A 57,671-nucleotide genomic window follows, 5' to 3' on the forward strand; every position below is an offset into this window, starting at 1 on the left:
ATATCTCCGAGCAACCCATACCCTTGCGATCGCAGCCCGGTTGCGAACAACTACCAGTGCAACTGGAAGCCGCCGTCATGCGCTGCTTGCAAAAATCTCCCCGCGATCGCTTTGCCTCCGTCAAAGAATTGGATAAGGCCGTCCAAGATGCCATAGGCTTGCACTTAGATCCCGGTAGTATAGCTGTGGGTATTTCGCCTATCTCACATCTGCCTCAAAGTTTTACGCATGAAGAAAAAGCCCCGAGCGACCCGACGGTCTTGTCGCATTTGCAAGGAGAAACTATTGCCGAGCACCACGGCCATGCCGAAACGCGGCCAGAGCAAACTCTAACAGAAATCTCGCTGAAGAGATTAGAGACGCTGCTAGCTAAGTTTATTGGTCCGATTGCTCCTGTATTGCTCAAACAAGAACTTGCAGCTAGCCATCATTTCACCGAATTGGTGGAGCGCCTGCGCGATCGCGTACCCGCAAAGTCCCAAAAGGAATTTCAATCTTTAAGTATGGATATATTAGGCATGGGAGCTTACCCGCCCACTGTGATCCAGAACCAAAAAACTCGACCATCAGAATCGGAAATTACACCTGCCTTCACGCCGGCCTTAAGAGATCGTCCTGTTGACGAGCACTTCATCCACCGCTGCGAGCAAGAACTAGCCGATCTGATTGGCCCAATGGCACGCTTGATCGTGCAGCGATCTCTAAAACAAAAGAACTCGGTACCGGATTTGATTGAAGAGATCGTCCAACAAATTCCCAGTACGCAAGCCGCGAATGAGTTTCGCAGACGGGTGGCGAGTTAAATCGTAAATTCTGACTCCTGACCAAGGGCAGCCTGCCAACTGCGGGCATCATAGTACAAGTCCTCCAGGGAAATGCCGTATAGAGCATCTTTGAGTTTTTGGTGCAGTCGCTGCCACAGGGCATATGTGACCCAATCGTCGGCTTTGGCAGCATCCGGCTCTACTCTGGGTAGGGGGTTCGTATCCTCGCCCACGGCAGTAAGAATGTCGCCGAGGGAAATTAGCTTAGCCGATCGCCCTAGCACGTAACCACCATGCATTCCCCTAACCGACTGCACGAGACCTGCCTGCCTCAGCTCGATCAATAGTTTTTCCAGATACGGAGCGGGAATGGACTGACGATTTGCGATCGCTTTGACCGTTACTGGTTGTTTTTTGGCCCAGACAACCAAATCCAACATTGCTTTAACACTGTAATGCCCTCTTCGCGTTAACTTCATCGGTCAATTAAAAGACTTGTTATAGCTATAGCCAACAGGCTTAGGACGGGGTGCAGGGGTAGAACCCCTGCGTGGTGGCTGCGCCCCACTCCCCCTGCCCTAACAGATCCGCATACAGCTATAACTTTCAATTTGCTCGACATATCAAACCTGTTAGATTAGAACACGTACGCTACGAGGTTTTGCACTGTGAAAAGTCTCAACAGATTGTTAGTTGTTTCCTCGCTTCTCTGGCTGACAACTAGTGCAGGCACTATGCCAAAAGCTAATGCCCAGGAAGTTCGTTCCCAAGCAGCTACGACAACTATTACGCCGCAGAAACGTCTACTCATTAAGGAACTTTTAACAATAACTGGAGCCAATAAAAATGCCGATCGAATTTTTGATTTAATGCTGGCTCAAACAGAATCGGATTTTCCCAAAATCATAACTGGTATCCTGGACAAGAACCCAGCCTTAAGCAAACTCAGACCATCAGAGCGAGCGGAACTCCAGCAGAAGATCGGCACTGACGCTCTACGCATTAGTAAAAGATATCGAGAATTGCTACGCAAGCGCGTTAACTTTGCTGAGATCGTAGAGAATATCTCCTATCCTTTATACGATAAATACTTCACTGAAAACGAACTGAAAGATCTAATTTCCTTTTATCAGTCCCCCACTGGCAAAAAATCGATTAGCGTTATGCCTCAACTCCTGACAGACTCAATGCAGCGATCTAACCAACTGCTAATCCCAAAACTACTAGATGTGATTAACGAGGTTCTGGTAGAGGAATTCCCTAACCTCAAACCTATAAATTAAATCATTAGACACAAACTTAATGTAATATTATGGTTTGTAACAACGGGATGTAGCGCAGCTTGGTAGCGCGCCTGCTTTGGGAGCAGGATGTCGTAGGTTCAAATCCTATCATCCCGATTTTTTTACGATCGCTTAGAACTATGCTCCTTCCTACTACCGCCCCCGATTTTAAGTCTGGGTTCGTGGCTTTAATCGGGCGACCAAATGTAGGCAAGTCCACGTTGCTGAATGCTCTGGTAGGTCAAAAAATTGCGATTACATCCCCCGTCGCGCAAACCACACGCCATCGCTTACAGGGTATTCTGACGATGCCCCACGCCCAAATCGTCCTGGTCGATACACCTGGAATTCATAAGCCCCATCACCTCTTGGGCGAGACCTTAGTTAAAAACGCTGTCAGCGCGATCGCCGCCGTAGATCTAGTTATCTGGGTTGTCGATAGCACGGTACCGGCGGGGAAAGGCGATCGCTTTGTTGCTGATGCTATCCACAAAGCTGGTACGCCCGCGCTCGTAGGCTTAAATAAAATCGACATCCTTTCGCCAGACCCACAGGGATCGCACCTCAACCTGGAGAGCTATAGCTCGATTGCTAGCCCCTACGGCTGGGATTTATGTCAATTTTCGGCTTTGACTGCAGATGGCTTAGATAATTTGAAGCAAATGTGTTGCGATCGCCTCCCAGCAGGCCCTTACTACTACCCACCCGAACTGGTAACCGACCAACCAGAGCGGTTTATCATGGGCGAGCTAATTCGAGAGCAAATTTTACTATTGACCCGCGAAGAAGTGCCGCATTCCGTTGCCGTGAGTATAGATCGCGTTGACGAGCAACCCAAACTCACTGCCGTTTTAGCCACTATTTATGTAGAGCGGGATTCTCAGAAAGGCATTTTAATTGGCAAAAAGGGTAAGATGCTTAAGGAAATAGGCACAAAAGCACGCGAGCAAATGCAAAAGCTAATTTTGGGTCAGGTACATTTGGAACTTTTTGTTAAAGTACAACCCAAATGGCGTTCCTCCAGAAGCCAAATTGTAGATCTAGGGTACTCTATGGAATATTGACATTGAGGAACTATATCTACTGTTTCATGGCCTAAATCTAAGCTAGAGATCGCGGTAATTAATACCCAAGTCTACCAAGGCAATTATCAAGGTAGCTTGACATAGGATCTAATCCACCCGGGCGATACCCAAAGAATGGGTATATTCTGTATCATACACAACAGAATGAACTCGGCATTACTGCCACGATTAATAAATGTATTTACTAAGTAAAGTTAAGCAAACCCCTGTTTTGCGAACAAATATAAAGGAGTTGCAATTACTGAACCTTAGTATTAGGTTTTACGTTATGTAATGTTTCTAGAAGTGCTTATGACATTATTTACCCTCTATGTTTTTATGTTTATTGGTATCCCCTATCTTTTCTGGAAAGTAATTTCGCCTTTTACCTAGACCCCACTTTAGAGATTGGAAATGTTTGAAATTTAGGGGATAGTCTAACCCGCATTTCCTATTTAGTAGGTCTTATACACAGCTAACCATCTATATCCTCCATACTTAGAACTACCTAAACCAGTGGTATGCTATTGATTTGGTTTCGGTAGGCTAGTAGCAGCCCAGGATGCGCCCTACATCTACACCCTGTGGCAAGTTGGTATATAAAGCTATTCCTCATTTTTGTCGGATATTCAGGTTATTCCTATTGAGCTTGTGGGGTTTCTTTTTGAGAAGCTAAACCCCGATCGCGAGCGGCAAATCTTAACACTACAAATCAACTGTGAACTTTTCTGAAGTTATCTGCTGATTCTGCTCTTAAGAAGGCGCTTATTCTCTAGAATGTGAGTTTAAACCGTTCTTTTAAATTTTTAAAGAATTAAGTATGAGCTTTGTTAACCCTTATCATGGCGATCCGCAAGACGGTCACTTATCAACACCCATAAGTGATTCTGGTTTTACGAAGGCTTTTATTGGCAATCTGCCTGCTTACCGCAAAGGGCTGTCTCCCAGCCGTCGTGGTTTAGAGATCGGCATGGCACACGGCTATTTCTTGTTTGGCCCAGAGGCACTCTGCGGTCCAGCCAGAGGCACAGATGCAGCCAGCATTGCTGCCTTACTAACTGTTGCCGGAATAATTACGGTTTTGACGATCGCTTTGTCCTTGCATGGCGAAGTAAAAACCGGAAAAGCTTTTGCAACCTATGCTCCTGAAGAGTTCAGAACGTCTTCAGGCTGGGGTGATTTTGCCAGCAGCTTCTTTATCGGAGCAGCCGGTGGCGCTTTTGTAGCTTATCTGCTATTTGCCAATCTTCCTGGTGTAGATGCCATCTTTAGAGGACTGGTTAACTATTAGTCTTGAACTATTAATCTTGTCTTAAGAAGCCCTATCCTTCAGGGTAGGGAGGATGTCAAATCTATTATTCAACTTAAATTATAGGGAATTTATACATGTTAGGTTCATACGCAGCATCATATTTGCCCTGGATTTTTATTCCTGTAACCTGCTGGGTGTTCCCAATGGCAGCTATGGCTCTTTTGTTCCTCTATGTCGAGCGTGAAGCATAGATTCACTCTTCAACTTTAGGAATTTATACTCAAAAAGGCGACTAGTTTGATTCTATTAGGCTGGTCGTCTTTTTGCATGGCTTGGGTTTGTTGATGGGCGGTGGGGGTATTTAAAATTAGGCCTTTGCAAAGCTATCTCGGCTACCCTATAAATATCAATTTGCAAATGGTTGGATATGTTTATGCAAAGGTTGGCACGGTTGTTTATTTACCCATTGATCCTGGCGATCGCGATCGCGGTGCTCAGACCTACCTTAGCTAGGGCTGAACCCCTATCATTTAATTTTGGTGACTTAAAAGGACGCGACTTTTCAGGCCAAGAGCTACGCGGTGCGGGCTTCGCTAAAGCCAATATGGAAGGTGCAAATTTTGCGAATGCCGATCTCAGAGGTGCGATTTTTAGTGCTTCAGTTCTGCGCCATGCCGATCTGCACGGGGCAGATTTTACCTCTGGTATGCTCGATCAGACAGACTTTGCCAATGCCAACCTTAGTAATGCCATTCTGGTAGATACTATCTTGCTGCGAAGTACCTTTGATTTTGCCAATATTACAGGAGCCGATTTTACCGATGCGATCCTCGATGGCGCTCAGGTTAAATGGTTATGTCAAAAGGCTCAAGGTACCAACTCTAAAACAGGCGTGAGTACTAAGGAATCTCTGGGTTGCGACCCAAGTTAATCAGATTGCCAAGCATAATGGGACTCAACCGGCTAAATAAACCTTGAAAAATTTGTTGCTGTAAAAAATACATTGGCGTAGGGGCAGGGACAGGGGCAGGTTTTGTACGAGCGTTATCGGTAACAAGCAAAAACTTTTAGCTAAACCTGCCCGTACTTAGAGCATATCAATGAAAAATTTACAGGTTGAAAAATTTCCATGAACCCCAACCAGATCCTGCTCTGGACAGTTTGTCTGTCTTGTATCTCCCTGCTAGTACAAATGGTGCGACTGGGTCGTCAAAGTGGTTGGGGGTGGATTGCAGGTACGATCCTGGTCGTCACGCTTGCCTTAGCTTATTTTGCGCCTACTTGGTCGAGCCTGGTTGGAGGCAGTCTCTGGGCGATCTTGCTTGTCATCCCACTTTGCGGCTTGAATAGGCTTAATACTCTAGTCTCGCAGCAACGCTACAGGCATGCGCGCGAGCTAGCTCAGTGGTTGCAATTATTGCATCCTATGGACGGACTGCCGGAATATCCTAAATTGCTCGAAGCTCTGGAGATGGGCCAGAACGGCGACTTTGAGCGGGCAACTAAAATTTTGAGCCGCTATCACAATTCTCCAACCCCCTTAGGTAGAACTGCTGTAGTGTTGCTCTATCGCATGGCAGGTCGTTGGCAAGATCTATTGCTCTGGATCGAAGAGAACTGCCCGCCTGAGATCTTGCAAACAGATGTAGAGTTAATGTTCTTTTACCTCAGAGCTTTAGGTGAAACTGGCGATCTAAATGGACTATTGCAAGGTTTAACGAGTTTTGAGCAGCTTGTTGGCAGAACTGGCGATCGCCAAAGTCTAGCTCTCGCAAGAATGATGGTGTTTGCCTTTTGCGGCGATCCTGCCCAGGTAAAACTCATGTTCGAGCATCAATTGGCCAACTATTCAGCTAGTTTTCAAAGTTTCTGGCTGGCAACTGCTGAAAGTGCCTGTGGCGATCTTTTAAGGGCACGAGAAACTTTTGCAGATCTTTGCAATTCTGGCGATGCTTCGCTATGTAATGCTGCCAAGTGGCGACTATCTAGATCTCAAGTCGAGCCGCACGCGATCTTAACGGCATCGTCAATGCAAATTCTGGAGCGCCTCGGTCGCGAGGTACACCAAGAAAATATGTATGGCAAACCATCCCGTCGAGTGAGCCAGAAAGCCTACGGTACATTTTTGCTCATTGGGATAAATCTGGTGGTCTTTGCGATCGAGCTCTTTGCTGGTGGTAGTGAAGATATTGAGGTACTTTACCGCCTGGGTGCTTTGGTACCAACCGTGATTTTGCAAGGTGAATGGTGGCGTTTGCTGAGTGCCACTTTTTTGCACTTTGGCTATTTGCACCTAGCACTTAATATGCTGGGGCTTTATTATCTGGGCATCTTTGTGGAACTGAAACTGGGAATCTGGCGCTACCTCGCAACCTACCTCTTTTGCGGGGTGGGGTCGATGTTAGTCGTGACAATTCTCGCGATCGCGCAAAACGTCACAGGTCAAATTACGGTAGGAGCCTCCGGCGCAATTATGGGCATGGTGGGGGTAACGGGCGCTATTTTGTTTCAAGCTTGGCGGAGAGAGAAGTCGCGCTTTGCTGCCCAAAGATTGCGAACGATTATCGCGATCGTGTGCTTGCAGATGTTTTTCGATCTGACCACACCCAATGTCAGCGCGATCGGGCACACTTCTGGTTTGACTCTGGGATTTTTAATAGGTATGTTCCTCGCATAGGTATGTTCTTCGCTTAAAGCTGGACTTTGTTAATTTTTTTTAAGGAAAATATTAAAAATCATCAACGTGAATTGACTGCGAATACTTGCTAATGCCTATCGGCTCTTACTTGAGCGCTATCTAAATAATTGTTAAGCAGTATCAAGATGGTTCCAGGTCTAAACCTATAATTACCCTTTAAGTCCTTAGCTTTCTATAACCGCAGTCCTTATTTTATTCATAGATTTAGCTTTATAGATGGCGAAGGGACAAGCAAACACATAAACCTTGTCTTAATAAATTGAGAGAGGAAACCTCAATGACAATGACTCCTCAAAAGCCAGAGGCAAAGGTAAAAGTGAGTGTCGATCGCGATGTCGTGCCTACCTCGTTTGATACGTGGGGACAGCCAGGACATTTCGATCGCGCTCTAAAGAAGGGACCAAAAACCACTACCTGGATTTGGAACCTTCATGCCGATGTCCATGACTTTGATAGTTTTACAAACGAAGAAGACACTGCTCGCAAGATTTTTTCCGTCCACTTTGGACACTTGGGAGTTGTCTTTATATGGCTCAGTGGTATGTACTACCACGGCGCTAAATTCTCTAATTACGTTGCCTGGTTGAGCGATCCCGTAAAGATCAAACCCAGCGCGCAGGTTGTCTGGCCGATTGTCGGTCAAGAAATTTTAAATGGAGACGTCGGTGGCGGCTTCCAGGGTATTCAAATTACCTCCGGGCTGTTCCACATGTGGCGTGCTGCTGGTATTACAACGGAATATCAGTTGCTCTGCACGGCGATCGGCGGTCTGGTAATGGCTGGTCTGATGTTCCATGCCGGTTGGTTCCACTATCACAAGGCCGCTCCTAAGCTGGAATGGTTCCAAAATGTGGAATCAGCGATGAACCACCACCTCGCTGGTCTTTTCGGGCTAGGTTCTCTAGCTTGGGCAGGGCACCAGGTGCATGTATCGCTCCCAATCAACACCTTGTTAGATTTGGGTGTAGCACCTAAGGACATTCCAGCGCCACACGAGTTCATCCTGAACTCCAGCTTGATGGCAGAACTGTTCCCCAGCTTTGCTAAGGGTCTGACTCCTTTCTTTACGTTAAATTGGGGCGTTTACTCTGATTTCATCACGTTTAGAGGTGGTTTGAACCCTCAAACTGGCTCTTTGTGGATGACAGATCAGATCCACCATCACCTGGCGCTAGCGGTAATGTTCATTGTTGCCGGCCACATGTACCGCACTAACTGGGGTATCGGTCACAGCATGAAGGAAATGCTAGAAGCTCATAAAGATCCCGTAATGATTACCGGTAACGGTCACAAGGGTCTGTATGAAGTATTCAACACTTCTTGGCACGCTCAGCTAGCAGTTAACCTGGCGATCGGCGGTTCAGTAACGATTATTGCCGCTCAGCACATGTATGCTATGCCTGCATACCCATACATTGCTACCGACTACGCCACTCAGATCTCGCTATTCACCCACCACATGTGGATTGGCGGCTTTATGATCTGCGGTGCTGCTGCTCATGCTGGCATTTTCATGGTGCGCGACTACGATCCAGCCGTAAATAATCACAACGTGCTGGACAACATTCTGCGTCATAGAGATGCAGTTATTTCTCACCTCAACTGGGTATGTATTTTCCTTGGCTTCCACAGCTTCGGTCTGTACATCCACAATGACACCATGCGTGCATGGGGTCGTCCGCAGGATATGTTCTCTGATTCAGCGATCTCGCTCAAGCCCATTTTTGCTAATTGGCTGCAAAGCCTTCATGCTGGTGCGGCTGGTGTCACTGCCCCCTATGCTGGTGCTTCTGTAAGCCCCATCTTTGGCGGTGATGTCGTTGCAGTTGGCGGCAAAGTCGCAATGGCTCACATGAATCTCGGTACGGCTGACTTTTTGGTGCATCACATTCATGCGTTCACCATTCACGTTACCGTCCTGATTCTGCTGAAAGGCGTGCTGTTTGCTCGCAACTCTCGTCTGATTCCAGACAAGTCGGAGTTGGGCTTCCGCTTCCCTTGCGATGGTCCTGGTCGTGGCGGTACTTGCCAAGTTTCAGCATGGGATCACGTGTTCCTTGGTCTCTTCTGGATGTATAACTGCATTTCCGTAGTGATCTTCCACTTTAGCTGGAAGATGCAGTCTGATATCTTTGGTACTGTAGCCTCCAACGGCACTGTCACTAATATGACTGGTGGCAACTTTGCAGAAAGCGCATTAACCATTAATGGCTGGTTGCGTGACTTCCTCTGGGCACAGGCTACGCAGGTATTGACATCCTATGGATCTAGTCTATCTGCTTACAGTCTGATGTTCTTGGCTGCTCACTTTGTCTGGGCATTTAGCTTGATGTTCTTGTTCAGCGGTCGCGGCTACTGGCAAGAGCTAATTGAGTCTATTCTTTGGGCGCACAACAAGCTTAATTTTGCTCCAGCGATTCAACCCCGTGCTTTGAGCATTACTCAAGGCCGTGCAGTGGGCTTAGCTCACTACCTCTTGGGTGGAATTACGACAACATGGGCTTTCTTCTTAGCACGCTATGGAGCACTTGGATAATAGCGAGGAGAAATAACTAAAACTATGGCAACTAAATTCCCTAAATTTAGCCAGGACCTCGCTAACGATCCGACTACTCGTCGGATATGGTACGCGATCGCCACAGCTAACGATTTTGAAAGCCATGACGGCATGACTGAAGAAAATCTTTACCAAAAGATTTTTGCTTCTCACTTCGGCCATCTGGCAATCATCTTCCTGTGGGTTTCTGGCAATCTGTTCCATGTCGCCTGGCAAGGTAACTTCGAACAATGGATCAAAGATCCAGTCAATACCAAGCCAATTGCACACGCAATTTGGGATCCTCAATTTGGCAAAGCAGCAGTTGAAGCTTACAGCCAAGCTGGTGCTACCAGTCCCGTTGATATTTGCTATTCAGGCGTTTATCACTGGTGGTATACCCAAGGGATGCGCTCCAATCAAGAGCTGTTTGGTGGCGCAATCTGGCTGCTGATATTGGCCGCCGTTCTGCTATTCGCGGGTTGGCTGCACCTGCAACCCAGTTTCCGCCCCAGCCTGGCCTGGTTCAAGAATGCTGAATCTCGCATGAACCACCATTTGGCAGGTCTGTTTGGCGTTAGCTCTTTAGCATGGGCCGGTCACATCATCCACGTGGCAATTCCCGAATCTCGCGGACAGCACGTCGGTTGGGACAACTTCTTGAGCGTTTCCCCTCACCCGGCTGGACTTGCTCCTTTCTTTACGGGCAACTGGGGCGTATATGCCCAAAATCCTGACACTGCCGGTCATATCTTTGGCACGTCTCAGGGCGCGGGTACTGCAATCCTGACCTTCTTAGGTGGGTTCCATCCTCAAACCGAATCGCTGTGGTTGACTGATATCGCTCATCACCATCTGGCGATCGCCGTGCTATTCATCGTGGCTGGTCACATGTACCGTACCAACTTCGGTATCGGTCACAGCATGAAGACCATCATGGAAGCACACAACCCACCGGCTGGCACTCCTTTAGGTGGCATCTTAGGTGATGGTCACAAGGGCATGTACGACACTTATAACGAGTCGCTCCACTTCCAACTCGGATGGCACCTGGCTTGTTTGGGCGTGCTAACTTCTTGGGTAGCGCAAAACTTCTACTCAATGCCTCCCTATGCCTTTATTGCCAAGGATTACACCACTCAAGCTGCTTTGTTTACTCACCACGAGTACATCGCTGGGTTCCTGATGCTGGGTGCGTTTGCCCACGGCGCGATCTTCTTGATCCGCGACTACGATCCCGAAGCTAACAAAAACAACGTTTTGGGTCGCATTCTCGATCACAAAGAAGCGATTATCTCGCACCTGAGCTGGGTATCTCTATTCTTGGGCTTCCACACCCTAGGTGTATACGTCCACAATGACGTTGTAGTAGCCTTTGGTACGCCTGAGAAGCAGATCCTGGTGGAGCCAGTGTTTGCTCAGTGGATTCAAGCAGCCCACGGTAAAGCTCTATATGGCTTTAACGTTCTGCTATCTAATCCTGATAGCGTTGCCACAACCGCATGGCCCAATCATGGTGATGTCTGGTTGCCAGGCTGGCTAGCTGCAATTAACAGCGAAACCATGTCTCCATTCTTGACCATTGGCCCTGGCGACTTCATGGTGCACCATGCGATTGCGCTCGGCCTGCACACCACAACCTTAATTCTGGTTAAGGGTGCGCTAGATGCCCGTGGCTCTAAGCTAATGCCAGATAAGAAAGACTTTGGCTACAGCTTCCCTTGCGACGGCCCTGGTCGTGGCGGTACTTGCGACATCTCTGCTTGGGATGCCTTCTACTTAGCTGCTTTCTGGATGCTGAATACTATTGCCTGGTTGACCTTCTACTGGCACTGGAAGCACTTGGGTATTTGGCAAGGCAACGTTGCACAGTTCAACGAGAACTCAACCTACCTGATGGGATGGTTCCGCGATTATCTCTGGGCAAACTCCGCTCAGCTAATCAACGGCTACAACCCCTTCGGCATGAACAACATCTCCATCTGGTCCTGGATCTTCCTGGGCGCTCACCTCTGTTGGGCTGTTGGTTTCATGTTCTTGATCTCGTGGCGTGGCTATTGGCAAGAACTGATCGAGACTTTGGTTTGGGCGCATCAACGCACGCCACTCGCTCAGCTTGTTTCCTGGAAGGATAAGCCCGTCGCTCTGTCAATCGTACAGGCTCGCTTAGTCGGTCTAGCTCACTTTGCAACTGGTTTCATCTTTACCTATGCGGCATTTGTGCTAGCCTCAACGGCAACAGCCTTTGGCTAACAAACTAACAAGATTAGTCTTGTAGATTGAAATAAAAGAGTCTCCAAATGGGGACTCTTTTATTTATGAACCTACCAATCTTCCGATGGCTCTGCTGCTTTGGGGCTATCGTAAGACTCCCCGCCGTAGACGATGCCCAACTGTCGGGATGATGGAAGGGCTGTGATGTTTGAACCATAACTCTCAGGACGTTCGCTTCTACCCCGTCGCCGCTCTGAAGTTCTCTCTTCACTGGTATTTTCGGCGATGACTTCGTAGAGAATGGCTTGTTTGTTGGGATCGGCCCCGCGTCGCAAAATTCGCCCCAGTCGCTGAATATATTCGCGAGCCGAACCAGTCCCCGAGAGCAAAATCGCTACGCTCGCGTCAGGTACGTCAACGCCTTCATTTAGTACGTGTGACGTGACCAGGGTTTTATATTCTCCCTGGCGAAATCGAGTTAAAATTGCGTGGCGTTCTTTTACAGGGGTTTGATGCGTGATCGCAGGAACGAGAAAATCCTGCGAGATACGGTAGACGGTGGCATTGTCATTCGTGAAAATTAGCACTCGCTCTGGATAGTGTTGCGCCAGTAAATCTGCCATCACCCGCAACTTGCCATCGGTGCCAAGCGCAATTTCCTTCGCCCGACGGTGCGCCAGCATTGCCCGCCTGCCTGCTTGCGATCGCGCGCTTGCCTGCACGAAGTTTTGCCAGCCCTGCATGCTCCCCAGAGAAATATGCGATTCCCTGAGAAATTGGTTGCGCGTATCGGTAAGTCGATCGTAGCGATCGCGCTCCTGACTGGAAAGCTTAACTTTAATTTGCACGATCTCATGATCTGCTAATGCCTGGCCTGATAATTCTTCAGCGGTCTTGCGATAGACTTCTCGACCAATGAGTAAATCCAGATCGGCATGCCTGCCATCAGTGCGATCGGGTGTTGCCGTCAATCCTAATCGATAGGGAGCGATGGAATATTCGGCAATTACGCGATTGAAGTCGGTGGGTAGATGATGGCACTCATCAAATACCAATAATCCATATTTGTTACCCAAGGTCTCGGCATTGATTGCAGCACTATCATAAGTCGCCACTAACAATGGAGTTCTATCCCTAGAACCTCCTCCCAATAAACCGACTTCCACATCCGGGAAAGCAGCTACCAGATGGGCATACCATTGATGCATCAGATCTATGGTTGGGACTACGATGAGAGTGCTGCGAGCTACGAGCTGCATCGCTAGTTGAGCTAGATACGTCTTTCCAGCAGCCGTGGGAAGTACTACAACGCCTTGCTTACCGGCCTGCTGCCATCCTTCTAGGGCTTCACTTTGGTGGCGGTAGGGTTGCATTTCCATACCAGGTATGAGACTCACCTCAGCAAACGCTTTTGCCTCATCAGTAAAACTTGCATCAGCAGATCGAAGTCCAATGACTATTTCGCGATATCTATAGGCATAGGCGCGGAATTTTTCGACGCGATCGTCCCACTCAAAATATTCGACCCAGGCTTTGCCTTTGGGCGGTGGATGCAAAATTAACGTACCGCGATCGAATTTTAGTGTGGGAGTTCTAACCATGAGGGCTTAAGTTAAAGCTTCTCCAATATTTAGGACAATAGCCATAGCTCTACCAATTTCATGCATAGTAGCCAGACTTGACCTCTAAGCATAGTCTTGGTACTCATAAAAGTCTTCAGCGTTGAGATCTGTAAACTCTACCAACTCACTGCCCGGTTCGTAGAATGGACTCATAGCCTCAGCAGCGTGGACTAATTCCAACTTTTCCCTATCAGAATTAGGCTTTGATATATCTTCACGCACCAATCTTAGAGCAAATTCTATAATTTCAAACCGCTCCTCGTTTGGCATTTGTCTTATTATTTCCAAGATTTCAGATTTCATCATCACTCTTTTCTGCATCATTACTTTCATTCTATGGCTATGTAGACGTGACAGCTCTGGTAGACCAGTGGGGCAAAGACCCCACGCAGGGTTGCCATCCCTTTCGAGCTGTCGTGTTTTCTGTTCAAATTGGTATTATTGTAAAGATTGCGGATCGGGGAATAGAAGTGAAATTTCTGATTTTAAGTCTTATCTTGTCTAGCTTTGGCTTTACTGCCTTTTCTTCTCCTGCCGTGGCTCAGGTCACAGAGCCAGCCCAGGCGATCGGCGTAGGAGATGGGGATACGATTAGGATCTCAGATCGAAATCGCGTTCTGACTGTTCGACTAGCTTGCATCGACGCACCAGAAAGTTCTCAACCTTGGGGAAAAATTGCGACTGAAAGACTGCGGCAGCTTTTGCCACAAGGTCAACCAGTTCAAATTAGACCGATAGAGCGCGATCGCTATGGCAGAACCGTTGCAGAGGTGTTTATTGGCAATTCTAACTCTGTTAATCTCCAAATGGTGGCAGAGGGAACGGCTGTTGTCTACAGAAAATACCTCAACAATTGTGCTGCTAGCAAGGATCGATATTTGCACGCAGAGGCGATCGCCAGACAAAATCACTTGGGTTTGTGGAGCCAGGCCGATCCGCAAATGCCTTGGGATTTCAGACAAGCGCAGCAACCGCGCAACCTATCGCATAAACCAGCGCAAACTATACCTCCGATCGCGCCTGACCGGCAACCGAGAGATCGTGGTGGTATTGCTAAAGACCTTGACTGTAAAGATTTTAAAACCCAAAGGGAAGCCCAGGCAGTTTTAAATGCCGATCGTACCGATCCGCATCGCCTCGATCGCGATCGTGATGGCATAGCATGCGAATCTCTGCCCAGATAAGAGATTGCTATAGCTATACATGGAAAAATAGAGGCAGTGTGAAGCTGCCTCTAAGTGTTGAATTTATAGATTTAGAGATTTGAGTTGAACGAGAGTTGCTTAGTAGCGGCTCGCGTTGGGCTTGTGCACGATAAACATCGCCACTTGGCACTGCTTGATGTTGTCGAAGCCAACTACGCGAATGTAGCAATTGCCATAGGCAGAACGGCAAGCTTGAACTTCGCTGAGTACTTCTTGGGCGCTGGTGGCATTGAACATTGGCAACTTCCACATCGTCCAATAGTACCTGGTTGGGTCGGAATCTTCGTTAAACTCAACGCAAGGGAAAAATCCACTGTCGAGAATGTACTGAATCTGCTTGGCAATTTGAGTATCGCTCAGAGGGGGCAAGTAGGAAAGGGTTTCGTAACGTCTTTCTTTAGGTAAAGTTTGCATGATTTTCTAGACCAATATTTTGGAGTTTACAGTTTAGCGATCGCCACCAGAAACCTGTGAGTCGGAATCTATAGATGTGTCTACAGTTTCTGGATCGACTGGCTCGGTAGCGCGATCGATATTGTGTTCAATACTTCGATTAGCAGATTCCGATGGATCTGGAGTAGTTGCTGAGAAATTGACAATTCTCTCTAAATGCTGGCACCTCAGTCGCATATTCGACTCCTGGATACCACTGCGAGTCATTTCAGGGAGGAAATCTGCGATCTCTTCGGCCAGGTGCTGCCGCACAGTCATAATGCGGAAAGCTAACTCTTGGTTTGCTTGTAGCAGAGCTTCTAGATATATCTCTCCATCCTGGAGCTTCCCAGTGGGTGAAAACCCGGCCAGCCAGTGTGCTAAGGGAGGGTTAGTCTCTTGTAGCTGATCGACCACCGTTCGCATTGCCTCATAGGTAAGGTAGCTACTTAGGGTTTTAGCTGTAGCCTTGGCGATTCGCTTTAGATCCATGAATGACTTGGAGATTAGGTCAGGAGTTTAAGTAAATATTACTAGCTCCCAACCCAATTTCTAGATAAGTTCCGAGATTTCTCCCCAAGATTAATTTCTAGAGAGTATCTACGGTGTCAAATTCAAACTTGATTTCCTTCCAGGTTTCGAGGGCGATCGCCAATTCAGGAGACCATCTGGCGGCGTCACGGAGCACGTCTGCACCTTCACGAGCCAGGTTGCGACCTTCGTTACGAGCTTGAACGCAAGCTTCAAGTGCAACGCGGTTAGCGGTTGCCCCAGGCGCATTACCCCAGGGGTGACCCAGCGTACCGCCACCAAATTGCAGTACGGAGTCGTCGCCAAAGATTTCCACCAGAGCAGGCATGTGCCATACGTGGATACCACCGGAAGCAACTGCCATTACTCCAGGCATAGATGCCCAGTCCTGGGTGAAGTAAATACCGCGAGACTTGTCTTGTTCGATGTAGTTTTCGCGGAGCAGGTCTACGAAACCGAGGGTAGAAGCGCGATCGCCTTCTAACTTACCTACTACAGTACCGGTGTGGATGTGGTCGCCACCGGACATGCGCAAGCACTTCGCCAGAACGCGGAAGTGCATGCCGTGATTCTTTTGACGGTCGATCACGGCGTGCATAGCGCGGTGGATGTGCAGCAGCATACCGTTATCGCGGCACCATCTTGCTAAAGAGGTGTTAGCGGTGAAACCAGCCGTGAGGAAGTCATGCATGATGATGGGCATTTCTAGCTCTTTGGCGAATTCCGCCCGCTTCATCATCTCTTCGCAGGTAGCGGCAGTACAGTTGAGGTAGTGCCCCTTGATTTCGCCAGTTTCGGCTTGAGCCTTGTGGATCGCATCGGCTACGAACAAGAAGCGATCGCGCCAGCGCTGGAAAGGCTGAGAGTTGATGTTTTCATCATCTTTGGTGAGGTCGAGACCGCCGCGCAGAATTTCGTAGCAAGCACGACCGTAGTTCTTAGCAGAAAGACCGAGTTTGGGCTTAATCGTGCAACCCAACAAAGGACGACCGTACTTGTTCAGCTTGTCGCGCTCAACGGTAATACCGTGGGGAGGCCCTTGGAAAGTCTTGAGGTAGGCGACGGGAATGCGCAAATCTTCCAAACGCAGCGCGCGCAGAGCTTTGAAACCGAACACGTTACCGACGATAGAGGTAAGCATGTTGGTGACCGAACCCTCTTCAAATAGGTCGAGAGGATAAGCTACGTAGGCAATGTACTGATTATCTTCACCGGGTACTGGCTCGATGTCATAGCAGCGACCTTTGTAGCGATCGAGGTCGGTGAGCAAATCTGTCCACACAGTCGTCCACGTACCAGTAGAAGACTCAGCCGCAACAGCAGCACCGCATTCTTCGGGTGGTACGCCAGGTTGTGGAGTCATGCGAAAAGCAGCCAGAATATCTGTATCTTTTGGCGTGTAGTCCGGTGTGTAGTAGGTGAGTTTGTAATCCTTAACGCCAGCTTTAAAGCCTGCCGTTGACTTGGTTTGGGTTTGCGAATAAGACATTCTAATCTCCTTGTTGGTCAAATGAACTACCCTGTCTAACAGAGAAAATCTCGATTTCAGAGCTTCGCGCTAATACTCTAGACCTGGATCGTTCGATCGGGTCAATGATAATGTCTCTATTAAGCGCGTAACGAGGTCAGTCCTTAACCCCGAAAATAATCCTAAAAAACAAAAGTTCTCTAGTTTAATCTGTCACGAAGATCGCACATTATTGATTTCTATTTCACAAGCACTAGCGCCTGACAATAGCGCTTCACTGCAAAAGTACTTAATGAGAAATTAGTTGCTTTACTAATTTATTCCAGCTAACTTTATTCGCTAAATAATTCAAATTAATCGAATATATTAGGAACAAATTCCTAGCGGTGCCAAGATAGTAATTCCGCTTGAGTTGATGCTTATCTCTAGTAATTTGCGGTCTGCAAGACAGCTAAAACAATATTATCAGTAACGCGATCCATTAGAGTTTGCTAAATGTTTATAGACGTATAGGCAAAACTTATACATTTATTCGTTGCCGATATTATGGCTTGCCGACTTACAATTTCCCGATTATCGCTAAGAACTTTACTCCTCAACTGACATCAAGAGTGCGTTTAAGTAAAACTTGCAGTACAGACTTTTAGAGTATGTGTAACACTCCAGTCAGTAATCCTACACCCCTGCGGTACGTTTTAATAAAATTTTAATATTGAGAATTATTACAGCACCAATTGCTCTTGTAGTAGGGATTTAAGCCTATTGACAATTGCAATTACGATCGCACTTCCCATCAAAGCGATTGCTGCCATCGTAATGCTAGATGAGAAAGCGATCGTTCTTTCGGGAAGTGGGAATATCAAACTAAATATGCTGGCAACCGCAGCAGTTCCGCCATAGTAAATCCCTACACCCAACCCATTCCAACTTTTGGGCGTCGCAGTCAAGGCCAGAGGGATCGTGCCGTTAATGACAGCGCTCAAACATGCTAATAACAGAGCGATTGAGACGATCGTTGCGATCGCTCCATGCACGATCGACATTAATCCCAACAGTAATGCCGCACCAAGGCAGCCGCTCGCCGTAACCAACTCGTTACCTAGTTTGGCGGCAAGCCACCCAGCCGGGATGGCAAAAACGGCTAAGCCGATTGCGATCGCTCCCATCCACAATTGCAGATTTGCGCCTGCGATCTCTAGCTGTATTAGTCGGGGTAAAGTCTCGCCAATTGCTAGACGCATACTCCAGGCGATCGAAATGCCTAATAAACCAAGCAGTAGTAATTGAGGCACGATTGTTTGAAGCGAAGGACAACTCTCAGTCCTATTTCTAGTTGCTGCGTCAGAAGTTGGGATACTGGATTTGACGAAACGCAATAGGGTTGCGGCTGCTAGAAATGCAAGCGAACTAACAGTGAAAGCAGTAGCAGCGCCAAAGCTAAAAATAAACCGATCTGCTAAAGGTTTAAGCGCTCCGATCGCACCACCCGTTAAGGTAAGCACGCTAAATGCTTGGGCTAAGTTCGAGCCTCTCGCACACTGACCGAGCAAGGCGATCGCGGGGCTACGAAAAATAGCCATCGCCGTTGCCCAAACGAGCGCGAATGCGGGCAACAACCACCGCACCATACTCTGAGGATTGCCAAAGATGGTAACTGCGGGAATCGCCATAAAAAAGGCCGAGGCGAAAATTATGCCTGCCACAATCAAGGGCACGCTAGAACCCAAATTTTGCTTCTGGCGATCGCTAAGCCCGCCCATAATAGGTTCCATAAAGGCAGCAATAAAATTTTCGATAGTTAGTAATGTCAGCCCAAATGCTGGGTCAAAACCGAATTGTTTGAGTAAATCTGGCATGTAAATGTTGTAAACAACCCAGGCAAGCGAAATGGCGGCTTGAATCGCCACTAATCCTGAAAGCAGCCGCCATTCTACTCCTGATGCTAAGAGAGCAGCCCTACCTTGACTCATATGATTTAGCTTTTTGCAAGAACTGATTTTTTGCAACCTCAATTGTTCCCTTTCTGTCTAAAGGGATTCATACCCAAAGATTGTAAGAAGCGATTGCTAAGGAAGAAGTAGCCCCATGGGAATTAGGCTGTCAATGTTTTGTCGTACCGACTTGGCAGAATTATGCAAAGCAGCTAGTTCGTTCTCAGCCAGGTTAAGTTCGACTACCGTGTCAACACCACGGCGACCTAATTGCACTGGTACGCCCATAAAGATATCGTACAGGCCATACTCACCATTGAGGTAAGCAGCTACAGGAATAATGCGACGGCGGTTGAGCAGGATGGCATCCACCATTTCATAAGCAGCAGATGCGGGCGCAAAGTAAGCACTGCCAGTTTGCATGAGTTGCACAATTTCAGCGCCGCCATTACGGGTACGTTCGACCAGACGGGCGATCGCCTCTTCAGTCATTAGCTCGGTCAAAGGTACGCCACTGACCGTAGAGTAGCGCGGCAGCGGCACCATCAAATCGCCATGTCCGCCCATGACCATAGCGGTGACATCTTCGATCGAGATGCCCAGTTCCATAGCAATAAAAGCTTGGAAACGAGATGCGTCCAGCGCGCCTGCCATTCCCACTACTTGATGGCCGGGCAAACCACTTACCTTCCACGCCAGATATGTCATCACGTCTAGTGGGTTGGTCACTACCACCACAATGGCTTTAGGAGAGAAGGTTAAGGCTTTGGGCGTTACCTCCGCCACAATTTCAGCATTAACTCGCAGCAGATCGTCGCGACTCATGCCAGGTTTGCGCGGTACCCCGGCAGTAATTACAATTACATCGGAATTAGCCGTTTCGCTGTAATCATTAGTGCCAATAATCATGCGATCGTGATGCTCGATCGCTCGAGCTTGCATCAGATCTAACGCCATCCCCTGTGGTTTCCCAGGCGCAATATCTAGCAGCACCACATCCGCTAAGTTCTTTTCGGCTAAGCGTTGGGCTAAAGTACCACCTACATTACCTGCTCCAATTACCGTAACGCGGGTGGATGAAAATTTTTGTAAGCGAGTTGGCTTGAACATATATTTATGCAGGCTATAGGTTCCATACCTGCGAAAGATAAATACTTAAACGTAGCAGAGGCAAAATTTCCGCCTATATTCATCATATTCAGCAAGCCCAAGCCATTAGTACTCTATGACATTATCCTTAACAAAGTTCTGACTGATGGGAACGGATTCTTTCACATAGAAGGCTTGTCGCACTGTGGATCGCCCCAATTAATTGAACGGTGCGGCTCGATCTGTCCGGCGATCGCTCAGGGCTGGCGCGAGCTGAAAACGTTGTTATATCGAACTCAGCTTTTAGCCAATCTGGTTTAGCTGCAACCCTTTTATACATATAGCCTGCTGGGATCGTGGCGAGAGTCTTCCAAGAAACTAGATTTTTGCCAAGCATATTTTTAACAACTATGTATTAATAACTATATTTGGGTTTGATATAGGCAAGCTAAAAGGGGTAAAAGCCTCATCGCGCAAGACTTACATGGCAACCTGGCGATCTCTTGTCAAAGCAATCGGTAGAAATACTTATTGCTAAAAAGTCCAAAACCTAGCATTGATAAGTTATTCGGGTTAAGATTAACCTGTCATTTTAATGATTTCTTTATATTTGAAATTCAAAGGATAAAACTGCTGAAACCCTCATGGGAACAGGAAAAATACATATACAATCGGTAATCCTCTAGATAGGGGATCGAACTGTAAAGATGTGTTAAGCTATTAAAAATATCCATGCAACCCCAAAAAGCCTCAAAGCTTTTTCAGTAGAGCAATGGAAGCTAATTGGAATATTGCCCGCACTTAGTAGCTAAGTGAGGTGGCGTTTGCAGTTAGTGCAAACCTATTCTGATTCTTTTTAAGCTCCACATCTTGCCGACTAAGTTATTGCAAATATAAGCCAAAGTGTTGCTATACCAAGCTCTTTGGTGAATGTTCGCAGTAATGGTGGGTGAATTTATGTATTGCTGTGAAAAGTATGAGGAATAAGAAATCAATAATTTTCATCTCAAATCAGATTTATAGGTTTAGAGGGTTTAATTTATGACCATAGCAATGGGACGGTCGCAGCAAGCCGAACGAGGATGGTTTGATGTCCTCGATGACTGGCTAAAGCGCGATCGCTTTGTATTCGTTGGCTGGAGTGGTCTGCTACTCTTCCCAACCGCATTTCTAGCAGTTGGTGGCTGGATGACGGGCACCACATTCGTTTCTTCCTGGTATACCCACGGATTAGCTTCTAGCTATCTTGAAGGTTGTAACTTCCTGACCGCAGCGGTATCGACACCATCGCTGAGCATGGGTCACTCCATTCTGTTTCTCTGGGGACCAGAAGCCCAAGGCGACTTTACTCGTTGGTGCCAAATTGGCGGTCTGTGGACGTTTGTTGCCCTGCACGGTGCATTTGGTTTGATCGGCTTTATGCTGCGTCAGTTTGAAATTGCCCGCCTGGTTGGGATTCGTCCTTATAACGCGATCGCCTTTTCCGCTCCGATCGCAGTATTTGTCTCAGTTTTCTTGATGTATCCTCTGGGACAGTCTGGCTGGTTTTTTGCTCCTAGCTTTGGCGTAGCTGGCATTTTCCGCTTCATCCTATTCGTGCAAGGCTTTCACAACTTTACGCTTAACCCCTTCCACATGATGGGGGTAGCAGGCGTTCTTGGCGCTGCTCTACTTTGTGCTATTCACGGTGCAACCGTAGAAAATACTCTGTATCAAGATGGTGAAGGTTCAACTACTTTTACGGCATTCAGTCCTACACAAGCTGAAGAAACCTACTCCATGGTTACCGCTAACCGCTTCTGGAGCCAGGTTTTTGGTATTGCTTTCTCTAACAAGCGCTGGCTGCACTTCTTCATGTTGTTTGTACCTGTGATGGGCTTGTGGATGGCCAGTATTGGGATTGTTGGCATCGCGCTCAACCTGCGAGCTTATGACTTTGTATCTCAGGAAATTAGAGCTGCAGAAGATCCAGAGTTTGAGACTTTCTATACCAAGAACTTGATCTTAAACGAAGGTATTCGTGCCTGGATGGCTACTCAAGACCAACCTGCTGAGAAGTTCGTCTTCCCCGAAGAAGTTCTACCTCGCGGTAACGCTCTGTAAGCTGTTCGTTGCTCTATTGGCAATTAGCTGTCAGCGTTTACTAAAATTGCTGATAGCTAATTGTTGTTAAGCATTTAAGATTATTTGTAAGAATAAGCAATTTTTTTAGGAGATATTCCCTAGTGACGACGACTATTAACTTCAATTCATTGGGGGTAGGCGGACGTACTCAAGACACATCTGGTTATGCCTGGTGGTCTGGCAATTCTCGCCTGATTAACCTATCTGGCAAGCTGCTGGGTGCTCACGTTGCCCACGCTGGCTTGATCGTATTCTGGGCAGGCGCTATGTGCCTATTTGAGGTCGCCCACTTCGTCCCCGAAAAACCAATGTACGAGCAAGGTTTAATCTTGCTCCCTCACCTTGCTACCCAAGGCTGGGGTGTTGGCCCTGGCGGTGAAGTAGTTGATACTTTTCCCTACTTTGTTGTGGGTGTTGTACACCTGGTTTCCTCTGCCGTACTCGGCCTTGGTGGGATTTACCATGCCATTCGCGGTCCCGAAATCTTAGAAAACTACTCATCTTTCTTTGGTTACGACTGGAAAGACAAAAACAAGATGACCAACATTATTGGGTTTCACCTAATCGTGTTGGGTCTAGGAGCTTTTCTGTTAGTGCTCAAGGCAATGGCTTTTGGCGGTCTTTACGATACCTGGGCACCAGGCGGTGGAGACGTTCGTTTAGTAACCAATCCCACAATTAACCCCCTGGTTATCTTTGGTTATCTTTTAAGCTCTCCCTTTGGTGGATCGGGCAACATGGTTGGGGTTAATAACCTCGAAGATGTTGTAGGCGGTCACATTTGGATCGGTATCATCTGTATTAGTGGTGGTATCTGGCACATTTTAACCAAGCCTTTTGGTTGGGCTCGTCGTGCTTTAGTGTGGTCGGGTGAAGCTTATCTTTCCTATAGCTTGGGTGCGGTATCCTTAATGGCATTCATTGCTACCTGCTTTGTCTGGTTTAATAACACTGTTTATCCAAGCGAGTTCTTCGGGCCTACTGGTCCTGAAGCTTCACAAGCACAAGCGTTTACTTTCATCGTCCGAGACCAGAAGCTAGGTGCTAACATTGCTACTTCTCAAGGGCCTACTGGCTTAGGTAAGTATTTGATGCGCTCTCCTACTGGTGAAATTATTCTTGGTGGTGAAACCATGCGCTTCTGGGACTTCCGTGGCCCCTGGTTGGAGCCTCTGCGCGGTCCAAATGGAATAGAGATTGACAAATTTAAGAATGATATTCAGCCTTGGCAAGTTCGCCGTGCTGCTGAATATATGACACACGCTCCTTTGGGTTCGCTGAACTCTGTTGGTGGCGTTATCACTGAACTCAACGCCGTTAACTTTGTTTCGCCTCGTTCCTGGTTGGCTACTTCTCATTTCGTGCTGTTCTTTATGTTCTTGGTGGGTCACCTCTGGCACGCAGGTCGCGCTCGCGCTGCTGTAGCTGGTTTTGAGAAAGGTATCAACCGCAGCACTGAGCCAGTTCTATCCATGCCCGAGTTAGACAAGTAAACCGCTGTTAGAGCGATCGTCTCAATCAGTTAATATAGCTATAGACAGATCTGTTAAGACAGGGGGTGTAGGGGCGCAGCCCCCACACAGGGGTTTCACCCCTGCACCCCGTCCTAAGCCTGTTGACTATAGCTATAACTACTTGTTAATCAAGTCTAAAAAGTCCCTAGTTTGACTAGGGACTTTTTGCTAGGGGGTAAATCTAAAAAAACTTGCCAACTACACAGTTGAAACCGGGCAGGATAGGGCTAGCGAGTTCGTCTTGCTCGACATCGGAAAAAATAATTCCAGGCATAATCGCAGTTTCACCCAAACCACTCCGATCTGACCAATCTTTAAGTATAGCGCCAATATTTACACACAAGTTCTGATGCTTCCAATGCGGTGCCCTGGTCACAAATAATTCTCCATCGATAATCTCGTAGCGATTAACGCGATCGCCTGCAAATAGCTCTAGATCTGCGGTAGTCCAGAGGATTGGGGACCGGGGGCTAGGGGTTGGGGGTTGGGGTGGAGTTGCTGGCATAAAGACTGCGCGCTCGTTGGCCTTAATAATAGTTGACTCTGGCAATCTTGGTTACCAATAGCCTATACACTCTAATTTAAACCTTTAATATTTCCATATAAAACTCTTAGTAATGACTCAAGTAATAGCGATCGACGACAGTCAGAAACCAGCACTCGCACCATTAATAATGCCCAACCGCCTGCTTCTAGGCCCTGGCCCTTCAAACGCACACCCAGATGTGCTTCAGGCCATGAGCAAACCACCAGTAGGGCATCTCGATCCAGCCTTCTTAACGCTGATGGATGAAATTCAGGCTTTGCTACGCTATACGTGGCAGACGGAAAATCAGCTAACTATTGCTGTAAGCGGTACGGGTACGGCAGCCATGGAAGCAACGATTGCTAATGCCGTGGAACCAGGTGATGTAGTTTTAGTTGGTGTTGCTGGTTACTTTGGTAACCGCCTGGTTGACATGGCCGGTCGGTATGGTGGTGACGTGCGAGTTATAACTAAACCTTGGGGGCAGGTGTTTAGACTGGAGGAGTTACGCGAGGCGATGGAAACTCACCGTCCAGCAATCCTGGCTTTGGTACATGCCGAAACATCGACTGGAGCAAGGCAACCGCTAGAAGGGGTTGGCGATCTGTGTCGCGAATTCGACTGCTTGTTGCTAGTCGATACGGTCACGAGTTTGGGCGGCGTACCGATCTTTCTAGATCGATGGGGGATCGATCTGGCTTACAGTTGCAGCCAAAAGGGTCTGGGCTGCTCGCCCGGGGCATCGCCTTTTACGATGAGCGATCGCGCCATGAAAAAATTACAGCAACGTTCAGCTAAGGTGGCAAACTGGTATCTTGACATGTTGCTGCTTGGTAAATATTGGGGCAGCGATCGCGTCTACCACCACACCGCTCCGATCGAGCTTTACTATGGACTGCGCGAAGCCCTGCGCCTAATTGCCGCCGAGGGCCTGGACAACTGCTGGCAGCGACACCAGCAAAATGTCGAATATCTCTGGGACAGGTTAGAAGAGATTGGGCTGAAACTTCATGTCGATCGCGAGTTCCGCTTACCGACGTTAACAACTGTTTGCATCCCTGATGGTGCTGATGGCAAAGCGATCGCGCGGCAGCTACTACTCGAACATAACATTGAAGTGGGTGGCGGCTTAGGCGAACTAGCAGGAAAAGTTTGGCGGGTTGGGCTGATGGGCTTTAATAGCCGCCCAGAGAGCGTAGATCGCCTGATTGCAGCCCTGCAGAAGGTTTTACCCTAAAGATTAAGTCTCTAATCCTGGTTGCCGATCTGATACATCAGATGCGTTTGGTGCATCAGATGCTTGGGGCAAATTTTGATTTAGGGCTTGCTCGAGTTGGGCATATTGGGCAGGCGAAATCATGCCTTGTATGGCTAATTTGAAACTAACATTGCCTTTGTTATCAAGCGATGTCCGACTAGCTTCCAGTATGAGATCGTTAATATTAGAACCGGGGCTGCGTTGTACGTGAATGGCCAGGTTGGGGATAGGAAATTGGTTTTGTGGATCGATCAGCGCCCCTGCCTTGACAAAATTATCATTCTTAATCAGGGTTAAGAAATTTTCAGATTCGCTCTGAGGAACGCTGCCGATAAGTGTTTTGGGCAAATACCACTCGTTACTTTCTTCACAGAACGGCTCTTTGGCAGCAGCAAAAGCCATAACAGCAATAATGCCTGAGATCGCAGCTAGCTCGATTGCCCAATACCCCCAAGCCCACTCATTTTTTAGCTCTAATTTACTACTGGATGATCTACCAATTTTCAGGCTCTCGCCAACACTAGCACGAAGTTTCATATATCCCCAAAAGCCATTAGAGCCTGTTGTCTGCTCTAATTCTCGATCGATAAAACTGTCGATTTGATTAGGATCGCTCTGACCTGGATTTTTTCTTTGTTCCTCTGCAACTTCTTGCCTAAATGCTAAATAATAACCAGCATTGAGGGTGCCATAAATGACCAACCCCATTAAAACTGCAAAACCAGTGGCACCCAGGGGACTCCTTACTTTCCCCTGCTTGACGGCATAAGCTTGTAAAAAACCACCACCAAAGCCCATGGCAATGGGAAATAGAAACCATAGGTAAATCAGACGTGCTACGGCAAAAGTCGCGCCGCCAATAGCTAGACCGCCGATTAGGGCAGTTAAGGCCAACCAGGTATAGCCAGAACTCGGTACTTTGTTACTGGGTTTATAGAACTTCATGATGCAATTTTGTATAAATGTCCTGGCAGGATTTTAAAACATGAGAAGGAGAAATCCTGCGATCGCGATCGCTTGCGCCCGGATAAAGATGATATAGCCAGCTTATGAATTAACTTTATCGGTAAAGACCACTTTATTTTAGTAATACCCCCATTAAAGCCTGTGAAAACCTTAATGTTAGAGGGGGTATTATAGACTTTAGATGAGGTAATCCTCCGAGCTTTGTACCTCTGGCAATCTTGGCCACAATATGCAGAAAATTCATCAGCCTGGTCTAACGCCACCTTTAGAGAAGCTAAATCACGCCTTAACAGGAGGTGCGGCTAAAGTTATCCCCGAGCACCCCCCAGATGCAAGCAGCAAAAAATTTTATACTGCACTGGCTGATGTAATGCCCGTGGGAGTTTTCTATACCGATGCCAGTTGTAATTGTCAATATATTAATCAACGCCTGAGTCAAATGATCGGGATGACTCTAGAGGCAGCCATGGGAGGAGGTTGGCTTAAAGGCTTATACCCGGAAGATCGCGATCGCGTTGCCCATGAATGGTTGCACGCGATCGATCGTGAAATCCCTTTTGAGTCAGAATTCCGCCTTCAAAGGCAAGATGGAAGCATAACTTGGGTATTTGGACAAGCCATAGCGGAAGGTAGTGGAAAAGACAAGATCTATATCGGTACGGTAACTGATATTAGTAATCACAAATCAATCGAGCAAGCTTTGCAGCAAAGCGAAACCAACTTCCGGGCTATTTTTGAGAAAGCTGCTGTGGGATTTAGCTATAGCGATCTAGAAGGTAAAATATTTCTAGTGAATCAGAAATATGCTGATACGCTGGGATATACAACGGCAGAGCTTACGTCCATGCGCTTGCAGGATATCACCTATCCGCCCGACCGCAATAACGATGATAGCTATTTCAGACAATTACTAGCTGGCAAAATCGCAAATTACTCAATTGAGAAACGCTTCTTGCGTAGAGATGGTTCTCATATTTGGGTAAATCTGACTATGGCTCCGATCCAAATTGATAGTAGCGGTACTCAGTATTTTATTAGCAGTATTCAGGATATTAGCGATCGCAAGCGCGCAGACGACGCTATGCGCCAGCAGTTCGAACGCGAGCAGTTAGTGGGGGCGATTACGAGGCGGGTGCGTAAGTCTTTAGAGTTAGAACAGATTCTAGCTACTACTGTCGAGCAAGCACGCCAGGTATTACAGGCAGATCGCGTGCTGGTGTGTAAGATTGCCCGTAGCGGCACGGGGTTGGTGGTGGCTGAGTCTGTTAGCAATCCTTGGAATAGCCTTTTAAATACGTACTTTTCGGCGGAAGCCATTCCGCCGGAATGCTTGCAAAGTTACCTGGAAGGACATATCACATACATAACCGATCGGAAATCCGATCCTATATTGCCCTGCATGTCCGAACTCATGGCAAAGCTGCAGGTGGAAGCAATCCTAGCAGTACCGATTATCCAGGAAAATGAGTCTCTATGGGGATTGCTCATCGCACATCAGTGCTCGCGTAGTAGAGATTGGCAAGCGTGGGAAGTGACTTTACAGCTACAATTGGCCGACCAACTGGCGATCGCCACCAAGCAGTCCGAGCTTTATCAACAGCTCCAACTGGAGTTGAACGAACGCAAACGAGCAGAGGAGCAGCTACGCCAAACCAACGATCGCCTTGCAGTTACAAATATAGAATTAGCTCGTGCCACTCGTCTGAAAGACGAATTCCTTGCTAATATGAGCCACGAGTTACGCACTCCACTCAATGCGATTTTAGGCATGTCTGAAGGTCTGCTGGAGGAAGGTTATGCACCATTAGTTGAGAAGCAAAAGAAAGCGATTAACACGATCGCCAAAAGTGGCAATCATCTACTAGAACTAATCAACGATATTCTCGATCTTGCCAAAATCGAAGCAGGCAAACTGGATCTGCAAATCGCATCCGTTAGATTAGAGCGTCTTTGCGATACCAGTATGACTTTCATTAAACAACAAGCCCAAAAGAAAAATATTACGCTTACCACTAAAATTTCTGGCGATTCAGAACCAGTCTTTATGGACGAGCGCCGCATGCGACAGGTACTGATCAACCTGCTCAGTAATGCGGTGAAATTCACGAATGAAGGTGGTAGCGTTACTTTGGAAGTTAGTTTGGATAAGGCCAAACGCGAGATAAACTTTAATGTGATTGATACTGGCATTGGTATCGCGTCCAAGGATATCAAAAAACTATTTGAGGCTTTTGTCCAGATTGATAGCAGTCTCTCACGGCGACATGATGGTACGGGTTTGGGGTTAGCATTAGTGCGGCGGATTGTGGAGATGCATGGTGGCAAAGTGAGCGTAGAAAGTGAAGTGGGACAAGGTAGTAAATTTCAAGTCAATATCCCGTGGTGGCAAAGCTCGCAAATGAAGTTAGATTTACTTGCTTCAGAGCATCATCGCTACCATCACTATAAGGTTGCAATGATTGGGGATTCGGAGCAAGAACTGGATGCACTCAGTTGGCATTTAGCCGACATGGGGATTCGGAGTGTATCCTACTGCGATATGGGAAAGGCTTGGCATGGATTGCTTCAACTCGATGTCGATCTGGTTGTAATGAATATCCGATCGCTAAGCCAAAATCATCTCAAAATGCTCTCTCATATACAATCTAACCCCCACACTAATTATATCCCACTCCTGATTATCTCTAGTATTGAGGAACAAAAACAACTAGCTGCACTGCTACAGTTCCATCCATCAGTAGAATATCTTGCCAGACCGTTTTTGGAGTGGCAAGTATGTGAGGCGGTTAATCGGATCAAGAATGCAGAAAGGTCGGTTCATCTGGCTCCCAAACACAATCACCCTTGTCTGTCGGTTCTTATTGCGCAGGAGAGCGATACTAATGTCGCAGCGATCGCAAATCACTTGCAAGCCTTCGACGATCGATATCAAATTGTTCAAGCGCGAACTGGGCAGAGGGCTATAGAACTCGCACGCTGTCTAAACCCGCCGTTAATTTTACTGGATATGCAAATCCCCGAGATGGATGGATTGGCAGTTATTTCCCATCTTCGTGAAATTCCAGAGCTAGACACAGCTAGAATTATTGCGATTTCCAGTATAAATGCTAGGGGCGATCGCGAAAGATGTCTTAGGAGCGGAGCCAATGAATACTTTACCAAGCCAGTCATGCTTAAGTCTTTGCTGAGCGTGATGGGCAGGCTGCTGCATACACCGCATTCATCGTAATCGGATGTAATTTAGATTTAGGAATGAAGTTTGGGGACAAAATATTGAAGGTACAAACTACCGAGCAAGCCATAGTTGGACAAAAGACATTACTGGTTGTAGATGATGAACCAGACAACTTTGATGTGATTGATATCCTGCTGTTTAAGGAAGGCTATCAACTTTACCACGTCCAAAGCGGACAGGCTGCTCTGGAGTTTTTAAATCGCCAGCTACCAGATGTGATCATTTTAGATGTGATGATGTCTGAGATGGATGGCTTGCAAGTATGCAAAATCTTAAAAGCTAATCCACAATGGCGACATATCCCAATTCTTATTGTTACAGCTTTAGTGGCGAAGGAGGACTTAGCTCGCTGCCTCGATGCTGGTGCGGATGACTTTTTGAGCAAACCCGTGAATGGGTTGGAACTACGAGCAAGAGTCAATTCTATGTTGCGGATCAAGCAGCAGTACGATGCGATACAGTTGGCTTTAAAGTTAAAAGAGGATATGACCAGCGCAATCATCCACGATCTGCGCAATCCCATGACTAATATCCAATTAGCTTGCGATTTACTTGCTGCTGCCAATCTGCCAGACAAGCCGCGCAAAAAAGTGGCTCAAATCGCTACAGCAATTCAGAGATTGCGATCGCTGGTAGATGATATTCTGATCGTAGCAAGGATTGAGGCGGGCAAACTCTCACTTAATTTGAGTGAAGTCGATCTCGCAGATATGGGCGCTCAGGTTCTCGCTGATTTTGAGGAAATCGCTACCGACAAGCGGATTCAGTTGGTTGGCAACCTCCCTGAGACTGGGACTTGTCTTCAACTCGATGCTAATTTAGTTCGACGTACGATCGATAATCTGCTTGCTAATGCCATTAAATTCTCACCACCAGCCAGTCAAATTAAATTACAAGTTGATTATCCCAAATTTGGAGCTTGTCAAGCCAGAATAGCAGTATTTGATGCTGGTCCAGGTGTGAGCGAGGCGAAGCGACAGGTGATTTTTGAACGATACGAAGTTGGCACACCGATTGGCGGAGTTCCTCAAATCGGCCTGGGGCTGTCTTTTTGTAAAATGGTAGCAGAAGCCCATGGGGGATGCATTTTCGTGGAAAGCAATCAACCTGTTGGCTCTATATTTACAGTGGAATTAGGAACGATTGACCCCGCTACGCAAGCTAATGTAAATTTTCGATCTTGCTAAAAACTGACAGCTAACCGCTAATCGCTGACGGCTTGCTATACTATGTAGCTGTCACTTCAACCCGATCTGAAATTAAGTTGGCAACTTCTAGGGCGCGTTCTAAATCAATCTATTTACTAATTGCCATGGTAGCGACTGCGATCGCAGTCTTTGGCATAATTTGGCAAGATGCTAACCTCATCCTAATTGGTTCTGGCGTAACCTTACTGGTTGTCTCTCCCATCCTGATTCCGGCTTTTTTTTACGCCATCGCTAATTCACCTCTAGGTAAACATTGGGATGTCACCCTAGCAACGATACTGCTCGGTACAGTTCTGCTAGTTTTGGCGCACTTCACGAAAGTAGATATCGCATTCTGGATTTGGTTTAATTCGCTGCGGTGGGATGCACTCGGTGCCGTCGGACAGATTTTGATTGCCATCCTGGCAGTATGGGTGGCATGGCGACAAAATCAGATTTCGGAAACTCTCACCGGCCAGCAGAATGCAATCACGCAGCAACAAACAATTGATGCCTATTTCCAGGGCATTTCCGATCTAGTCCTGGACGAACAGGGGCAAATGGAGGATTGGCCTCTAGAGCGGGCGATCGCGCAGGGGCGGACAGCGGCTTTAGTCGGGGGCAGCGATCCGGAAGGCAGAGCTAAGATTATTAGATTCCTCTCCACTGCCAATTTGCTCACACCGTTAAAGCGCGACGGGTTGCTCGGTCGTGCCATCCTGGACGGTTCGGGTGGCTATGTTGTAGATCTAGAGCGTGGCGTGCGCGTGGTCAATTTAGGAACGATGCTGGCGGGAAAGGATCTCAGCAATACCGATCTGCGTGGGGTCGATCTCAGCGGTGCTAATCTGATTAAAGCAAATTTGGGCGGGTGCAATCTGACGGGAGCAAACCTGTGCGGTACGATTTTAGCGAAGGTAAAGCTCCGCGAAGCTGACTTGAGTAAGATCGCTTTGTTCTACGGCGATATATCAACGGCTTCACCGCGCGATCGCCTGCGCCTGCCCAATTTTGAAACCGGCGAACATACTGGTGCAGTTGTCGAAGAATTAGATCTTTCCGATGCGATCGATCTTTCCGATGAAAATCGCCGCTATCTTTGCATGTGGGGTGGCAACAAGACGAGAAGAACCATTCCTGGCGGCTGTAGTGGCATACCGAATCGATTGGGAAGGTAGTTTGAGGGCTTTTAGCAGTCAGCTTTCAGCGCTCAGAGTGTTTAGGAGTTGTTATTATGGGTAACGATTGTCAGATTCCTAAGGTTCGACCCCGAAACTGGGAAAAATTGCGAGCGATCGCCTGCACTTTATTACTCTGGGGACAGATGCCCATATCTGCGCTCTCTGCCCAATCGCTACCGCCTCCAGAGGATACGCCCGACGAAGTGCTGCGGACGGAAATATATACCAGCGCGCGATCGCCTGTGGATGGCAAACTCATGACCGCAGCGGAGTACGTGGAGCTGCGCGAAGATTTAACTGCCGCTGTAGAGGTTCCGCCAGAGGCGCAGGTTTCGCCTAAGGTGGCGGAGGTGATTCGTCTATTAAAGCTACGTGCTTTCCTCAAGCGTATCTTGCCATTCTTTTAATCAAACAAATTCAACTGGGTTGTGGGTGGTACGCTGGGCTGACTAAATTGCCAGGATAAGGGAGGAACTGGCACGTTTTGTGCTTCTAATAATTGCTGGAAATAGTAGGCGTTATGGGGCGATCGCGCTTCTTGGGGACAATGCACAAAAAAGTAGACATCGATGCCCTGTGCCAGCCATGTTGCTAATTGAGCTGCCCATGCTTCCAGATAAGTCTGGTTGAACGCTCGCTCTGGATGGCTAATATAGCGAATTATGCTAAATGTGCTGGTTACGCTCAAAGGCAACGGCAGTTTAGGCTTGCGGCGTTCGGAGTGTAACTGCGGGTCATTTGATGGAGCGTACGGATCGTCGATCGCATCATAAACTGGGCGAGAGTCGAGGAGCACGCGTCCAACCCCTAAACGCTGTAACAAGCGTTCCAAGTTGCCCGCATGCGGTTCTGAAAACCATGCGGGATGCCTTACCTCCAGTGCCAGGGGGACGATATCCTGCTGCCAAGCCGTCAGAAAAGCCTCTAGATCGCTAAACAAGTCAGGCCCATAACCAGGAGGGAGTTGGGCGAATATTGGGCCGAGGCGATCGGCCAAGCCTGACATAATTGCTAGAAAACTACTAGCTGCCGCGATCCGAGGCGTAAGCAAGCCATTATGGGTAATTTCTTTCGGTAGCTTGAAGCAAAATTTAAAACCTGAAGGGGTTTCAGCTTTCCATCTCGCTAATGCTGAAGTAGTTGGGATGACATAGAAAGTAGTATTCCCCTCAACTGCTTTAAACCTCTGGCTGTATAGCCTCAGAAATTCCGAAGGCCTACTCTTAGGTGGATAGAAATTACCCACCCATTCTTTATAAGCCCAGACTGCGCAGCCAAGCAAGAAACTCACAAACTATAGATTTATATTCGAGCTTTCAACTAGCCCTTAACTTTTCCCAACAACTGCTTGACAGTGGTTAGCAACTCGTTGGGATTGTAGGGCTTGGTCACATAAGCATCAGCCCCCTGTTTCATGCCCCAATAGCGATCGAACTCTTCGCTCTTGGTCGTGCACATAATGACAGGAACGTCTTTGGTTTTAGGCTCGTTCTTCAGCCAGCGACAAAGCTCGTAGCCATTTTTACGCGGCATCACCACATCTGTCACGACGAGATCTGGTATGTTGGCCTTGATCTTTTCCATGGCATCTTCGCCATCAACTGCTTCGACAACCGCCATGCCATACTTCTTGAGGTGCTCGCATACCATCTCCCTAATCATGGCACTGTCATCAACAATCATGACTGTGGTCATAGATACTTATCCACCTGTTTCCTTATAGCTTTGACGGGTTAATTTAGCCTGTAATTTTTATTTAATTCCCACTCGATCTCTAAATGTATCGACAATGAAAGACCCAAAAAACTAGCTTTCGATCTCTGGTGCGATACTGTTGCAAAGATGCCGTAATGGTTTATGTTGGCTAAGCACCTAACTATGTTACCCTAGCCCACCATAAATACTACAGAAACTCTAGCATTTTTGCAGCGATCTCCATCAGTTAAAGTATAGCTATACAAATAAGGGCGATCGACAATTGCAGGGCTTTTACCCCTGCGTGGGAGCCACGCCCCCCACCCCATGTTTAAACGCAAACGATCAATGCTATAGATGCATGTCTATAATCACTGTTGAAAATCTCGGCAAAGTCTATCCTGTTGCGATCAAGGAAGCAGGAATAACTGGTACGCTGAGGCACTTCTGGCGACGTGCATACCGCTCTATTGTGGCGGTGCAAGATATTTCATTTCAGATCGATGCTGGAGAAATTGTGGGTTTCCTTGGCCCCAATGGAGCTGGTAAAACTACTACCCTCAAAATGCTAACTGGCTTAATTCATCCCTCAACTGGTCGAGTTAGGGTAGCAGGTCATATTCCATTTCGGCGCGAATCCAGCTTTTTGCAAAAGATCACGCTGGTGATGGGACAAAAGCAGCAATTAATTTGGGATCTGCCTGCGATGGATTCGCTCAGAATTAACGCCGCTGTTTATGGCATCTCAGACAAAATTTTCCAGTCCAGGTTAGGGGAGCTATCTGAAATGTTAGCACTCAAGGATAAGCTCGACCAACCCGTGCGCAAACTATCCTTGGGCGAGCGCATGAAAGCAGAGTTGCTAGCCGCACTATTGCACAGGCCGCAGGTATTGTTTATGGACGAGCCAACTTTGGGATTAGACATCAACGCCCAGGCCAGCGTGCGCGAGTTCCTGCGCCATTACAACCAGGAGTATGGAGCGTCAATTATTCTAACCAGCCATTACATGGCAGATATTACGGCTTTGTGCGATCGCGTGCTGCTAATTTATGAAGGTAGGTTGATCTATGACGGTAGCCTGGACGGTCTGTTAGAAAAATTCGCTCCCTACCGAGAAGTAAGGGTGGAACTGGCCCATCCCCTATCCGAAACAGAAACAGAACGCATCGAAAGTTTACAAGCCTATAGCGACTTTACAGCCATAGACGGTCAGTTCGTGCGTTTCTTAGTACAGCGCGATACCTTGACCAAAACCGTCTCTCGCATTCTTGCCGAGCAAGAAGTTATCGACCTGACCGTCAGCGATCCGCCCATTGAGGAGATTATTGGTAAAGTTTTCCGATCCGGCAATGTTAACTTGGATACTCAAGCCTAGACTTAAAGTGTACATCTACTCAAAACCACCAATGGCATCAAACGCCATTTAGCAGTTGATACCCTCGGTTTACCTGTGTTTAGCCACCGCACCAAAGCCAATGTATCTGACAATCGATTAATTCTCATAGATAGCAACTTCGGGATATGACGCGATCGCTTCCCCTTGCCAGTCCAGATCGTCCCCTCCGGCTCGCATACAGCGATAGACAAAATCGCATCGGTCGCATTCCTTGCTACCTAAAGGCAGTTGCTCAAAACTTCCCCTTAACTGCGCCTGCGAAATCTGCCCCAGCAAGGTATGTAAATCCCGATCGGTTTCCCGGTGTCGATCGCGATCGTATTTAATCGTTACGGCTGTAGCGGTATTGGCAAACCAGTAGGTCATCGCTAGTTCCTCAGGTCTGAAACTGGTAGTTCTCGCCAATACGTACAGGTAGAGGCGCGTTTGCCAGCTAGCTTGCAGTTGTGCGAGCGCGAGCGGACGTTGGTGAGTTTTCCAGTCAACGATCTGGGCCAGGGGTGTTGCGGTAACGGAGCGATCGCGGCTCGAATCGCCCATAATTAACAAATCGTAGATGGCACTAAGAATGCAGTCGCGATCGTCGATACGCAGCTCGCAGGTACGGCGATGCTCGCTCAGGCGATCGCCATCGATTAAGTTAGGCGGATTGGTTTCAAATGCTAACAGCCACTTTTCCAGATTGGCATCGCTGGCGGCCACTGCTTCCACATCCAACCCCAATTCTTTTTGCTGCATCAGCAGGTGAAACTTCGTCCCCAGGTCTAGTTTTGACTGCGTGTCTGCGGCAGTAGGGAGGCTTAATTCGTCGAGAAAACGGTGCTGGAACTTGCGCTGGCAGGTTACCCACACGTTTAAGTGCCCCTGAGATATGGTATCGAGTTCCATAGAATCCTAATAATCCCAAATCCTGGTTTGCTAACCCCTTTTTACTTGAAGTCCGCGCAGGCGGACTTTGTTTGTGTAGCCGCGAATTCCAGTCGCCAGGCAATATTAGGGATAATTAATGCGGATTTGTTATAAACTCTCGGTTTAAGGCAGTCATCCGCCATCCACTGTCCCTGCAATTATTGGTACATTTTTTCGTGGAAAGCACCTTTAATCTCTGAGGGTTAAATTCCCCGTTGCTTGCAGCGTGATATAATTTGCTCGGTTTTACAGCCCGCCGATTGAGAGTAAAAGTCAGGCTTTGTCGGGACCTCCAAAGTTCGGGAAGTGTTTTCAAGATTTATGTCTTGGATCAATTTGTACCCAGGGACTCTGGGGAATAGAAAATGCCTGTAGAGCCGTTCTGTCGGGGAATGTGTCATGGGATGCTTCTAGATAAGTGGTGATGAGCCAGGAATACCCAATCGTGAGGTTGGGATGCCCCGTCCGCTTGCGGCGGGGAGGATGTCACTTAATTGCCCTTGCTGCTGAGACTCCGTATATTGTTGTTTCCTGTTTTGGCAATAAATGTAGAAAGGATTTTTCTGATTTTCAGCTTCTATCCGATTGCTCAATTTTTCCAGTACAACGATTTGCTCGTCAAATGCAGCACAAATCTCGCGCATTCTGGCAACGGAACCCGCTCTTTTTTCAGGATCGGGAATTCTAGGCAGATTGTTCATAGCAGATTCCAGTTTCTTTGTATTTCTCGGTTACTTGCTTCGCAAGCGTCAGCAATAGCCTGGATTTGTGCGATCGACTGTACAAGTACATCTAGCGTAGCAGAAGGAATTGTAGGTTGAGATTCAAAAACCTGCAGTAAAATCCTGTAAAGCCTTGTGTAATAGGATGTTGCTCGTTCTTTAATGTTTTGCAGTTCGTCCAGTTCGGGTACAGTTTCAGTAGTCTCCCCAAATTGCTCAAAAATTGTAAAAGCAGATTTTGTTGCGGTATTGACGATCTTCAGCAGTCTTAGCTGCAAAATGAACACAGTCTCTATAGTCTCTTCAGGTAAATCTGACATGTATAAATATTTGTTAAATACTCCTTAAGGAATAGGTAAAAAGGCTAGCTTTTTTTGGGAGTATAGCTTATACTAAGTCTTGTGTGAGGAGCTTAAATGAACAAGCAAAAAGAGATCGACGCGAAACACGGTCAGCTAGCGGTCTCTTTTTGTTTTTTTAATTTTTATAATTCAGAAGCACCCAACCCCCATCACCTAGCCCCTAACCCCTAAATCTAATCGTCGGAAGGGTTTAGCATTTGTGATGAATCATTTTGTTTGATGCGAAGATTGGCAGACAAATGCTAAACCCCATCACCTAAATCCCTACCCCTAATAAACAGGTAAGGTAAAGCGAAAACAACTGCCCTGCTTTCCTGCGTCTTCTACCCAAATTTGACCGTAATGGGCGCGTATGATGCGCCTGCATAAAGATAGACCTATGCCGTAGCCATCCTCATTGCCGTCGCGTTCGATGCGGTATCGATCCTCGAAAATGCGATCGCGCAGCTCTGGTGGAATACCTGGGCCGGTGTCGGTGATACTAACTTCCGTTTTCTGAGATGTGCGATCCAGCACGGCAAATACGATCTTGCCCCCAACAGGTGTATATTTCACCGCATTGCCGAGTAGATTAGTCAGTACTTGTCGAATGCGTTCTTCATCAGCAAATACTAGGGGTAGGCCGCTGGGGATATCAACAACCAGCTCTTGTTCCTTGACTTTGAGGCGATTGGTAAAATATAGATCGTTAACTACGCTATGGCAGAGTTTGTCGAGTTCGATTTTGCGTAAATCCAGATGAAATTCTTTGTTAGTACCGCGACCAGCCTCCAGCAAATCTGTAATCATGGCGTTAACAATCTTAGTTTGATTGCGAGCGTGCTGTAATAACTGTTCCATCAACTTGGGGGTAATCTTTTCCCCACCAACCTCAATAGTTTCCAGGGCTAGAGATAGTGCAGTTAGAGGATTGCGCAGATCGTGAGCCAGCATGGCAACGATCCGATCTTTAAAACGCAACTGCTCCTCAAGCTCTTCTTTGTCCCGCTTCAGTTGAAACAACCGATCTGCCAACTGAATCAACTCCGTAGAATAAGCTATGCTATCTGCGAGTCCGCTGTGTCCGCTAGCTACCCCAGAAGCGTTTATCCTGGCTTGCACGAGCCAATCATCCCAAAAGGTTTTTAGTTTGGAGAGCAAGTTTTTGCCAGAGATGACTTGACGCGGTAAGGGGGTTATCCTCAATAGCGTTGGTGTCATGACCACCTTAAAGTGCTCGGCTAGATAAGGTCGATCCGACACGTCAACTATTTGGAGATTAACGCCAGATTCTGGATCGGCTTCAATAAATTCTTCCAGCTCCTCAACCAGATCGCGCGCACTATGGCGCTCATCAACAAAGAGCAATAACTGTAAAGTGGACTCAGAAGATAGCGCTGGCACGTTTGTTCATTACTACTAGTAAGATTATGCGTAACTAACGCATACGCACGGTTGAGAGCAAAAATTAATTATTTATTAATAATATAGCGTCATATAGCATTAATGGCTTTACCCAATCAAAGATGGCAGATTTCTCCCAGCAATCCGTTGGCGGCGGAAGCGATCGCTCGGGCAACTGGTCTATCGCCCCTGTTAGCTCAAGTTCTAATTAATCGGGGCATGGATACGCCGGAGCTAGCAAAGCAATTTCTCGATCCGGAAAGTGAATATTTAAGCGATCCCAAACGCGAGTTTGCCGATCTCGATCGCAGTCTCGATCTACTGGAGACAGCAATCGAGCGATCCGAGCAAATTGCGATCTGCGGCGACTATGATGCCGACGGCATGACCAGTACTGCTTTGTTAATTCGAGCTTTCCGCCTGCTCGGAGCTAATGCCAAGTATGCCATCCCCAGTCGGATGCAGGAGGGATATGGCATTAATAAGCGTATTGTAGAGGAGCTACACCAGGAGGGTGTCACCCTGATTCTGACTGTAGATAACGGTATTGCTGCCTACGACGCGATCGCCTGTGCCAAGGAGTTAGGCATATCAGTAATCGTCACCGATCACCACGACATCCCACCGCAGTTACCACCCGCTGATGCCATTTTAAATCCCAAATTACTCGATCCAGATTCACAATTTGCCGCGATCGCGGGTGTTGGGGTTGCTTACGTGCTTGCACTCGAGCTAGCGGATCGATTCGGTCAGAGAGAGAAACTTGCCCAACCACTATTAGAGCTATTTACTTTGGGGACGATCGCGGATCTAGCTCAGCTTCGGGGGGTGAATCGGCGTTTGGTTAAGCAGGGATTGGGCTTACTGGCGCGATCGCAACTGACAGGCGTGCAGGCACTAATTCAGGTATCTGGGATTGCGGGAGAGAAACAAACTGGTCTGAAACCAGAAGCGATTGGTTTTGGCTTGGGACCGCGTATCAATGCCGTAGGTCGCATTGGCGATCCCGTTACGGTAATCGAACTGCTCACCACCGATGATATGGGTGTAGCTTTAGAGCGAGCGATGCAATGCGAGGCCATTAACAAACAACGTCAAGAGAAATGCACCGATATCGAGCAAGAGGCGATCGCCCTGGTAGAGGGAAGCAATATCGATCTGACAAAAGAGCGGGTTCTGGTAGTTGTTAAGGATAATTGGCATCATGGCGTAATTGGCATTGTGGCCTCGCGGTTGGTGGAACGCTATGGCGTACCCGTCTTTATTGGTGCCTGTGAAGAGGATGGCAATATTCGCTTTTCCGTGCGCAGTATCCCGGAGTTCAACGTATTTGAGTCTTTAGAATTTATCAAGGATATTCGTGGTAAGGGCGGAGGGCATCCCGCCGCTGGTGGGTTTACGCTGCCCCAAGAAAACTTAGAGCAACTGCGCGATCGCCTGCGCGAATTCGCGCATCAGTGTTTGCAGCCGGAGCATCTCAAACCTTTGACGATCGTGGATGTGGAAGTTGACTTGCAGGATATCTCATTGGGGCTATTCGAGCAGATCGATGCGTTGCAACCCTGCGGTATCGGTAACTCCGAGCCGATATTTTACAGCCGTAACGTGCGCGTGCTCTCGCAGCAACGCCGTGGCAAGAATCGTGCTTGCTTAGCGATGGAGTTAGATCGCGGGGATGGCAGTAAAATTAAGGCGATCGCCTGGCGGTGGGGAGAATTTTGTCCGGTTCCCAGTCGCGTAGACCTGGCATACAAGCTACGCGCTAACCGCTGGCTGGATACCACTTCTGTAGAATTAGAATTGGTGGGAATCCGCCTGCCAGAGGCAGACAGAGATGACAGCGAGCGGGCTAAGGATTCCAGTTCTCATGCAAAAAATATAGCTATAGACAAGACTGTGAGTAGAGGAGAGATGGGAACTGTGACTCCAAGCAGGGGTGGGAACTGTACCCCCCATCCTGAGCCTAGCCGTATAAAAGAAATTAGTTGGGAGCCAAGCCTCGTGTATAAGTTAGCTCCCAGCATTGCCCATTCACCGCAATGGCATAATTACGATTCGCATGTTATGGAACTACCTCAGCCAGTACTGTTATATGGCTACGATCGCCCAGAGCAACTGCTCGATAAGGGCGGGCAAGGGGATCTCGATCGCGATCGTCCTCGCCGCACCTATGCCTCCATTGTGCTTTGGAGTTTACCTCCTTCAATCACTCATTTGCAGTGGCTGATCGCCCTAGCGAAACCAAAATCTATCTATGTAGGCAAGCAAATACCAGTTATACCTACGGCTAGTCACCTCCGCACGCAGATATCTGCGTGCGTGGGAGTCAGTTCGATTAATTTACTAGATTTGTCTCAACAATGGTGGGTAGCACCATGCACGATCGTAGCGGGATTTCGAGATCTAGGCTATTCTTGCCCCAACTTTGCCCCAACCCACCCTTTAGAAGTGGAGTTAAATAACCTGGAGCAGTGGTATCGATATCCCATTGCGAAGCTATCTCAACTTTTCTAGAGCTTGCAAAGCTGCGATCGCTTCGCTGAATCGCTCGACAAGACTTTGTTTCTCGCCAACAGAGGCTACATGCTGCTACCTAAAATTGTAAATAAAACTAACAAAAAGAACTATTTTGAATTGTTTTTCGTCTAGTTGTTTTTCGTCTACATGTATATAGCGTTTTTCAATTGAGAACAGGTTTTATTGACGGGGTGAAGGGGTTCCACCCCTTCTTGGGGGCGTTGCCCCCAAACCCCCTACTCTTTCCGATCTGCAAACCGCTATAGCACTATTCAATGCGTAAGTCCTATATAGATAAAACGTTGTCAACAAGCGATTCGGAGCAATTAATCAGCAATGTTGTACAAACAGCCACTGCACAATCTCAGAGCCAAGATCGAAGAATTTTGGCAACCAAAGCGGCTTTGGCGCAGAGTCATAGCTCTGATTTCTTGCCCGATCGTTACCCTATGGGCCTGGATCGCCTTCAGTCAGCAGCCAGTTACGCTCAACTTGCTGATGACAACCCCAGATGCCCAACCCTGGAAACAGGGTTCGATTGCTGACTTCGAGCGCAAGCACCCCAACATTCGCATCAATCTCATCGAAGGGCCGAATGCCGCTAATCTCGTGGAAGATCTGTACACGGCATCGTTTCTGCTGGGGGATTCTCCCTATGACATGGTGAATATGGATGTGGTTTGGACATCCAAATTTGCCGCTGCGGGATGGCTGTTGGATATTTCCAATCGCATCGCTCCAGAGGAGTTAGCAGCATTTTCGCCCAGAGATATAGAAGCAGGAAAGTATGCGGGTAAACTGTATCGCATTCCCATCCGCTCTGATGTGGGCATGCTCTACTACCGCGAGGATTTACTCTCTGCCGCAGGAATTAAGCCACCCGCAACATTTGCCGATCTAATTGCAGCTTCGCAAAACTTACAGAGGTCCGGCAAGGTAAGTTGGGGTTATGTTTGGCAGGGTCGGCAATACGAGGGCTTGGTGGCAATGTTCGTCGAAGTCCTGCAAGGCTTTGGTGGCTTTTGGGTGAAGCCCGATACGCTAGAGGTGGGACTAGATCGACCGGAGACTCTAAGAGCGATCGCCTTCCTGCGCGATACGATCCAAATGGGAGTCTCCCCGCCAGGCGTGACGACGTATCAGGAAGAAGAGACGCGCCGTCTATTTCAAAGCGGACGGGTGGCATTCCTGCGAAGCTGGCCCTACGCCTGGCCGCTAGCCAATCAGCCGGATTCGCCGATTAAGGGCAAAATTGCGATTAAACCGATGGTGGGAACGCTGGAACAGAACGGAGGGGCTTGTCTCGGTGGTTGGGGTTTGGGAATTGCGAAATCTTCCAAACATCCCGAGGAAGCCTGGGAAGCGATTCGGTATTTCACCAGTCCAGACGTACAAAAACAACTGATTCTGCAAGCAGGCTACGTACCGAGCCGCAAAGCCCTATTTGCCGATCCTGAAATCGTCGCCAAGTATCCCCATTATCCCAAGCTGCTTGAGGTGTCGCAGAACGCGGTACTCCGTCCTCCAATCGCTCAGTATGCCCAGGTATCGGATATCCTTCAGCGCTATCTCAGTGCGGCGCTGACGAATCGGCTTCCCCCGGATCGAGCGATGCAGGCAGCAGCTAGCGAAACCCGCCGATTGTTAAGCGTAAAGGGTTAGGAATTATGAGCGATATCTCTAAAGTCAAGACAATTGGCGATCGCGAGCAAAGAACGGGTTGGATTCTTTTACTCCCTGCCGTGCTGCTGCTCCTCCTGGTGTTTGCCTATCCCATTGGTCGTGCTTTCTGGTTGAGCTTATTTACCAAGAATCTGGGCACGCAACTGCAACCGATCTTCTCAGGATTGGATAATTACGCGCGCATGATGGGAGATGGTCGATTTTGGCAAAGTTTTTGGACGACTACCTTATTTACATTGACATCGGTTGGGTTGGAATTATTGCTGGGCTTGTGTATTGCCCTGGTTCTGAACCAGCAATTTCGTGGACGCGGACTGGTGCGCGCGATCGCCATCCTCCCTTGGGCTTTACCTACCGCTTTGATCGCGCTGGCGTGGGCCTGGATTTTCAACGATCAATTCGGTGTTGCCAATGATATCCCGATCCGTTTGGGTTTGATTAAGAGTGGCATTAACTGGCTGGGCGAACCAACTCTCGCCACGATCGCCATCATCTTCGCTGATGTTTGGAAAACTACGCCTTTCATCAGTATCCTATTACTGGCAGGTTTGCAAGCCATTCCTCCCGATTTATACGAAGCCCATGCGATCGACGGTGCCTCGCCCTGGCAAAGCTTTCGCCTCATCACTCTACCGTTGCTGATGCCACAGATTCTAATTGCGGTTCTGTTTCGATTCGCTCAGGCATTCGGCATTTTCGACCTCATCGCCGTCATGACTGGCGGTGGCCCAGGCGGTGCAACGGAAGTAGTGTCGCTCTACATCTACGCCACCGTTATGCGTTACCTGGACTTTGGCTACGGCTCTGCCCTCGTCGTCGTAACATTTCTATTGTTAGTTATGGCAGTAGCGCTAGCCACTTTTCTACTCAAAAAATCCCGCGTGCAGACTTCAGGAGCGATCGACCTATGACGATGACTTCCCCAACTTCCCAGCCACTCCAAGGAGATCCTGCGAAGAAGGCAAAGGGAATCGGCCTATCTCCCAGGAAAATTCTCCTGTTTTTAGCGATTCTCTTAGTCGCGGTTTTCTGCCTCGCACCAGTCCTGTGGCAAGTCCTGACCTCGTTCAAGCTCAATCAAGACATCTCTGCAATTCCCGCCATTTATTTCCCCACGCAAGCTACGCTAAACCACTACATCGAATTATTTGCCCGTCGTCCATTCTGGCGCTACATATTCAATAGCGCTTTCGTCTCGATCGCTTCTACTGCCTTTTCCCTCGCGATCGGCGCACCAGCCGCCTATACCCTGGCACGATTGCACCTGTGGGGCAAGAACACCATACTCGCAGGTATTCTGATTGTCACTTTATTCCCTGGCATTCTCTTGTTATTGGGGTTGTTAGAGATCGTACAAGTACTCCATCTTGGCAATAACTATCTAGCTTTGATTATTACCTACACGTCGATTAACCTGCCGCTTACCATTCTCGTCTTGAGAAGCTTCTTCCAACAACTCCCAAAAGACCTGGAAGATGCTGCCAAAGTTGATGGTTACAACACCTGGCAAATGCTGCTCCAGATTCTGCTACCTCTAACCTTACCCGCGCTTGTCACCACTGGGATTCTCACGTTCATCTTCGCCTGGAACGAATTCATTTTTGCTCTCACCTTTATCACCCGCGAGGATCTGAAAACGATTCCCGTCATCGCTGCCCAATTAGGTGGGGCATCCATTTTTGAAATCCCCTACGGCCCTATCGCCGCTGCCACTGTAGTCGGTACGCTACCCCTTGTTCTCTTGGTTCTATTCTTCCAACGCAAGATCGTCCAGGGTCTCACCGCCGGAGCCATTAAGGGCTAACCCCCCACCCGTAAGTTTATCATTTGTCAGCCAGTTTTCGCATTAACCGAGAGAATTCGCACAAATGCTAAACCCCTACATCACATCAACACAACCCCATCCCCCACTATGCTACAAATTCAAAATCTCAACAAAACCTACACTCCTAAAGTCATCCCGGTTAAAGACATCAGCTTAACTGTAGGAGATCGCGAATTTCTCACTCTGCTCGGCCCCTCCGGCTGCGGTAAATCCACTGCCCTTCGCCTGATCGCGGGTTTGGAAACACCCACGCACGGGCGCATTATCATTAACGAAGAAGATGTAACGCACAAGCAACCAGGCGATCGCAATATCGCAATGGTGTTTCAAAGTTACGCCCTCTATCCCCATATGAGCGTGTATGAGAATCTCTGCTCCGGCCTAAAGCTCAAAAAACTACCTCTAGAAGAGATGAAACAGCGAGTCGCAGAAGTATCGCAGGTATTGGGATTGGACGATCTCATGCATCGCCGACCCGCGCAATTATCGGGAGGACAGCGGCAGCGGGTGGCTGTGGGTAGAGCTTTGGTGCGTCGTCCCAGTGTCTTTCTGTTAGACGAACCGCTCAGCAATTTAGATGCGCTTCTGCGCGAACGAGTCCGCGCCGATCTCAAGCAGTTATTTGCCACCCAGAACGCGCCAGTTGTCTACGTTACCCACGATCAAACTGAAGCCATGACGCTTTCGACTAAGGTAGCCGTCCTTAACGATGGTTACGTCCAACAACTCGGCAAGCCGGAGGATATCTACAACAAGCCAGCCAACATATTTGTGGCGGGGTTTGTAGGCAGTCCCCAGATGAACCTGCTGACTCTGCCCTGTAGCGATCGCAGTGCCTTACTAGGAGATTTCAAGATTCCCTTGTCAGAAACTCTAGCAACTCTGCCATCGCATATTGTCCTAGGCATTCGCCCAGAGCATATTCAGTTAGCACGACCCGATGACACCCATACAATTCGCGGTCGTATATCTCTAGTGGAAAACTTGGGAATGCACTACTTGGTAAGCGTACGAGTTCAGAATCAGCGATCGGAAATCTTGACACTTCGCGTTTTATTACCCAGCGATCGCAGTGGGAACAGCGAAGAGATAAACCTCACATTGCCTCCACAGCACACCCACTGGTTTGATGTCGATACAGGTAATTCTCTGCATTGATTCGGTTAGAACTATACTTTGGGGGTGCTCTTGAAAATTTTTCACAAAGGTTCCATCTGACTCAGGCAATTGCGTGTGGTCAGGTAAGCCGATACTAATAGGCTGACTGTTTTGGGCAAGAGTCATAATAAACCTATTTGTTGGTATAAGGTTTCAGGTTTAACCTAGCATATTTGATAGCAGTGCTTGCCAGAATGCCGCTCGAAATTTTATCCTGTGCGGGAACTCATACCAAATCCGCACTTTTGCGATTAGCCGAACCAATAACAAACATCTATCCAGAATCCCCAATCATGACTTTCTTTCAACTAGATCAAAAGTTACGGGATACTTGCGATCGCCTGATCGATCTAGCTTGCAGCAAATACCCACTGACTTCTAGCCAAATTGCCATCACCCTACTGGTATACGATGCGGAGTCGCTCGTCGATTGTGCGGCTGCAGATGCGGACAACTTTTGGCATCGCCGCATACGCGGCTACAGTCATAGGGGCATAGAACTGGTCTACCCCGCCAGCGTGATCAAGCTGTTTTATATGGTGGCTTTGCATGAGTGGCTGGATAAGGGCATGTTAACTCTTACGAGTGAAACGGAGCGAGCGCTGCGCGACATGATTGTAGACTCTAGCAACGATGCCACTGCCCTGATCGTTGACGTGCTGAGCGGTACGACGGGGGGGCCAGAGCTATCACCGGGGCCGTTTGCAACCTGGCAGTATCAAAGACAAATTGTTAACCGTTATTTCTCGAATCTTGACGTACCGGAATACGGCCTGATTAATATCTGCCAAAAAACCTGGTGCGACGGCCCCTATGGTCGCGAGCGGGAGTTTTACGGTGCCAATATGGAAAATCGCAACATGCTGACCACTGAGGCAACTGCTCGCCTTTTGCACAGCATCATCGGGGGCATGGCAATTAGTCGCGATCGCTCTGCCCAGATGCGTCAGTTACTTTACCGCAGTATCGAACCCCAGGATCTAGCATCCGATCCCTACAATCAGGTAACGGGTTTTTTGGGTGGTGGGTTACCGAAGAATGCTAGATTGTGGTCAAAAGCGGGCTTAACTAGTAAAGTCCGCCACGATGCTGCCTATGTGGAAATACCCGATTGCCCTGCCTTTATGCTGATCGTCTTCACGGAAGGCGATCCCGACAACCAGGAGATTTTGCCGTTTTTCAGTAGCAATGTAGTGGCAGAGTTGACGCAATAGCAAGACCGTAGGGGCAAGTTTAGCTAGTAATTATTGACTTGTACGAACAGCGATCGCACAAAACCTGCCCCCTACACCAATGGATTTTTTCATAAAACTGAATTTTTTACCGCGAATGCATTGCGTATGGTGTTTTGTTTTATGGTATTTTGATAGTTGGCTTAAACCGTTATTTTATCCAACTCTTTGTTCGTGACTGGCAGCACATCAAAGTACGAATTAATCATGCTATGGCTGCTGTAGATCGATTTTACAAACTCAGAAGATTTCACTAACTGCAGAGGATTACCTTCACCATGTCTATTCGTCTTTATGTTGGCAACCTGCCATCGGAGCTAGATCGTCAAGCACTAGAAAACATATTCAACGAGTCTGGCGAATCAGTATCGTTGAAGGTGATCACCGATCGCAAAACCGGCAAATGTCGCGGATTTGGTTTTGTCACAGTTGGTACCCCCGAGTTAGCCGATACAGTCATTGAAAAATTTAATGGATTTGACTTTAACGGTACCGTATTGAAGTTAGAGAAAGCTCTACCCCGTAATAAAGGTAAAGCCGAAGGTGAAGAAGAAGGTAATGACACCAATGCATCTAGCCAGACTAACAACTCATCTCCTACACCAAAATCTTCTAAACGCAGCGGCAAGTCCAAGCGGTCGGGCGGCAATCGTTCCTCTTCCCATAGCAGTAGTAGCAGCGCATCCGAGGCTCACCAACCCGATCCCCGTTGGGCACAAGAGTTGGAAATTCTCAAGCAAAAGCTCCTAGCAGCCCAAGCTGCCAAATAAAAAGGTTTCGTTCAAGTTCTAGAGCGTACCTCGGTTGGTTAAGATAGCCAGTCGAGGTCTTTTTTATGAGGGGTTATGTTTTTAGCGCTGTCCAAGATTTTGCCATTGTTTATCTATCCATTAGGCTTGTCGATCGTCCTGTGCGGCATTGCCGCGATTGCGATCCTACGGGGTAAGGCTAAAACCAGATCCTGGGCAGGCACTCTAATTGTTGTGGCGATCTGCATTTTACTCGTCAGTAGCAGTCGCCCTGTATCTGACGCTTTGGTGCGATCGCTAGAGTGGCAAAATATCCCCGAGCGCGATCTGCCCGTTGCAGATGCGATTGTGGTGCTGGGTGGCGGTATCCGACCTCAAATACATCCCCGTCCGTGGGTGGAAGTGGCCGAAGCAGGCGATCGCATAATTTATGGTGCGAGGCTATGGAAAGCGGGTAAAGCCCCGTTGTTAATTGTTAGTGGTGGGCGAGCGGAGTGGCTGGGCGAGGGTGGCAATCCAGAGTCAGAAGATATGGCCGCGATCGCCACCTTGTTGGGCGTACCGAGTACGGCAGTTATTCAGGATGCCACCTCTCTTAATACGCGCGAAAATGCAGTCAACGTCCAGGCGATTCTGTCGCAAAAAAGCCTGCGCAAAATTCTCTTAGTCACCTCGGCGCTACACATGCCGCGCTCCTTGGCAATTTTTCGTAAATTGGGGATCGATGCGATCGCTGCACCTACAGACTTTCTGACGGTAAGTACCGATAATGCCAAAGGCTTTGTCGGTACCTTATTAGATCTTTTACCGGAAGCGGAAGCATTGAAAAATACCACCAATGCCCTCAAAGAGTTGGTGGGAATAATTATCTATCGCCTGGTGGGATGGGCATAAGGCACGATCCCCACGCTCCCACCCCCAGTAAGGGTTTAGCATTTGTCATGAATTCTTACGTTTGATGCCAAGACTGTCGCACAAATGCTAAACCCCTGCGGTATCTCCAATCCTCATCCCACAACAATGTGCCGAATTTTCTGCTTAAATGTACTAGGTCACATGGTGTGCAGTTGTTATGAAGAAGTCAACGTTCCTCTTGGTTATGGCTTTAGTTGCCGTAGGTGTGGGCATGGGAGCCGGAATTGCTGCCTCCTTGGTATCGTTACGGAGCAAAAACACTCCGCAGGTGGAACCCGAGATTGTCGCCACATCAAATGTCTCGATATGTAGCTTCAATACCCTTACTGATGTCACTAACTCCTTGCATAAGGCAAAATCGATCGAAGCGATCGCCCTCGATCCCCTCCCCACCTTAGTTAGTTTCGCGAATAATCTTTCTTCCGATCTGATTGCTACTTTGAATCCCGCACCTTGGCCGCAGATTAGCGATCGCGCTCGACAGGCGCGCGTCCCCATCATCATGTACCACGACATCACCGCCGTGAAGCAGGTCGATTGGGATGTTACGCCTGAGGAATTGGCGCTGCATTTCCAGGCTATTCAAGACGCAGGCATGACTCCAATTAGTATGGATCGACTGGTCGATCACCTGCGTACAGGGGCATCTCTACCCGAAAAGCCCGTACTCTTGACCTTCGACGATAACTATCTCGGTCAATACCAATACGCTTTCCCATTACTGAGGCAATATAACTACCCTGCTGTGTGGTCGGTGCATACGGGCTATGTTGGCAAACTAGAAGGCAAGCCCAAAGCCACCTGGGATCAGTTGCGGGAAATGCAGCAAAGCGGCCTGATTACGATCGCTTCTCACACGGTCAATCACCTTAATTTGTCCGATCTTGACGATGACAAGATTACCAAAGAATTAGTAGATTCAAAACAAACATTGGAAAGGGAGTTAGGAATCCCCATTCAATACTTTACCTATCCCGAAGGTTCCTACAGCGATCGCGTCAAGGAGAAAGTTAAGGAGGTCGGCTACAAAGCGGCGCTCACCATGAGCCTCAATCCCCGCCTGGAGCAGCCCGCAAATACATCTGAAGATATGCTAGCGATCAGGCGTTACGGGCAGTCGCGCTTGCAGGATGCCATCTCTGTCGCTTGGAATGGCTTAGACTCAACCCAAACCACTGCCTCCAGCGCCCTTTATCCCACCACTTTCTCTACACCCGTACAGAAAAAGCAGTTAACTGTCGATGGCTTGGGTCTAACACTCGTCTATGGGGGTAAACCCGTTACCGTCCATGCCGATACTCGCGGACAGGTGGCAGATATTATGAAGTCAACCCCAGCGATCGCCGCTGTGGATGGTGGCTTTTTCTCGCTAGAATCTCTGCAAGACAACAAGATGATCGGGCCGGTACTGAGCCAATTTTCCAGTCAAGCAGGCGTTCTGAATCCTGGTAGGAAAGGGGAAAATCCGTTACTAAAAGGTCGTCCCCTCGTCCTGATTAGTCCTGATGACGTGCGCTTTGTGCCTTACGATCCCGACAAGCATGCCACCCAAGAGCAATTGCAAGCGGAACTGCCGAGCGTTACCGATGCTTTTGTAGGAGCGGGGTGGTTGGTGCGCGACGGCAAGCCGCAACCAGCCGAAAGTTTTGGAAAGTTATATGGTTTTGATGCCCATCGCGATCGCGCGTTTTGGGGTATCGATCGCTCCGGTCGTCCTGTAATTGGGGTCACGATGGATATGATCGACTCGGTGGGCCTGGGTGTCATCCTGGCGAAAGCAGGTTTGTATAATGTGGTGATGCTGGATTCGGGTGCGAGTGCGGCGCTTGCCTATCGGGGCAAGTCGGTCATGAGCTACGAACCCAGACCCGTCCCGCACATTGTTGCCCTCCTGCCACCCGAACCCAAAAAGGAAGAGACGCAAACAGACTCTTTAAGCTGTCCATCTGGTTTAAATACTACTGGCACGGATAGCACGACGGAACAAACCAAAGACACGTCAACATCGGAATAAACAAAAAATATAGGAATCGCCTCAGGTGGGTACTAGTTCTCCCGGTCTGAGTTTCGCCCATTTGCCAGTTTCCCGTTTAAAGCTCTCGCAACCAACCACGTCCCACTCCATCTGAATTTCATCGCCAACCGTCCTGATGTTAACGTTGATGCTGGGCGAGATTGCCTCGAAGTCGGGCGTTTCGGTGAGGTGGGGTTGTTGGTGCTGTTGTTCTACGGCGTGGTAGGTGACGCAGCGATCGACATAGTGGCAGTTAACGCAGATGCACATAATTTTTACCCTCGACGCGGTTAGGGGACTAAAGGATCGAGAACGAGCTATAGGAATTATAGAAATTCTCTAGCCTGCATTTCTTCTATAGTAATCGCGGGCAAGGTCAGTTGTGGGTAAAATACTTAAAGTATAGCCATAGACAGATCTGTTAGGACAGGGGGTGTGGGGGCTGCGCCCCCACGCAGGGGTGAAACCCCTGCACCCCGTCCTAAGCCTGTTGACTATAGCTATATTTTAAGAAACTTATACCAAACAAGTACTAAACTATGGCTCTGAAAAAAGGTTCACTGGTCAAAGCAATCCGCGAAAAGCTAGACAACAGCGTTGAGGCACAGGCAAACGACACGCGCTGGTCTAACTATATTTTCGAGACCAATGGTGAAGTACTGGAATTTCGAGGCGACTACATCCAGGTCAAATTTATGCAAGTCCCCACCCCACCGATTTGGTTCCACAAAGACCAATTGCAAGAAGTAGGTTAGGAAAATAGATGCACCCCGAGGCTAGCCTCGGGGTTTTCATATATTTGATATGGGAATTGCTGGTTAGTATCACCATCTCAACTCGCTTCTACTGCTATGTTAGATTTATTAGCTCGGACTATTAACAAAGTTCGGGCTGTAGCTAGGGAAAATTATTTCCACTTTACCGAACTTTAGTACAAATACGGGGATCGCTGTGACTTCAATTAAGGTATCGCCGATCGCCGCCCAATCCATATATAATTTGACATGCTTGAAGGCAGCCAGATCTTTTTTCAATTGCTACTTAGATAGCTACCCGATCGCTTCCCTCACAAATATTAAATTTGCCCACAAAAGGATAAATATCGCGAATTTAATGTAGCAATACCAGAAAAGTTATGGGATAATTAGTACACGATCGCAAAAGAAGTCCAAAGTAGAAGTTTCTCTAAGAATGTATTGCGATCGCTTAGTACGGACACCTAGTCCGAGCAAACGAGGTATCTGCGACGCAGAGTTTGTCTAATGCGATCGCATTTAGTTTTCTTAGTCTCAAGAGAATGAGGCTAGATCTATATTTCGTAAAACTCAATTAACTCGACTGTAGCGAGTTTCAGGCCAGTTGCGAGCGGCGTAACGATCGCTCAAGGTGTTATGCGATAAACTTCTTGAACTTCGATTTTGAATGACGCTCGTTCGCATTCATCTGAAAGCCGCTGCGGAAGTTGCCAAAGCAGGCAGGTGCGTATAGCCAATATCTTTTGGGAAGGTCGCAGTTAGTCGATCTAGGGGCGATCTGCGCCACCAAATCCCCCAATTCTGGGGAGTTTTGAGAAATCCGTTGCCCTCAATTTTGTGGTAGGAGGTGCGATCTTTAGGTTCTCATCCATTCTAACAAATGGTAAGTCGGTGTGGGATTATTTGTCTGGTGGAAGCTGTATTGCCCTGCAATTGATTGAGGGAATGGAGCTTTTGCGATCTCGCGAAATAAATCTAAAGCGGTTTTTATAGCGGTTTTCATCTGAAAACGAGAAGGGGGTTTGGGGGCGTTGCCCCCAAGAAGGGGAGGCAGGGCGGTCTTGGGGGTTCCCCGCTAGAGCCACTGCCGTGTGGAACCCCTTCACCCCGTCAATAAAACCTGTTCTCAATTGAAAAACGCTATACCTTGGAACGAGACAAGGGAGAGTGGAGGCATACAGCTTTGGCAACCAGATGCCAGGAAACAATCGCAATGTAAAGAAAAAATAACGTTATGTGAATTTTTTGCGGAACGTGTTGTATGGTTATATAACTAATAAGTTATATTAATCGGACTATAATCTACTACCTGGCTTTTACTGAAGCGGAGGGAGAAGGGGAGGTGGCTTCGTGACTAAAAAATTATTCCCAATAGATTCTCAGTAAATTCCTAAAGATTCGATCGGTTCGATTCTCAGGGAACTACTCTCGGACAAATTTGCGCTCCATTTTAGAAAAATAATATTTGCTGCCACTTTGGTCTCCAGGTGTAGAGATGCTGTAGGGATGGAAGTGAGTTGGCGAGGAGGTTTTTATGAATACGTTTGAGGTGAATACTATGTTGGGCGATCGCGCTTTGGAAGATTCTCTTGAAGCGGCGCGGGCATATCTCGGGCAATTTGCTACTGCTCCCGATTTTGCGCCCAGGATGCAGGCAGCGTTTGGCGAAGGGATCGACGTTGCCGATTTACAGGTGGCGTGGCGGGCTGGCGATTTCAGTGGGTTGCCGAGGGTTGAGGTGCGATCGCCCGCAGAAATCAATGGAGCAAATGGGGCGTATGCGGCTGCGACTGACACCATCTATCTATCGCGGGATTTTCTGGATCGCAATGCGGGCAATTTGGAGCCGATTGTCAGCGTCCTGTTGGAAGAGATGGGACATGCGGTTGATGCGCGGCTGAATCGCGCTGATAGTCTTGGGGATGAGGGAGCGATTTTCTCGGCATTGGTTCGCGGTGAAAGGCTAACTCCTCAATTGTTGGCATTGCTGAAGGCAAAGGACGATTCTGCTACCGTTACATTAGATGGGAAAGATGTTGCGATCGAGCAAGACAATATCGTCGGCACTGATGGGAATGACAATCTCCCTGGTACGAGCGGTAACGATACGATTGACGGTCTGGGTGGAAATGACGTTATTAATGGTTTGGGAGGCGACGATTCGCTAATTGGGGGTCTGGGTAACGACCAGGTTTATGGCGATGTAGGCAACGACACCCTTGATGGCGGTGAAGGGGATGACTATCTCATTCCAGGCTCAGGAGTGAATGCTATCATCGGCGGTGCGGGAACAGAACGCCTCGACCTCGACTACTCAACGCAAACTAGCAACCTGAAAGTTGACTATAGCGACCCAAACAACGGCACAATTTCTGACGATTCGACACTCAAAGAAGTAGAGTGGATTGTTATTGGCGGTGGCTCTGGCAACGATACGATTGATATTTCAGCTACTACAAGTACCGACTATGTTTTGAGCGGAGCAGGTAACGACTTAATTGTTAGCGGTTCGGCTTCCTATGACCGACTTGAAGGTGGGGATGGCAACGATACCATTCGAGGGGGTGTTGGTGATGAAGTCAACGCCGGCAACCTTGGTGGTATCTATGGTCAAGCTGGAGATGACAGCCTGCTGGGAGAAGCAGGGAACGATTATCTCGATGGTGGAGTAGGCAACGACACCCTTGATGGTGGTGAAGGGGATGACTATCTCATCCCAGGCCCAGGAGTGAATGCTATCATCGGTGGTGCGGGAACAGAACGCCTCGACCTCGACTACTCAACGCAAACTAGCAACCTGAAAGTTGACTATAGCGACCCAAACAACGGCACAATTTCTGACGATTCGACACTCAAAGAAGTAGAGTGGATTGTTATTAGCGGTGGCTCTGGCAACGATACGATTGATATTTCAGCTACTACAAGTACCGACTATGTTTTGAGCGGAGCAGGTAACGACTTAATTGTTAGCGGTTCGGCTTCCTATGACCGACTTGAAGGTGGGGATGGCAACGATACCATTCGAGGGGGTGTTGGTGATGAAGTCAACGCCGGCAACCTTGGTGGTATCTATGGTCAAGCTGGAGATGACAGCCTGCTGGGAGAAGCAGGGAACGATTATCTCGATGGTGGAGTAGGCAACGACACCCTTGATGGTGGTGAAGGGGATGACTATCTCATCCCAGGCCCAGGAGTGAATGCTATCATCGGTGGTGCGGGAACAGAACGCCTCGACCTCGACTACTCAACGCAAACTAGCAACCTGAAAGTTGACTATAGCGACCCAAACAACGGCACAATTTCTGACGATTCGACACTCAAAGAAGTAGAGTGGATTGTTATTGGCGGTGGCTCTGGCAACGATACGATTGATATTTCAGCTACTACAAGTACCGACTATGTTTTGAGCGGAGCAGGTAACGACTTAATTGTTAGCGGTTCGGCTTCCTATGACCGACTTGAAGGTGGGGATGGCAACGATACCATTCGAGGGGGTGTTGGTGATGAAGTCAACGCCGGCAACCTTGGTGGTATCTATGGTCAAGCTGGAGATGACAGCCTGCTGGGAGAAGCAGGGAACGATTATCTCGATGGTGGTTCGGGCAATGACACCTTAGATGGCGGTTCGGGCAATGAGAGAGTGCTCAGATTTTTGTGTAAGCGAGAAATAAGGTCAGTAATTTAAACGTCCTGGGAATAGGATAGCAAAATATGACAACGCTGCCTTCCAATCTTTAAGGGGGCGAGTCCAACGCTTGGCAATGTTATGCATGGCCAAGAACATGAGCTTGAAGACAGATTCCTCATCGGGGAAGACAGCCTTGGTTTTAATCACCTTGCGCAGGGAGCGATTGAGGGATTCAATGGCATTGGTAGTGTAGATGACTTTGCGGATGTCCATGGGATAGTCAAAGATGGGGATAATGTTCTGCCAATGGCGCAGCCAGATTTGGCTAATCGCGGGGTATAGGCGATCCCACTTGGCGGCAAAAGCCTCAAGCGCAGCTTCGGCTTCTGCCAAAGTGGCAGCATGATAAATGGGCTTGAGGTCAGCCACAACAGCTTTAGCGTCTTTCCAGGGCACATGACGCAAACAGTTGCGGATCAGATGCACAATACATAGTTGCACCTGGGTTTGCGGGAAAACAGCCTCAATCGCCTGGGGGAATCCCACTAAGCCATCGCAACAGGCAATCAGAATGTCCTTGACCCCACGGTTTTTGAGGTCAGTCAGCACCTTGAGCCAGAACTTAGCGCCTTCGGATTCCACCTCCCCAATCCACAGCCCAAGCAATTCTTTGTTGCCCTCAACCGTAATACCCAAGACGACATAGACCGCTCGCTTGCTCACCCGACCCGACACCTTGATATTCACGTAGAGGGCATCGAGGTAAATGATGGGATATACAGGTTCCAGGGGACGGCACTGCCAAGCCTTGACCTCGTCGCTAACTGCATCAGTGACCTCACTGATGAGTGCGGCGGAGATCTTGGCACCATAGAGTTCTTCGAGTTGAGCACTAATGTCTCGGGTGCTTAATCCCCGTGCATACATAGCCAGGATTTTCTCATCGAGTCCTGCTATTCGCCTTTGGTGTTTCGGTACCAGCACGGGGTCAAACTCGCCGTTACGGTCTCGCGGTATCGACAACTCCATTTCGCCCTGTTGCGACTGCACCGTCTTCTGCGAGTAGCCATTGCGGCTGTTGCGTCGCACAACTTCGTCTTCTACCGCTTCCTCTCCCTTAGGCGTGCTTGATTTGAGGTGATGGCTCAGCTCTCCCGTGAGCGCTCGCTCGATTAGTCGTTGACTCAGTTGCTTCAGTAAGCCCGATTCTCCTAGAATGTCCTCGGGGCTATGGCACTCTGACACCAACTCGTCTAGTAGTTCATCTGTACGATTAGTTGCTTGTTTGCCTCTTAACATGTTGCGGTCTCCTTGGTTTTTGTGATTCTAGACCGCTTACACAAAATTCTGATCAGTCTCGCAATGACTACCTTGGTGGTGGCGATGGCAACGATGTATTTACCTTTGCTCTTAACTCTGGCATTGATACTGTTGCCGACTTCATCAAAGGTGCGGACAAGATCGACTTGACTGCCTACAACACCAACTTCAGCGACCTCAGATCTAACACTGCCCAAGTAGGTGCGAACACGCTCATTAATCTAGGAAATGGAAACTCAATAACCCTTCTCAATTTCACCGCTACCAATCTGGAGGAGAGTGACTTCATCGGTCTTGGTGCATCTCCTCCCACCCCCAATCTATTCCTAACGGGGATCGTCGATTTTTCAACAGACTCAGCAGGTAACATTAGTGGAGGACAAGGATGGAACACATTGAGTGGCGATCCTCCTCACGATTTATGGGTCATCCAGGGTGACAATTTGAATGGTACCTTTGTCAATAGTTCGGGTGCAAGTATAAGTATCCCTCTTTCAGCGGGGGAAACAACATTTACCCTATACGGAAATCCCGGGAATACTCAATTTTTCTCTTTCTCTGGATTAAATCTCTTCTTCAACGGTAACAACAATAACCCTGGTATTTCAGTCTTTACTCCTGTATCAACTTCAAATGTCTTGCCGGGATTTCCTTCTGTTAACAGCAGTCCACTAACCATAAACCTAGGATTCACTACCATAGTACCGGCTTCTGGTAGTGCGATCTTCAGTCTTGGAGACAAGCGGGTTGAATTGACCAGTTATGGCTGGTATACTCCATCCGTCTTCGCACAGGATCGAGTCCAGGCTTACGCACTAGCTCCAGGTGCAGGTTATGATTTTATTGGCAAGTTCACGTTAAGAGTTGGCACTGCTTCTTCCGTTCCAACGGAAGGAGACGATACCCTCTACGGAACGCCGGGGAACGACACGATTGATGCTTTGGGTGGCAACGATCTGATTTTTGGTCTGGGTGCTAATGACAGCTTGATCGGCGGTACTGGCAACGACACTATCGATCCCGGTTTGGGCAACGACACCGTTGATGGTGGCGACGGCACCGATCTACTGACCGTAGATTACTCCAGCCTCACTACCGATATCTCTTCCACCAACTCCGGCACCAGCGGCACGATTTCTACGACTGATAACAGCGTCAACTATTCCAGCATCGAGCAAATGAATCTCAGCGGCGGTAGTGGCAATGACACGCTGGTTGGCACCTCTGGCGGCGACACGCTGAGCGGTAACGGCGGCGAAGATTATATGGTAGGCGGCGAAGGCGATGACAGTCTCGACGGTGGGGCTGGCAACGACACGTTAGAC

49 protein-coding genes, 1 tRNA gene and 3 pseudogenes (2 of these 53 cut by a window edge) are annotated in these 57,671 nt (G+C 48.2%); 33 read left to right on the top strand and 20 right to left on the bottom strand.

Annotated elements, in window-relative coordinates:
* Nucleotides 1-803 carry the 3' portion of a serine/threonine protein kinase gene (locus PSE6802_RS31225; RefSeq protein ID WP_019501214.1) on the top strand. It extends 769 nt beyond the left edge of the window, so the window shows 803 of its 1,572 coding nt (coding positions 770-1,572); its start codon lies beyond the left edge, outside the window; its stop codon occupies nt 801-803.
* On the opposite strand, the gene PSE6802_RS0116835 is transcribed toward PSE6802_RS31225, so the two are convergent.
* On the bottom strand, nt 800-1,243 hold the full coding sequence (locus PSE6802_RS0116835; RefSeq protein ID WP_019501215.1) for an Rrf2 family transcriptional regulator: 444 nt from the start codon (nt 1,241-1,243) through the stop codon (nt 800-802). The two genes, PSE6802_RS31225 and PSE6802_RS0116835, sit on opposite strands and share 4 nt — an antisense overlap.
* A gap of 189 nt (nt 1,244-1,432) precedes the next feature.
* Here PSE6802_RS0116835 and PSE6802_RS29350 point away from each other — a divergent pair, with 189 nt between their 5' ends.
* The 9 genes from PSE6802_RS29350 (at nt 1,433) to psaB (ending at nt 11,850) form a co-directional block, all read left to right on the top strand.
* A complete protein-coding gene (locus PSE6802_RS29350; RefSeq protein ID WP_156815565.1) occupies nt 1,433-2,047 on the top strand; it encodes a DUF2059 domain-containing protein in 615 nt (204 codons plus the stop codon).
* A 43-nt stretch (nt 2,048-2,090) separates the two neighbouring features.
* Nucleotides 2,091-2,164, top strand: a tRNA-Pro gene (locus PSE6802_RS0116845).
* Between the two features lie 23 nt (nt 2,165-2,187).
* Complete coding sequence (era, locus tag PSE6802_RS0116850; protein WP_019501217.1) at nt 2,188-3,111, top strand: GTPase Era; 924 nt, start codon at nt 2,188-2,190, stop codon at nt 3,109-3,111.
* An 820-nt stretch (nt 3,112-3,931) separates the two neighbouring features.
* Nucleotides 3,932-4,402, top strand: coding sequence for a photosystem I reaction center subunit XI (locus PSE6802_RS0116855; protein WP_019501218.1), 471 nt, complete (start codon nt 3,932-3,934; stop codon nt 4,400-4,402).
* Between the two features lie 95 nt (nt 4,403-4,497).
* A complete protein-coding gene (locus tag PSE6802_RS32050) occupies nt 4,498-4,614 on the top strand; it encodes a photosystem I reaction center subunit VIII (protein ID WP_071592302.1) in 117 nt (38 codons plus the stop codon).
* A 176-nt stretch (nt 4,615-4,790) separates the two neighbouring features.
* Complete coding sequence (locus PSE6802_RS0116860; protein ID WP_019501219.1) at nt 4,791-5,294, top strand: pentapeptide repeat-containing protein; 504 nt, start codon at nt 4,791-4,793, stop codon at nt 5,292-5,294.
* A 198-nt stretch (nt 5,295-5,492) separates the two neighbouring features.
* Entirely contained in the window at nt 5,493-7,040 is a 1,548-nt protein-coding gene (locus PSE6802_RS0116865) for a rhomboid family intramembrane serine protease (protein WP_019501220.1), read from the top strand.
* A 298-nt stretch (nt 7,041-7,338) separates the two neighbouring features.
* On the top strand, nt 7,339-9,597 hold the full coding sequence (gene psaA / locus PSE6802_RS0116870; RefSeq protein WP_019501221.1) for a photosystem I core protein PsaA: 2,259 nt from the start codon (nt 7,339-7,341) through the stop codon (nt 9,595-9,597).
* Between the two features lie 24 nt (nt 9,598-9,621).
* Nucleotides 9,622-11,850 (top strand): photosystem I core protein PsaB, encoded by a 2,229-nt coding sequence (gene psaB, locus PSE6802_RS0116875; protein WP_019501222.1) that lies wholly within the window; start codon nt 9,622-9,624, stop codon nt 11,848-11,850.
* A 71-nt stretch (nt 11,851-11,921) separates the two neighbouring features.
* On the opposite strand, the gene PSE6802_RS29355 is transcribed toward psaB, so the two are convergent.
* Both PSE6802_RS29355 and PSE6802_RS0116885 read right to left on the bottom strand, forming a co-directional pair.
* Complete coding sequence (locus tag PSE6802_RS29355; RefSeq protein WP_019501223.1) at nt 11,922-13,412, bottom strand: DEAD/DEAH box helicase; 1,491 nt, start codon at nt 13,410-13,412, stop codon at nt 11,922-11,924.
* Nucleotides 13,413-13,496: 84 nt separating this feature from the next.
* Nucleotides 13,497-13,757, bottom strand: coding sequence for a hypothetical protein (locus PSE6802_RS0116885; RefSeq protein ID WP_202950709.1), 261 nt, complete (start codon nt 13,755-13,757; stop codon nt 13,497-13,499).
* Between the two features lie 92 nt (nt 13,758-13,849).
* Here PSE6802_RS0116885 and PSE6802_RS32055 point away from each other — a divergent pair, with 92 nt between their 5' ends.
* Nucleotides 13,850-14,617, top strand: a complete 768-nt coding sequence (locus PSE6802_RS32055) for a thermonuclease family protein (RefSeq protein ID WP_225902679.1) — start codon at nt 13,850-13,852, stop codon at nt 14,615-14,617.
* A 99-nt stretch (nt 14,618-14,716) separates the two neighbouring features.
* Here PSE6802_RS32055 and PSE6802_RS0116895 read toward each other — a convergent pair whose 3' ends face one another.
* The 5 genes from PSE6802_RS0116895 to mdh all read right to left on the bottom strand — a co-directional run bounded on the left by PSE6802_RS0116895 (nt 14,717) and on the right by mdh (nt 20,110).
* Complete coding sequence (locus PSE6802_RS0116895; protein ID WP_019501226.1) at nt 14,717-15,052, bottom strand: ribulose bisphosphate carboxylase small subunit; 336 nt, start codon at nt 15,050-15,052, stop codon at nt 14,717-14,719.
* A gap of 33 nt (nt 15,053-15,085) precedes the next feature.
* The gene (gene rcbX, locus PSE6802_RS29360; protein ID WP_019501227.1) at nt 15,086-15,562 is read right to left on the bottom strand and encodes a RuBisCO chaperone RbcX; all 477 of its coding nucleotides are present in this window, start codon (nt 15,560-15,562) and stop codon (nt 15,086-15,088) included.
* Nucleotides 15,563-15,659: 97 nt separating this feature from the next.
* A complete protein-coding gene (locus tag PSE6802_RS0116905; protein ID WP_019501228.1) occupies nt 15,660-17,090 on the bottom strand; it encodes a form I ribulose bisphosphate carboxylase large subunit in 1,431 nt (476 codons plus the stop codon).
* Nucleotides 17,091-17,791: 701 nt separating this feature from the next.
* On the bottom strand, nt 17,792-19,039 hold the full coding sequence (locus tag PSE6802_RS0116910; RefSeq protein ID WP_019501229.1) for an MFS transporter: 1,248 nt from the start codon (nt 19,037-19,039) through the stop codon (nt 17,792-17,794).
* A gap of 96 nt (nt 19,040-19,135) precedes the next feature.
* Nucleotides 19,136-20,110: a malate dehydrogenase gene (gene mdh, locus PSE6802_RS0116915; RefSeq protein WP_019501230.1), complete on the bottom strand. Its 975-nt coding sequence runs from the start codon at nt 20,108-20,110 to the stop codon at nt 19,136-19,138.
* Nucleotides 20,111-20,116: 6 nt separating this feature from the next.
* Here mdh and PSE6802_RS0116920 point away from each other — a divergent pair, with 6 nt between their 5' ends.
* The 3 genes from PSE6802_RS0116920 (at nt 20,117) to psbC (ending at nt 23,706) form a co-directional block, all read left to right on the top strand.
* Entirely contained in the window at nt 20,117-20,410 is a 294-nt protein-coding gene (locus tag PSE6802_RS0116920; RefSeq protein WP_019501231.1) for a hypothetical protein, read from the top strand.
* Nucleotides 20,411-21,130: 720 nt separating this feature from the next.
* Entirely contained in the window at nt 21,131-22,192 is a 1,062-nt protein-coding gene (gene psbD, locus PSE6802_RS0116925; protein WP_019501232.1) for a photosystem II D2 protein (photosystem q(a) protein), read from the top strand.
* A gap of 122 nt (nt 22,193-22,314) precedes the next feature.
* The gene (gene psbC, locus PSE6802_RS0116930) at nt 22,315-23,706 is read left to right on the top strand and encodes a photosystem II reaction center protein CP43 (RefSeq protein ID WP_019501233.1); all 1,392 of its coding nucleotides are present in this window, start codon (nt 22,315-22,317) and stop codon (nt 23,704-23,706) included.
* Between the two features lie 271 nt (nt 23,707-23,977).
* On the opposite strand, the pseudogene PSE6802_RS31235 reads toward psbC, so the two are convergent.
* Nucleotides 23,978-24,232: pseudogene (locus tag PSE6802_RS31235) on the bottom strand (hypothetical protein); the annotation flags it as partial.
* Nucleotides 24,233-24,344: 112 nt separating this feature from the next.
* Here PSE6802_RS31235 and PSE6802_RS0116940 point away from each other — a divergent pair.
* The gene (locus PSE6802_RS0116940) at nt 24,345-25,490 is read left to right on the top strand and encodes an alanine--glyoxylate aminotransferase family protein (protein WP_026103357.1); all 1,146 of its coding nucleotides are present in this window, start codon (nt 24,345-24,347) and stop codon (nt 25,488-25,490) included.
* Between the two features lie 3 nt (nt 25,491-25,493).
* Here the strand turns inward: PSE6802_RS0116940 and PSE6802_RS29370 are convergent, their stop codons facing one another.
* Nucleotides 25,494-26,456, bottom strand: a complete 963-nt coding sequence (locus PSE6802_RS29370) for a hypothetical protein (protein WP_019501236.1) — start codon at nt 26,454-26,456, stop codon at nt 25,494-25,496.
* A gap of 250 nt (nt 26,457-26,706) precedes the next feature.
* Between PSE6802_RS29370 and PSE6802_RS31240 the strand changes: the two genes are divergently transcribed.
* The 4 genes from PSE6802_RS31240 to PSE6802_RS0116965 all read left to right on the top strand — a co-directional run bounded on the left by PSE6802_RS31240 (nt 26,707) and on the right by PSE6802_RS0116965 (nt 32,487).
* On the top strand, nt 26,707-29,706 hold the full coding sequence (locus PSE6802_RS31240) for a PAS domain S-box protein (RefSeq protein ID WP_019501237.1): 3,000 nt from the start codon (nt 26,707-26,709) through the stop codon (nt 29,704-29,706).
* Nucleotides 29,707-29,729: 23 nt separating this feature from the next.
* The gene (locus tag PSE6802_RS0116955) at nt 29,730-30,899 is read left to right on the top strand and encodes a hybrid sensor histidine kinase/response regulator (protein WP_019501238.1); all 1,170 of its coding nucleotides are present in this window, start codon (nt 29,730-29,732) and stop codon (nt 30,897-30,899) included.
* A gap of 125 nt (nt 30,900-31,024) precedes the next feature.
* On the top strand, nt 31,025-32,077 hold the full coding sequence (locus PSE6802_RS0116960) for a pentapeptide repeat-containing protein (RefSeq protein WP_156815566.1): 1,053 nt from the start codon (nt 31,025-31,027) through the stop codon (nt 32,075-32,077).
* A 56-nt stretch (nt 32,078-32,133) separates the two neighbouring features.
* Nucleotides 32,134-32,487 carry a hypothetical protein gene (locus PSE6802_RS0116965; protein ID WP_019501240.1) on the top strand — a complete coding sequence of 118 codons (354 nt, stop codon included), beginning with the start codon at nt 32,134-32,136 and terminating at the stop codon, nt 32,485-32,487.
* Here PSE6802_RS0116965 and PSE6802_RS0116970 read toward each other — a convergent pair.
* Both PSE6802_RS0116970 and PSE6802_RS0116975 read right to left on the bottom strand, forming a co-directional pair.
* Nucleotides 32,484-33,371, bottom strand: a complete 888-nt coding sequence (locus tag PSE6802_RS0116970) for a DUF72 domain-containing protein (RefSeq protein ID WP_019501241.1) — start codon at nt 33,369-33,371, stop codon at nt 32,484-32,486. The two genes, PSE6802_RS0116965 and PSE6802_RS0116970, sit on opposite strands and share 4 nt — an antisense overlap.
* Before the next feature lie 29 nt (nt 33,372-33,400).
* Nucleotides 33,401-33,775, bottom strand: a complete 375-nt coding sequence (locus PSE6802_RS0116975) for a response regulator transcription factor (protein WP_026103360.1) — start codon at nt 33,773-33,775, stop codon at nt 33,401-33,403.
* 361 nt (nt 33,776-34,136) lie between these two features.
* On the opposite strand from PSE6802_RS0116975, the gene PSE6802_RS0116980 reads away from it, so the two are divergent.
* Together PSE6802_RS0116980 and PSE6802_RS35875 are read left to right on the top strand one after the other, a co-directional pair.
* Complete coding sequence (locus PSE6802_RS0116980) at nt 34,137-35,153, top strand: ABC transporter ATP-binding protein (RefSeq protein WP_019501243.1); 1,017 nt, start codon at nt 34,137-34,139, stop codon at nt 35,151-35,153.
* A gap of 36 nt (nt 35,154-35,189) precedes the next feature.
* Nucleotides 35,190-35,267: pseudogene (locus PSE6802_RS35875) on the top strand (transposase); the annotation flags it as partial.
* Nucleotides 35,268-35,270: 3 nt separating this feature from the next.
* Here PSE6802_RS35875 and PSE6802_RS29380 read toward each other — a convergent pair.
* From PSE6802_RS29380 to PSE6802_RS0117000, 4 genes are all read right to left on the bottom strand, one after another.
* Nucleotides 35,271-36,062, bottom strand: coding sequence for a PD-(D/E)XK nuclease family protein (locus tag PSE6802_RS29380; RefSeq protein ID WP_019501244.1), 792 nt, complete (start codon nt 36,060-36,062; stop codon nt 35,271-35,273).
* Between the two features lie 431 nt (nt 36,063-36,493).
* A complete protein-coding gene (locus tag PSE6802_RS29385; protein ID WP_019501245.1) occupies nt 36,494-36,784 on the bottom strand; it encodes a hypothetical protein in 291 nt (96 codons plus the stop codon).
* The gene (locus PSE6802_RS0116995) at nt 36,781-37,125 is read right to left on the bottom strand and encodes a hypothetical protein (protein ID WP_019501246.1); all 345 of its coding nucleotides are present in this window, start codon (nt 37,123-37,125) and stop codon (nt 36,781-36,783) included. The genes PSE6802_RS29385 and PSE6802_RS0116995 overlap by 4 nt, the downstream gene beginning before the upstream one ends.
* Nucleotides 37,126-37,437: 312 nt before the next feature.
* Entirely contained in the window at nt 37,438-38,550 is a 1,113-nt protein-coding gene (locus PSE6802_RS0117000) for a histidine kinase (RefSeq protein ID WP_019501247.1), read from the bottom strand.
* A gap of 102 nt (nt 38,551-38,652) precedes the next feature.
* On the opposite strand from PSE6802_RS0117000, the gene recJ reads away from it, so the two are divergent.
* The 5 genes from recJ to PSE6802_RS0117030 all read left to right on the top strand — a co-directional run bounded on the left by recJ (nt 38,653) and on the right by PSE6802_RS0117030 (nt 45,733).
* Entirely contained in the window at nt 38,653-41,064 is a 2,412-nt protein-coding gene (recJ, locus tag PSE6802_RS0117005; RefSeq protein WP_019501248.1) for a single-stranded-DNA-specific exonuclease RecJ, read from the top strand.
* Nucleotides 41,065-41,403: 339 nt separating this feature from the next.
* Nucleotides 41,404-42,729: an ABC transporter substrate-binding protein gene (locus PSE6802_RS0117015; RefSeq protein ID WP_019501250.1), complete on the top strand. Its 1,326-nt coding sequence runs from the start codon at nt 41,404-41,406 to the stop codon at nt 42,727-42,729.
* Between the two features lie 5 nt (nt 42,730-42,734).
* Entirely contained in the window at nt 42,735-43,661 is a 927-nt protein-coding gene (locus tag PSE6802_RS0117020; protein ID WP_019501251.1) for a carbohydrate ABC transporter permease, read from the top strand.
* Nucleotides 43,658-44,554: a carbohydrate ABC transporter permease gene (locus tag PSE6802_RS0117025; RefSeq protein WP_019501252.1), complete on the top strand. Its 897-nt coding sequence runs from the start codon at nt 43,658-43,660 to the stop codon at nt 44,552-44,554. Before PSE6802_RS0117020 ends, PSE6802_RS0117025 begins: the two co-directional genes overlap by 4 nt.
* A gap of 108 nt (nt 44,555-44,662) precedes the next feature.
* Nucleotides 44,663-45,733, top strand: coding sequence for an ABC transporter ATP-binding protein (locus PSE6802_RS0117030; RefSeq protein WP_019501253.1), 1,071 nt, complete (start codon nt 44,663-44,665; stop codon nt 45,731-45,733).
* On the opposite strand, the pseudogene PSE6802_RS35880 reads toward PSE6802_RS0117030, so the two are convergent.
* Nucleotides 45,725-45,859: pseudogene (locus PSE6802_RS35880) on the bottom strand (Uma2 family endonuclease); the annotation flags it as partial. The gene PSE6802_RS0117030 and the pseudogene PSE6802_RS35880 overlap by 9 nt on opposite strands.
* A 167-nt stretch (nt 45,860-46,026) precedes the next feature.
* Here PSE6802_RS35880 and PSE6802_RS0117035 point away from each other — a divergent pair.
* The 4 genes from PSE6802_RS0117035 (at nt 46,027) to PSE6802_RS29390 (ending at nt 50,643) form a co-directional block, all read left to right on the top strand.
* A complete protein-coding gene (locus PSE6802_RS0117035) occupies nt 46,027-46,947 on the top strand; it encodes a serine hydrolase (protein WP_026103363.1) in 921 nt (306 codons plus the stop codon).
* Between the two features lie 296 nt (nt 46,948-47,243).
* A complete protein-coding gene (locus PSE6802_RS0117040; protein ID WP_019501255.1) occupies nt 47,244-47,735 on the top strand; it encodes an RNA recognition motif domain-containing protein in 492 nt (163 codons plus the stop codon).
* Between the two features lie 75 nt (nt 47,736-47,810).
* A complete protein-coding gene (locus PSE6802_RS0117045; protein WP_019501256.1) occupies nt 47,811-48,608 on the top strand; it encodes a YdcF family protein in 798 nt (265 codons plus the stop codon).
* Between the two features lie 178 nt (nt 48,609-48,786).
* A complete protein-coding gene (locus tag PSE6802_RS29390; RefSeq protein WP_156815567.1) occupies nt 48,787-50,643 on the top strand; it encodes a polysaccharide deacetylase family protein in 1,857 nt (618 codons plus the stop codon).
* A 21-nt stretch (nt 50,644-50,664) separates the two neighbouring features.
* Here the strand turns inward: PSE6802_RS29390 and PSE6802_RS0117055 are convergent, their stop codons facing one another.
* Nucleotides 50,665-50,913, bottom strand: coding sequence for a Ycf34 family protein (locus PSE6802_RS0117055; protein ID WP_019501258.1), 249 nt, complete (start codon nt 50,911-50,913; stop codon nt 50,665-50,667).
* A gap of 269 nt (nt 50,914-51,182) precedes the next feature.
* On the opposite strand from PSE6802_RS0117055, the gene ndhO reads away from it, so the two are divergent.
* On the top strand, nt 51,183-51,398 hold the full coding sequence (gene ndhO, locus PSE6802_RS0117060; RefSeq protein ID WP_019501259.1) for an NAD(P)H-quinone oxidoreductase subunit O: 216 nt from the start codon (nt 51,183-51,185) through the stop codon (nt 51,396-51,398).
* 108 nt (nt 51,399-51,506) lie between these two features.
* On the opposite strand, the gene PSE6802_RS33570 is transcribed toward ndhO, so the two are convergent.
* Nucleotides 51,507-51,677, bottom strand: coding sequence for a hypothetical protein (locus tag PSE6802_RS33570; protein WP_019501260.1), 171 nt, complete (start codon nt 51,675-51,677; stop codon nt 51,507-51,509).
* Nucleotides 51,678-52,932: 1,255 nt separating this feature from the next.
* Between PSE6802_RS33570 and PSE6802_RS29395 the strand changes: the two genes are divergently transcribed.
* Nucleotides 52,933-55,083, top strand: coding sequence for a calcium-binding protein (locus PSE6802_RS29395; RefSeq protein WP_156815568.1), 2,151 nt, complete (start codon nt 52,933-52,935; stop codon nt 55,081-55,083).
* On the opposite strand, the gene PSE6802_RS0117075 is transcribed toward PSE6802_RS29395, so the two are convergent.
* The gene (locus tag PSE6802_RS0117075) at nt 55,072-56,325 is read right to left on the bottom strand and encodes an IS256 family transposase (protein ID WP_019498360.1); all 1,254 of its coding nucleotides are present in this window, start codon (nt 56,323-56,325) and stop codon (nt 55,072-55,074) included. The two genes, PSE6802_RS29395 and PSE6802_RS0117075, sit on opposite strands and share 12 nt — an antisense overlap.
* Between PSE6802_RS0117075 and PSE6802_RS31245 the strand changes: the two genes are divergently transcribed.
* Nucleotides 56,304-57,671, top strand: the 5' portion of a protein-coding gene (locus PSE6802_RS31245; protein WP_083901715.1) for a calcium-binding protein. 999 nt of this gene lie beyond the right edge of the window; 1,368 of the gene's 2,367 nt are visible here — the first part of the coding sequence; the start codon lies at nt 56,304-56,306; its stop codon lies beyond the right edge, outside the window. The genes PSE6802_RS0117075 and PSE6802_RS31245 overlap by 22 nt on opposite strands.

Origin of the sequence: Pseudanabaena sp. PCC 6802 (genome assembly GCF_000332175.1) — a bacterium.
Lineage (GTDB): Bacteria > Cyanobacteriota > Cyanobacteriia > Pseudanabaenales > Pseudanabaenaceae > PCC-6802.

What these genes read in the sequence shown, in the direction of transcription:
- PSE6802_RS0116835 (WP_019501215.1), bottom strand. Translation starts at nt 1,243, where the DNA reads ATGAAGTTAACGCGAAGAGGGCATTACAGTGTTAAAGCAATGTTGGAT.
- era (WP_019501217.1), top strand. Translation starts at nt 2,188, where the DNA reads ATGCTCCTTCCTACTACCGCCCCCGATTTTAAGTCTGGGTTCGTGGCT.
- PSE6802_RS0116855 (WP_019501218.1), top strand. Translation starts at nt 3,932, where the DNA reads ATGAGCTTTGTTAACCCTTATCATGGCGATCCGCAAGACGGTCACTTA.
- PSE6802_RS32050 (WP_071592302.1), top strand. Translation starts at nt 4,498, where the DNA reads ATGTTAGGTTCATACGCAGCATCATATTTGCCCTGGATTTTTATTCCT.
- PSE6802_RS0116860 (WP_019501219.1), top strand. Translation starts at nt 4,791, where the DNA reads ATGTTTATGCAAAGGTTGGCACGGTTGTTTATTTACCCATTGATCCTG.
- PSE6802_RS0116865 (WP_019501220.1), top strand. Translation starts at nt 5,493, where the DNA reads ATGAACCCCAACCAGATCCTGCTCTGGACAGTTTGTCTGTCTTGTATC.
- psaA (WP_019501221.1), top strand. Translation starts at nt 7,339, where the DNA reads ATGACAATGACTCCTCAAAAGCCAGAGGCAAAGGTAAAAGTGAGTGTC.
- psaB (WP_019501222.1), top strand. Translation starts at nt 9,622, where the DNA reads ATGGCAACTAAATTCCCTAAATTTAGCCAGGACCTCGCTAACGATCCG.
- PSE6802_RS29355 (WP_019501223.1), bottom strand. Translation starts at nt 13,412, where the DNA reads ATGGTTAGAACTCCCACACTAAAATTCGATCGCGGTACGTTAATTTTG.
- PSE6802_RS0116885 (WP_202950709.1), bottom strand. Translation starts at nt 13,757, where the DNA reads ATGATGCAGAAAAGAGTGATGATGAAATCTGAAATCTTGGAAATAATA.
- PSE6802_RS0116895 (WP_019501226.1), bottom strand. Translation starts at nt 15,052, where the DNA reads ATGCAAACTTTACCTAAAGAAAGACGTTACGAAACCCTTTCCTACTTG.
- rcbX (WP_019501227.1), bottom strand. Translation starts at nt 15,562, where the DNA reads ATGGATCTAAAGCGAATCGCCAAGGCTACAGCTAAAACCCTAAGTAGC.
- PSE6802_RS0116905 (WP_019501228.1), bottom strand. Translation starts at nt 17,090, where the DNA reads ATGTCTTATTCGCAAACCCAAACCAAGTCAACGGCAGGCTTTAAAGCT.
- PSE6802_RS0116910 (WP_019501229.1), bottom strand. Translation starts at nt 19,039, where the DNA reads ATGAGTCAAGGTAGGGCTGCTCTCTTAGCATCAGGAGTAGAATGGCGG.
- mdh (WP_019501230.1), bottom strand. Translation starts at nt 20,110, where the DNA reads ATGTTCAAGCCAACTCGCTTACAAAAATTTTCATCCACCCGCGTTACG.
- PSE6802_RS0116920 (WP_019501231.1), top strand. Translation starts at nt 20,117, where the DNA reads ATGCAGGCTATAGGTTCCATACCTGCGAAAGATAAATACTTAAACGTA.
- psbD (WP_019501232.1), top strand. Translation starts at nt 21,131, where the DNA reads ATGACCATAGCAATGGGACGGTCGCAGCAAGCCGAACGAGGATGGTTT.
- PSE6802_RS0116940 (WP_026103357.1), top strand. Translation starts at nt 24,345, where the DNA reads ATGACTCAAGTAATAGCGATCGACGACAGTCAGAAACCAGCACTCGCA.
- PSE6802_RS29370 (WP_019501236.1), bottom strand. Translation starts at nt 26,456, where the DNA reads ATGAAGTTCTATAAACCCAGTAACAAAGTACCGAGTTCTGGCTATACC.
- PSE6802_RS31240 (WP_019501237.1), top strand. Translation starts at nt 26,707, where the DNA reads ATGCAGAAAATTCATCAGCCTGGTCTAACGCCACCTTTAGAGAAGCTA.
- PSE6802_RS0116955 (WP_019501238.1), top strand. Translation starts at nt 29,730, where the DNA reads ATGAAGTTTGGGGACAAAATATTGAAGGTACAAACTACCGAGCAAGCC.
- PSE6802_RS0116960 (WP_156815566.1), top strand. Translation starts at nt 31,025, where the DNA reads ATGGTAGCGACTGCGATCGCAGTCTTTGGCATAATTTGGCAAGATGCT.
- PSE6802_RS0116965 (WP_019501240.1), top strand. Translation starts at nt 32,134, where the DNA reads ATGGGTAACGATTGTCAGATTCCTAAGGTTCGACCCCGAAACTGGGAA.
- PSE6802_RS0116975 (WP_026103360.1), bottom strand. Translation starts at nt 33,775, where the DNA reads ATGACCACAGTCATGATTGTTGATGACAGTGCCATGATTAGGGAGATG.
- PSE6802_RS0116980 (WP_019501243.1), top strand. Translation starts at nt 34,137, where the DNA reads ATGTCTATAATCACTGTTGAAAATCTCGGCAAAGTCTATCCTGTTGCG.
- PSE6802_RS29380 (WP_019501244.1), bottom strand. Translation starts at nt 36,062, where the DNA reads ATGGAACTCGATACCATATCTCAGGGGCACTTAAACGTGTGGGTAACC.
- PSE6802_RS29385 (WP_019501245.1), bottom strand. Translation starts at nt 36,784, where the DNA reads ATGAACAATCTGCCTAGAATTCCCGATCCTGAAAAAAGAGCGGGTTCC.
- PSE6802_RS0116995 (WP_019501246.1), bottom strand. Translation starts at nt 37,125, where the DNA reads ATGTCAGATTTACCTGAAGAGACTATAGAGACTGTGTTCATTTTGCAG.
- recJ (WP_019501248.1), top strand. Translation starts at nt 38,653, where the DNA reads ATGGCTTTACCCAATCAAAGATGGCAGATTTCTCCCAGCAATCCGTTG.
- PSE6802_RS0117015 (WP_019501250.1), top strand. Translation starts at nt 41,404, where the DNA reads ATGTTGTACAAACAGCCACTGCACAATCTCAGAGCCAAGATCGAAGAA.
- PSE6802_RS0117020 (WP_019501251.1), top strand. Translation starts at nt 42,735, where the DNA reads ATGAGCGATATCTCTAAAGTCAAGACAATTGGCGATCGCGAGCAAAGA.
- PSE6802_RS0117025 (WP_019501252.1), top strand. Translation starts at nt 43,658, where the DNA reads ATGACGATGACTTCCCCAACTTCCCAGCCACTCCAAGGAGATCCTGCG.
- PSE6802_RS0117030 (WP_019501253.1), top strand. Translation starts at nt 44,663, where the DNA reads ATGCTACAAATTCAAAATCTCAACAAAACCTACACTCCTAAAGTCATC.
- PSE6802_RS0117035 (WP_026103363.1), top strand. Translation starts at nt 46,027, where the DNA reads ATGACTTTCTTTCAACTAGATCAAAAGTTACGGGATACTTGCGATCGC.
- PSE6802_RS0117040 (WP_019501255.1), top strand. Translation starts at nt 47,244, where the DNA reads ATGTCTATTCGTCTTTATGTTGGCAACCTGCCATCGGAGCTAGATCGT.
- PSE6802_RS0117045 (WP_019501256.1), top strand. Translation starts at nt 47,811, where the DNA reads ATGTTTTTAGCGCTGTCCAAGATTTTGCCATTGTTTATCTATCCATTA.
- PSE6802_RS29390 (WP_156815567.1), top strand. Translation starts at nt 48,787, where the DNA reads ATGAAGAAGTCAACGTTCCTCTTGGTTATGGCTTTAGTTGCCGTAGGT.
- PSE6802_RS0117055 (WP_019501258.1), bottom strand. Translation starts at nt 50,913, where the DNA reads ATGTGCATCTGCGTTAACTGCCACTATGTCGATCGCTGCGTCACCTAC.
- ndhO (WP_019501259.1), top strand. Translation starts at nt 51,183, where the DNA reads ATGGCTCTGAAAAAAGGTTCACTGGTCAAAGCAATCCGCGAAAAGCTA.
- PSE6802_RS29395 (WP_156815568.1), top strand. Translation starts at nt 52,933, where the DNA reads ATGAATACGTTTGAGGTGAATACTATGTTGGGCGATCGCGCTTTGGAA.
- PSE6802_RS0117075 (WP_019498360.1), bottom strand. Translation starts at nt 56,325, where the DNA reads ATGTTAAGAGGCAAACAAGCAACTAATCGTACAGATGAACTACTAGAC.